At 36.7% G+C, this 57,671-nt stretch carries 52 protein-coding genes, 2 pseudogenes and 1 other annotated feature; of the genes and pseudogenes, 53 read left to right on the top strand and 1 reads right to left on the bottom strand.

Features of this window, described 5'->3' with window-relative positions; genetic code table 11:
- Nucleotides 1-124 precede the first annotated feature (124 nt).
- From K9V48_RS00265 to pyrE, 45 genes and pseudogenes are all read left to right on the top strand, one after another.
- The gene (locus K9V48_RS00265) at nt 125-1,027 is read left to right on the top strand and encodes a 2-dehydropantoate 2-reductase (RefSeq protein ID WP_224135773.1); all 903 of its coding nucleotides are present in this window, start codon (nt 125-127) and stop codon (nt 1,025-1,027) included.
- 9 nt (nt 1,028-1,036) lie between these two features.
- Nucleotides 1,037-1,390, top strand: coding sequence for a DUF3397 family protein (locus tag K9V48_RS00260; protein ID WP_224135771.1), 354 nt, complete (start codon nt 1,037-1,039; stop codon nt 1,388-1,390).
- Nucleotides 1,391-1,903: 513 nt separating this feature from the next.
- Nucleotides 1,904-3,532, top strand: coding sequence for a bacillithiol biosynthesis cysteine-adding enzyme BshC (gene bshC / locus K9V48_RS00255; RefSeq protein WP_224135770.1), 1,629 nt, complete (start codon nt 1,904-1,906; stop codon nt 3,530-3,532).
- A 124-nt stretch (nt 3,533-3,656) separates the two neighbouring features.
- Nucleotides 3,657-4,088 (top strand): division/cell wall cluster transcriptional repressor MraZ, encoded by a 432-nt coding sequence (mraZ, locus tag K9V48_RS00250; RefSeq protein WP_111615444.1) that lies wholly within the window; start codon nt 3,657-3,659, stop codon nt 4,086-4,088.
- A 72-nt stretch (nt 4,089-4,160) separates the two neighbouring features.
- On the top strand, nt 4,161-5,093 hold the full coding sequence (rsmH, locus tag K9V48_RS00245) for a 16S rRNA (cytosine(1402)-N(4))-methyltransferase RsmH (RefSeq protein WP_224135768.1): 933 nt from the start codon (nt 4,161-4,163) through the stop codon (nt 5,091-5,093).
- Between the two features lie 154 nt (nt 5,094-5,247).
- Nucleotides 5,248-5,616 (top strand): cell division protein FtsL, encoded by a 369-nt coding sequence (ftsL, locus tag K9V48_RS00240; RefSeq protein WP_224135766.1) that lies wholly within the window; start codon nt 5,248-5,250, stop codon nt 5,614-5,616.
- Between the two features lie 99 nt (nt 5,617-5,715).
- Nucleotides 5,716-7,995, top strand: coding sequence for a penicillin-binding transpeptidase domain-containing protein (locus K9V48_RS00235; RefSeq protein WP_308012487.1), 2,280 nt, complete (start codon nt 5,716-5,718; stop codon nt 7,993-7,995).
- A 211-nt stretch (nt 7,996-8,206) separates the two neighbouring features.
- Nucleotides 8,207-10,153, top strand: coding sequence for a stage V sporulation protein D (locus K9V48_RS00230; RefSeq protein ID WP_224135764.1), 1,947 nt, complete (start codon nt 8,207-8,209; stop codon nt 10,151-10,153).
- A gap of 330 nt (nt 10,154-10,483) precedes the next feature.
- Entirely contained in the window at nt 10,484-11,947 is a 1,464-nt protein-coding gene (locus tag K9V48_RS00225; protein WP_224135762.1) for a UDP-N-acetylmuramoyl-L-alanyl-D-glutamate--2,6-diaminopimelate ligase, read from the top strand.
- A 372-nt stretch (nt 11,948-12,319) separates the two neighbouring features.
- The gene (gene mraY / locus K9V48_RS00220) at nt 12,320-13,294 is read left to right on the top strand and encodes a phospho-N-acetylmuramoyl-pentapeptide-transferase (RefSeq protein WP_224135760.1); all 975 of its coding nucleotides are present in this window, start codon (nt 12,320-12,322) and stop codon (nt 13,292-13,294) included.
- Nucleotides 13,295-14,650: a UDP-N-acetylmuramoyl-L-alanine--D-glutamate ligase gene (gene murD / locus K9V48_RS00215; protein WP_224135759.1), complete on the top strand. Its 1,356-nt coding sequence runs from the start codon at nt 13,295-13,297 to the stop codon at nt 14,648-14,650. It begins immediately after the preceding gene.
- 345 nt (nt 14,651-14,995) lie between these two features.
- Nucleotides 14,996-16,096 carry a stage V sporulation protein E gene (gene spoVE, locus K9V48_RS00210; protein ID WP_224135757.1) on the top strand — a complete coding sequence of 367 codons (1,101 nt, stop codon included), beginning with the start codon at nt 14,996-14,998 and terminating at the stop codon, nt 16,094-16,096.
- Nucleotides 16,097-16,238: 142 nt separating this feature from the next.
- Nucleotides 16,239-17,333: an undecaprenyldiphospho-muramoylpentapeptide beta-N-acetylglucosaminyltransferase gene (gene murG, locus K9V48_RS00205; protein WP_224135755.1), complete on the top strand. Its 1,095-nt coding sequence runs from the start codon at nt 16,239-16,241 to the stop codon at nt 17,331-17,333.
- A gap of 115 nt (nt 17,334-17,448) precedes the next feature.
- Complete coding sequence (gene murB / locus K9V48_RS00200; protein ID WP_224135753.1) at nt 17,449-18,357, top strand: UDP-N-acetylmuramate dehydrogenase; 909 nt, start codon at nt 17,449-17,451, stop codon at nt 18,355-18,357.
- A gap of 385 nt (nt 18,358-18,742) precedes the next feature.
- A complete protein-coding gene (locus K9V48_RS00195; RefSeq protein WP_224135751.1) occupies nt 18,743-19,534 on the top strand; it encodes a cell division protein FtsQ/DivIB in 792 nt (263 codons plus the stop codon).
- Nucleotides 19,524-20,228, top strand: a complete 705-nt coding sequence (locus tag K9V48_RS00190) for a DUF881 domain-containing protein (RefSeq protein ID WP_224136091.1) — start codon at nt 19,524-19,526, stop codon at nt 20,226-20,228. The genes K9V48_RS00195 and K9V48_RS00190 overlap by 11 nt, the downstream gene beginning before the upstream one ends.
- Nucleotides 20,229-20,289: 61 nt before the next feature.
- Entirely contained in the window at nt 20,290-21,018 is a 729-nt protein-coding gene (locus tag K9V48_RS00185) for a DUF881 domain-containing protein (protein ID WP_224135749.1), read from the top strand.
- Between the two features lies 1 nt (nt 21,019).
- Nucleotides 21,020-21,379 (top strand): small basic family protein, encoded by a 360-nt coding sequence (locus K9V48_RS00180; protein WP_224135747.1) that lies wholly within the window; start codon nt 21,020-21,022, stop codon nt 21,377-21,379.
- Nucleotides 21,380-21,540: 161 nt separating this feature from the next.
- Complete coding sequence (gene ftsA, locus K9V48_RS00175) at nt 21,541-22,827, top strand: cell division protein FtsA (RefSeq protein ID WP_224135745.1); 1,287 nt, start codon at nt 21,541-21,543, stop codon at nt 22,825-22,827.
- A 41-nt stretch (nt 22,828-22,868) separates the two neighbouring features.
- A pseudogene (gene ftsZ, locus K9V48_RS00170) lies at nt 22,869-23,825 on the top strand (cell division protein FtsZ); the annotation flags it as partial.
- Nucleotides 23,826-23,897: 72 nt separating this feature from the next.
- Nucleotides 23,898-24,023: pseudogene (locus K9V48_RS29950) on the top strand (cell division protein FtsZ); the annotation flags it as partial.
- Between the two features lie 741 nt (nt 24,024-24,764).
- Nucleotides 24,765-25,697, top strand: a complete 933-nt coding sequence (gene spoIIGA / locus K9V48_RS00165) for a sigma-E processing peptidase SpoIIGA (RefSeq protein WP_224135741.1) — start codon at nt 24,765-24,767, stop codon at nt 25,695-25,697.
- 355 nt (nt 25,698-26,052) lie between these two features.
- Nucleotides 26,053-26,772: an RNA polymerase sporulation sigma factor SigE gene (gene sigE / locus K9V48_RS00160; RefSeq protein ID WP_111615060.1), complete on the top strand. Its 720-nt coding sequence runs from the start codon at nt 26,053-26,055 to the stop codon at nt 26,770-26,772.
- 103 nt (nt 26,773-26,875) lie between these two features.
- On the top strand, nt 26,876-27,697 hold the full coding sequence (gene sigG / locus K9V48_RS00155) for an RNA polymerase sporulation sigma factor SigG (protein ID WP_410429637.1): 822 nt from the start codon (nt 26,876-26,878) through the stop codon (nt 27,695-27,697).
- A 176-nt stretch (nt 27,698-27,873) separates the two neighbouring features.
- Nucleotides 27,874-28,131, top strand: a complete 258-nt coding sequence (locus tag K9V48_RS00150; protein WP_224136087.1) for a YlmC/YmxH family sporulation protein — start codon at nt 27,874-27,876, stop codon at nt 28,129-28,131.
- A 92-nt stretch (nt 28,132-28,223) separates the two neighbouring features.
- Nucleotides 28,224-29,054, top strand: a complete 831-nt coding sequence (pgeF, locus tag K9V48_RS00145; protein WP_224135731.1) for a peptidoglycan editing factor PgeF — start codon at nt 28,224-28,226, stop codon at nt 29,052-29,054.
- A gap of 7 nt (nt 29,055-29,061) precedes the next feature.
- Nucleotides 29,062-29,748, top strand: a complete 687-nt coding sequence (locus K9V48_RS00140) for a YggS family pyridoxal phosphate-dependent enzyme (RefSeq protein WP_224135729.1) — start codon at nt 29,062-29,064, stop codon at nt 29,746-29,748.
- 1 nt (nt 29,749) lies between these two features.
- Nucleotides 29,750-30,202: a cell division protein SepF gene (locus tag K9V48_RS00135; protein ID WP_224135728.1), complete on the top strand. Its 453-nt coding sequence runs from the start codon at nt 29,750-29,752 to the stop codon at nt 30,200-30,202.
- Nucleotides 30,203-30,209: 7 nt separating this feature from the next.
- Nucleotides 30,210-30,473, top strand: coding sequence for a YggT family protein (locus K9V48_RS00130; protein WP_224135726.1), 264 nt, complete (start codon nt 30,210-30,212; stop codon nt 30,471-30,473).
- Between the two features lie 67 nt (nt 30,474-30,540).
- On the top strand, nt 30,541-31,317 hold the full coding sequence (locus K9V48_RS00125; RefSeq protein WP_224135724.1) for a YlmH family RNA-binding protein: 777 nt from the start codon (nt 30,541-30,543) through the stop codon (nt 31,315-31,317).
- Nucleotides 31,318-31,765: 448 nt separating this feature from the next.
- Complete coding sequence (locus tag K9V48_RS00120; protein WP_224135723.1) at nt 31,766-32,272, top strand: DivIVA domain-containing protein; 507 nt, start codon at nt 31,766-31,768, stop codon at nt 32,270-32,272.
- 61 nt (nt 32,273-32,333) lie between these two features.
- Nucleotides 32,334-32,566: a binding site (T-box leader), on the top strand.
- Nucleotides 32,567-32,624: 58 nt separating this feature from the next.
- Nucleotides 32,625-35,393 (top strand): isoleucine--tRNA ligase, encoded by a 2,769-nt coding sequence (gene ileS / locus K9V48_RS00115; RefSeq protein WP_224135720.1) that lies wholly within the window; start codon nt 32,625-32,627, stop codon nt 35,391-35,393.
- Between the two features lie 207 nt (nt 35,394-35,600).
- A complete protein-coding gene (locus K9V48_RS00110) occupies nt 35,601-35,924 on the top strand; it encodes a TraR/DksA family transcriptional regulator (protein ID WP_224136085.1) in 324 nt (107 codons plus the stop codon).
- Nucleotides 35,925-36,163: 239 nt separating this feature from the next.
- Nucleotides 36,164-36,628 (top strand): signal peptidase II, encoded by a 465-nt coding sequence (gene lspA, locus K9V48_RS00105; RefSeq protein WP_224135718.1) that lies wholly within the window; start codon nt 36,164-36,166, stop codon nt 36,626-36,628.
- Complete coding sequence (locus K9V48_RS00100; RefSeq protein ID WP_224135717.1) at nt 36,629-37,543, top strand: RluA family pseudouridine synthase; 915 nt, start codon at nt 36,629-36,631, stop codon at nt 37,541-37,543.
- Between the two features lie 237 nt (nt 37,544-37,780).
- Nucleotides 37,781-38,326 carry a bifunctional pyr operon transcriptional regulator/uracil phosphoribosyltransferase PyrR gene (pyrR, locus tag K9V48_RS00095; protein WP_224135715.1) on the top strand — a complete coding sequence of 182 codons (546 nt, stop codon included), beginning with the start codon at nt 37,781-37,783 and terminating at the stop codon, nt 38,324-38,326.
- Between the two features lie 339 nt (nt 38,327-38,665).
- Nucleotides 38,666-39,925, top strand: coding sequence for a solute carrier family 23 protein (locus K9V48_RS00090; RefSeq protein WP_224135713.1), 1,260 nt, complete (start codon nt 38,666-38,668; stop codon nt 39,923-39,925).
- Between the two features lie 174 nt (nt 39,926-40,099).
- Nucleotides 40,100-41,017, top strand: a complete 918-nt coding sequence (locus K9V48_RS00085) for an aspartate carbamoyltransferase catalytic subunit (protein ID WP_224135711.1) — start codon at nt 40,100-40,102, stop codon at nt 41,015-41,017.
- Entirely contained in the window at nt 41,001-42,290 is a 1,290-nt protein-coding gene (gene pyrC, locus K9V48_RS00080) for a dihydroorotase (RefSeq protein ID WP_224135709.1), read from the top strand. Before K9V48_RS00085 ends, pyrC begins: the two co-directional genes overlap by 17 nt.
- Nucleotides 42,287-43,372 (top strand): carbamoyl phosphate synthase small subunit, encoded by a 1,086-nt coding sequence (locus K9V48_RS00075; RefSeq protein WP_224135707.1) that lies wholly within the window; start codon nt 42,287-42,289, stop codon nt 43,370-43,372. The genes pyrC and K9V48_RS00075 overlap by 4 nt, the downstream gene beginning before the upstream one ends.
- Nucleotides 43,372-46,584 carry a carbamoyl-phosphate synthase large subunit gene (carB, locus tag K9V48_RS00070; RefSeq protein ID WP_224135705.1) on the top strand — a complete coding sequence of 1,071 codons (3,213 nt, stop codon included), beginning with the start codon at nt 43,372-43,374 and terminating at the stop codon, nt 46,582-46,584. The genes K9V48_RS00075 and carB overlap by 1 nt, the downstream gene beginning before the upstream one ends.
- Complete coding sequence (locus K9V48_RS00065; RefSeq protein WP_224136083.1) at nt 46,581-47,360, top strand: dihydroorotate dehydrogenase electron transfer subunit; 780 nt, start codon at nt 46,581-46,583, stop codon at nt 47,358-47,360. The genes carB and K9V48_RS00065 overlap by 4 nt, the downstream gene beginning before the upstream one ends.
- A gap of 2 nt (nt 47,361-47,362) precedes the next feature.
- Nucleotides 47,363-48,268 carry a dihydroorotate dehydrogenase gene (locus tag K9V48_RS00060; protein WP_224135703.1) on the top strand — a complete coding sequence of 302 codons (906 nt, stop codon included), beginning with the start codon at nt 47,363-47,365 and terminating at the stop codon, nt 48,266-48,268.
- Between the two features lie 2 nt (nt 48,269-48,270).
- The gene (gene pyrF / locus K9V48_RS00055; RefSeq protein ID WP_224136082.1) at nt 48,271-48,987 is read left to right on the top strand and encodes an orotidine-5'-phosphate decarboxylase; all 717 of its coding nucleotides are present in this window, start codon (nt 48,271-48,273) and stop codon (nt 48,985-48,987) included.
- Nucleotides 48,984-49,616, top strand: coding sequence for an orotate phosphoribosyltransferase (gene pyrE, locus K9V48_RS00050; protein ID WP_224135695.1), 633 nt, complete (start codon nt 48,984-48,986; stop codon nt 49,614-49,616). The genes pyrF and pyrE overlap by 4 nt, the downstream gene beginning before the upstream one ends.
- 910 nt (nt 49,617-50,526) lie before the next feature.
- Here pyrE and K9V48_RS00045 read toward each other — a convergent pair.
- On the bottom strand, nt 50,527-50,820 hold the full coding sequence (locus K9V48_RS00045; RefSeq protein ID WP_224135691.1) for a hypothetical protein: 294 nt from the start codon (nt 50,818-50,820) through the stop codon (nt 50,527-50,529).
- A gap of 610 nt (nt 50,821-51,430) precedes the next feature.
- Here K9V48_RS00045 and K9V48_RS00040 point away from each other — a divergent pair.
- From K9V48_RS00040 to K9V48_RS00005, 8 genes are all read left to right on the top strand, one after another.
- Nucleotides 51,431-52,132, top strand: coding sequence for a phosphoadenylyl-sulfate reductase (locus tag K9V48_RS00040; protein WP_224135689.1), 702 nt, complete (start codon nt 51,431-51,433; stop codon nt 52,130-52,132).
- A 12-nt stretch (nt 52,133-52,144) separates the two neighbouring features.
- Nucleotides 52,145-53,212 (top strand): sulfate permease, encoded by a 1,068-nt coding sequence (cysP, locus tag K9V48_RS00035; protein WP_224135687.1) that lies wholly within the window; start codon nt 52,145-52,147, stop codon nt 53,210-53,212.
- Nucleotides 53,213-53,263: 51 nt separating this feature from the next.
- Nucleotides 53,264-54,403, top strand: a complete 1,140-nt coding sequence (gene sat / locus K9V48_RS00030; RefSeq protein WP_224135686.1) for a sulfate adenylyltransferase — start codon at nt 53,264-53,266, stop codon at nt 54,401-54,403.
- Nucleotides 54,404-54,416: 13 nt separating this feature from the next.
- Complete coding sequence (gene cysC / locus K9V48_RS00025) at nt 54,417-55,025, top strand: adenylyl-sulfate kinase (RefSeq protein ID WP_224135684.1); 609 nt, start codon at nt 54,417-54,419, stop codon at nt 55,023-55,025.
- 63 nt (nt 55,026-55,088) lie between these two features.
- On the top strand, nt 55,089-55,868 hold the full coding sequence (gene cobA / locus K9V48_RS00020) for a uroporphyrinogen-III C-methyltransferase (RefSeq protein WP_224135682.1): 780 nt from the start codon (nt 55,089-55,091) through the stop codon (nt 55,866-55,868).
- On the top strand, nt 55,865-56,653 hold the full coding sequence (locus tag K9V48_RS00015) for a sirohydrochlorin chelatase (protein WP_224135681.1): 789 nt from the start codon (nt 55,865-55,867) through the stop codon (nt 56,651-56,653). The genes cobA and K9V48_RS00015 overlap by 4 nt, the downstream gene beginning before the upstream one ends.
- Nucleotides 56,634-57,134, top strand: coding sequence for a precorrin-2 dehydrogenase/sirohydrochlorin ferrochelatase family protein (locus K9V48_RS00010; RefSeq protein WP_224135679.1), 501 nt, complete (start codon nt 56,634-56,636; stop codon nt 57,132-57,134). Before K9V48_RS00015 ends, K9V48_RS00010 begins: the two co-directional genes overlap by 20 nt.
- Nucleotides 57,135-57,316: 182 nt before the next feature.
- A partial coding sequence (locus tag K9V48_RS00005) for an SH3 domain-containing protein (protein WP_224135677.1) occupies nt 57,317-57,671 on the top strand: 355 nt, incomplete at its 3' end.

Genomic DNA, 57,671 nt, shown 5'->3' with positions numbered 1-57,671 from the left:
TATGATGTACCTGTTAAAATAAGTCATAAACATTTCGAAAAGCCCATTCTTAATGGGGAGTAACTCCTGCTCATGGAAATTTTACAATATGGCGTATCATGCAAGTGAATGGAAGGTGATGCTCATGGAAATTGGAATCATAGGTGCTGGTTCAATAGGTCTTCTATACAGTTTCTATCTTTCAAAAAATTATACCGTTACACTTTATACAAATCGAAAGGAACAGGCTGATATCATTAACGAAGAAGGCATAACAGTTATTAAAGATGGCACTCAATCTCTAACAAAGGTTCATGCGGAATATGAAAGAAATTATCAAGAACAACTCCTTATTATTTCGGTTAAGCAATACGATATAGAGCCAATTATTGAGGTGTTAAAAAAACTTTCTTCTCGAACCGTTTTGTTCCTGCAAAATGGAATGGGGCATTTGCCATTTTTGTCATTATTATCTCATCATAAAATTGTATTAGGAATTGTAGAACATGGCGCACTTCGAATTGATGTTCATACTGTCGAACACACCGGCATAGGTAGGACGAAGCTTTCTTACTATAATAGTAAGAACAGCGATAATACATGGATTGAACAGCTGTTAGTTGAAAAACATCCGTGTTTTCCTATAGAATTGAAAGAAGATTGGCAAAAAATGCTCAATGAAAAATTAATTGCGAATGCTACAATAAATCCATTAACGACAATATTAAAGGTAAAAAACGGAGAATTAATCGAAAACGAACATTTTAATGTGCTGCTGTATGAACTTTTTACCGAGGTAATAAATGTATTGGGCCTACAAAATGAACGACAATTATGGGATTATGTGCAAAATATTTGTAAAAACACCGCGCAAAATGAATCTTCGATGTATAAAGACATACAGAAAGGAAACCAAACGGAAATAGATGCAATCTTAGGCTACTGCCTACATCAAGCAAAAAATCGTAATTTAGCAATGCCGCATATAACTTTTTTGTATCATTCAATAAAAGGAATTGAGGTACGTAAAGGGGAGCGGGATGGTTGATATCATTGCATGGATGATCTCGTTCGTTTTTACTCTACCCTTGTTAGGATTGATGTTTTTTTAGTAATCTTACGGTTATTTGTCAAAAATAAAAAGAAGTCTTTTTTAATAGCAATTGATATATCCACATTTTTCTTCATTATATCAGTTCATTTTCATCTTAATTTCATTTTTGAGCAATCATTTCTTATTTTTAGTATTTTAGGATTGATCATGTTAATGATTATTGTCTATTTTGTTGAATACAGAAGATCAAAAGAACCATCGAAAAAGGTATGGTGGTTGTCATTTTTATTCTATTTTGCAAGTTATTTTATTTTAACGGTTTTCGGAATCATAGTAGGTATGTTTAAAAACACATGAAGATAATGTACATAAGTGGAAATTTTATGAACAGCAAAAAACATTTTACCTTAATACATATGAATCTGAGCTAAGTTCTTTGGGGTTATCTAAAAGACTGAAAAATCATGCTAATGGCTTCGCTTGGAGTTACATGTTGAAATGATATTCCGCTTTTCGAAAATGCTAGAACGAAACTAAACGTATACAAAATGTCAAGGGTGAAGCAAAGTTTTTTTGTTTCAGACTTATAAGTGCTATACTCATTCTTGGTATCTTTAGTTTGTATTTATTTTGTAATAACAGGTAATGAAATCCGGCTCTCAGCTTTCAATGAATCAAAAGAGGATGAGATAACCTCCAGTTAGAGCCAAGATGGGTCTAGCTAAATGAGCGTCGAATAAATTTTTACTTTTGGAAACTGCTCATATAGCGAAGATTTACCTTAATTTTTGCAGGCAGTTTTCCAAAAACGGTGGACACAATAAGTAGTATCACTTTATATGACTTAAATCAAGAAAGGGAGTTAAATATATGGAGATTCTTGAACTCTCCCTGCGATCTTCAAATCAATTTATGAATGACCTTACTAAACAAAAGTTAAAACATGAAATGTTTTTTGATTATAATATTCATTCAAAAGAGGTTTTTCAAAAGAGAGTTGTGGATTTAAAAAATCGTTCCTTTAAGCGTGAAGAGTTATCTGCCTATTTGAAAGAATATGCAAAACGATTTTCAGAGAACAATGAGAAAACGTTAGAAAACATTGAGAGACTAAAACATCCTGACAGTGTTGTCGTCATTGGGGGCCAACAAGCTGGGCTGTTAACTGGTCCTTTGTATACGATACATAAAATTATTTCGATTATTGTATTGGCAAGAAATGAAGAAGAAGCATTAGGTATTCCGGTTATTCCGGTTTTTTGGATAGCTGGTGAGGATCATGATTTTGCGGAAATTAACCATGTATTTACATCAAAGGATAAAATACTAAAAAAATTAGCAATTAAAGATTCGCCAATCAAAAAACAGTCAGTATCTGATCTTCCGTTAAATCAACAAAAAACGCTAGATTGGATTGAACAAGTTTTTGAAAGCTTTGGTGAAACGGATTATTCAAACGAGCTTTTAGAACAACTAACGAACAGTGTGGATCAATCGGATACATATGTGGAATTCTTTGAACAAGTCATTATGACTCTTTTCGAAAATGAAGGTTTAGTCCTAGTTAATTCCGGTGACCCTGGACTTCGTCAGTTTGAGAAGCCTTGCTTTCAATCAATACTAGATCAAAACAGTAGCTTGTATGATGCAGTAAAAACCCAGCAAATTGAAATGCGTTCAAGAAACTATCAACCAATTATTGAAATGCCTGAAAAGAGTGCAAATCTTTTTTATCATCATGAAGGTGAGCGTTTTCTTTTAGAGCGAAAAAGCGATGAAGAGTTTATGATTTCAGACATTGGTTTAACATTGTCAATTGAGGAACTAAACGATGTTATCGAGATGTACCCGCAAAAGCTCAGTAACAATGTTGTTACTAGACCACTAATGCAGGAGTACTTATTTCCAACACTTGCCTTTATCGCTGGTCCAGGTGAGGTTACCTATTGGGCAGAGTTAAAGAGAGTGTTTTCAATCATGGATATTAAAATGCCACCGGTTTTGCCAAGATTAAATATTACATTACTTGAACGGTCGATTGAAAGAAATCTTGCTGAAGCGGATTTATCTCTAGATGATGTCTTACATAACGGGGTAGAAAAATCGATTGCGGATTTTCTTAAAAGTGTATCTCCTGTGGATATGAATCCGCTTGTTGAAGAAGCGAAAAAACAAGTTTCAGACATACACGAAAATCTGATTGAAGCAGCGTTAAAGATTGATAAAAGTTTAGAATCGATGCTGAAAAAAAATGGCGTATTTATTCAAGAACAACTGGATTTTTTAAATCGAAGTGTCGAGAAGCGAAAACAATTACAGTATGAAGTACAAATTTCAAAGTTTAAATCTATTGAATTATCGTTACTTCCCAGCTTGAATCCACAAGAGAGAATTTGGAATATTTATTACTATTTAAATAAATTCGGACCTGATTTTGTAAAAGAATTGCTAAACTTGTCATATTCCTTTAATGATAAACATAAAATTGTCAAAATTTAAATAAAAGTTTTTTGGAAATCCTGTTAATACAGGGTTTTTTTTTTATAAAAACAGTGTAAAATAAAAGTTGTGGAGAAAAGTGGGGGAAAGTGGTGAGAAGGGGCAAGGAAGTGGGGCAACGAGTATGTTTATGGGTGAATATCATCATACGATCGATTTGAAAGGCAGAATGATTGTCCCAGCTAAGTTCAGAGATGGATTAGGGGAAGCATTCGTTTTAACAAGAGGCCTTGACCAATGCTTGTTCGGTTATCCGATGAGTGAATGGCAGATAATCGAGGAAAAACTAAAAACTCTCCCATTAACGAAAAAAGATGCTCGTGCATTCACCCGATTCTTCTTTTCAGGTGCGACTGAATGTGAAATAGATAAACAAGGTCGTATCAATATCGCTACTCCTTTATTACAATATGCAAAACTAGAAAAAGAATGTGTTGTGATCGGCGTTTCAAATCGAATTGAGCTATGGAGTAAGTCCATTTGGGAAAATTATGTTGCTGAACAGGAAGATTCTTTTGAAGAAATTGCAGAAAATATGATTGATTTTGATTTATAATCTTCACTTAGGCAAAGAAATGAGTAGTAGTGGACAAGCTAAAGTGAAATGATTTGAAAAGGTGGTACAACAATGTTTGAACATACAACGGTTTTATTAAAAGAAACAGTCGATGGACTACAAGTTAAACAGGATGGTACATACGTAGATTGCACACTAGGTGGAGCAGGTCACAGCAGCTATCTGCTATCTAAATTATCAAAAGAAGGTCATCTGTATGCATTTGACCAAGATGATGTTGCATTAGCAAATGCGAAAAAAAAATTATCAAGCTACGATGGACAGGTAACTTTTATAAAAAGCAATTTTCGTTATCTTACCGAAAAACTAGCAGAACACGGTGTTGAAAAGGTAGATGGCATTATTTTTGACTTAGGCGTATCTTCACCGCAAATCGATACACCTGATCGCGGATTTAGCTACCATCATGATGCACCGCTAGATATGAGAATGGATCAGCAATCTGCTATTTCTGCTTACCATGTTGTGAATGAATGGGCTTATGAAGATTTAGTTAGAATCTTTTTTAAATATGGTGAAGAGAAGTTTTCAAAACAAATCGCACGAAAAATAGAAGCCCACAGGGAAAATAATCCAATTCGCACAACTGGAGAACTAGTAGAGATTATTAAAGAAGCGATTCCAGCACCAGCTCGCCGAAAAGGTGGACATCCTGCGAAACGAATTTTCCAAGCGATTAGGATTGCTGTTAACGATGAGTTGAAAGTTTTTGAAGAAGCAATTGCACAGTCAATCGACTTACTAAATCCAAAGGGAAGAGTAAGTGTCATTACGTTTCACTCCCTTGAAGATCGGATTTGTAAATCAGCTTTTAAAGAAGCTGCAACACCACCGGAGCTTCCTCGTAACATGCCTTTTCTTCCAGAAGGATACGAACCTAAAATAAATCTTGTAAATAGAAAGCCAATCGTTCCAACAGAAGAAGAATTAGAAGAGAATAATCGTGCTAGATCAGCTAAGCTACGAATTGCCGAAAAAATATAAAGTGGAACTGCCTCGAATAAACCTAACGTAAAAACTACGACGCTCTTCACTCTGACTTCGCATATTAAATCTCTGCTTTTGTGTTCGATTTTAAACCAATATCAAATACACTAGAATTTAATCCAAATTCAAGTAAATAAAGGAGGTTGCATGTATGAGTAATTTAGCGATGAAATTAGAGCAACAACGTCAAGAAGGTAAGCAACATCAACAAATGCCTGTGCAAGAACCAATCATTATTAAGCGAAGGGCCTCGATAACACTTGGAGAAAAACTCCTAATCTTATTATTTGTTTCTTTATTTGTCATAGGTGCAGTAAAAATTGTGACAAATAGTTACACCGTTTATCAAGCGAATATTGAATTTCAAAAAACAGAAGCTAAAATTGAAAAACAAACAAAGTTAAATAGTGACCTTCAAGTACAGGTTGAAGAGTTAAGTACGTATGATCGAATGCTAGAAAAGGCAAAAAGCTTAGGATTGACATTAGATCCAGATAATGTGAAAAGTATCCAAAAATGAGACATATGAAGGGAAGGAGTAGACTAAGCTAAATGAAATACTGTAGCTAGTACTTCTTTACCTCTCATATGTTTTTTCGTATTAATTAAGGAGGTCGCTATGAAGTTTACGCAGAAAAATATGAACATGAACCGAGGAGCAGCCGTTTTATCTTTACTATTCGCACTGATTTTTTTTACGATTTTTTTACGATTCTTTTACATACAAGCAACAGGTACTGTTCATGGTGAAGCACTTGTAGCTAGAGCAGAGAAACTATATGCAAGTCAACGAACGATTGATGCTACACGAGGATCAATCCTCGATAGCAAAGGGAAAGTTTTAGCTGAGGATAAAGCATCCTATAAGCTTGTAGCAATTCTTGATGATCAGATTACAACTGATCCCAAACATCCCCAGCATGTAGTTGACGTCGAGGAAACTGCAAAACTGCTGGCTCCGTTAATTGAAATGGAAGTAAGTGAAGTGAGAAAGATTCTTTCAAAAGATTCATATCAAGTAGAGTTCGGATCTGCAGGTCGGGATATTAGTCAAACTTTAAAAGAAAAAATTGATAACTTGGAGCTTCCGGGCATTACGTTTATAAGAGATACACAACGATTTTATCCGAATGGTGTATTCGCCTCCCATCTGATTGGTTATGCACAAAAGCAAGAGGATATTGGTGAAACAGTCGGGATGATGGGCCTCGAAAAAACCCTTGAGAAAAACCTTAAAGAAAAAGATGGCTTCGTAAAGTTTGAAAAAGATCATTACAACTGGAAGCTACCGAATAGTCATGATGAAATCGTTGCCCCGAAAAATGGGAATGACGTGTATTTAACAATTGATCAAAAAATACAAACCTTTCTTGAAGACGCTATGAATCAAGTGGTCAAAGAATACTCACCAGAGAAAGTTATTGGTGTGGTAGCAGATCCAAAAACGGGAAAAATATTAGCGATGGGACAACGCCCAAGCTTTAATCCAAATATTAGGGATATAACAACATACAATAATTATGTCATTTCAGAGGCCTTTGAACCAGGATCAACGATGAAAATCTTTACACTTGCCGCAGCGATTGAAGAAGGCGTTTATGATGGAAATGCTACATTTCAATCAGGATCTTATCAAGTAGATGGGCCGGATATTTATGACCATAATAGAGTTGGCTGGGGACCAATTACTTTTAATGAAGGGATTCAGCGATCATCAAATGTGGCGATTTCGATTATGGCTGATCAGTTACTTGGTACAGATCGATTAATTCAATATTTCAACAAATTCGGGTTTATGAATAAAACTGGGGTAGATCTTCCAGGAGAAGTGGATAGTTATTTTAACTTGAAGTTTCATCGAGATCGAATAACGACGGCTTTTGGACAAGCTTCAAGAGTTACACCAATTCAACAAATACAAGCAGCAACTGCTATAGCTAACAATGGTAAAATGATGAGGCCTTATGTCATCGATAAAATTGTTGATACAGACAAAAATAAAGTAATACAGGATACGGAACCAAAAGTAGTCGGACAGCCAATTTCTGAAAAAACGTCAAAAGAAGTGTTGGATATTTTAGAGACAGTTGTTAGCGGTAAAAATGGTACAGGTAAATCATATCAATTAGAAGGATATGAGGTTGCTGGAAAAACCGGTACCGCACAAATGTACTCTTCGGGTAAAATACTATCGGGTAATGACAATCATATCTATTCATTTTTAGGTATGGCCCCTAAAGATGACCCTAAGTTAATCGTTTATGTGGCGGTTCAACAGCCAAAATTAGAGGGGAAAGCGGGATCTGTTCCAGTATCGATGATTTTTAATACCGTTATGAAAAATAGTCTGCAATATATGCAGATTGATCCGACGGAAGAAGGAAAAAGTACGAAAAAGAGTCAATCAGCAAACGATAGTTCTTTGCTTCCATCTTTTATTGGAATGAAGTCTGTTGAAGTTGAAAACCAGCTAAATGCGTTAGGCTTTACGCCAATCATTCTTGGTGAAGGTCAGAATGTAACTGCTCAATACCCGGAAGCAGAAACCTCAATGATCGTGAACGAGAAGGTGATGATTCAACTCTCTGAAAATGTGAAAATGCCAGATATGAGTGGATGGTCTAAACGTGATGTGATGAAGATTGGTAAACTATTAGGTTTGACCGTTAAATCTGAGGGCTCTGGCTTTGTGGTTAAGCAAAGTATAAAGAAAGACAGTGTGTTGAAAAAAGGCGATGTATTATCTGTTACGTTAAATGCTGAAGTGAAGGAACAACAGTCGGAGAATGATGCCAATACGGGAACGACAGAAGCGGAAGGAACAACAGGAACAACAGAAACAACAGGAACAACAGAAACAACAGAAACAACAGAAACAACAGAAACAGTGGAAAATTAAGGGGGAGGATTGGTCTTGTTTAAGATCAATCCTTTTTTCATGGAAGTAAATAGTATTTCAGCTTTAAATTACGCTAGTTAGCTCGGAAAAGATACAGTTATCTTTAGAAATCATCCCTCGAGGCTAACAGTTGCTATCGCATTTCATGTGTTCTATCTCCCGTTGTACAAGCATATATTTGAACGAGCCTAGACAAGGGGGAATAGAGTATATGCGAGTATCAAATGTGACCGTTAGAAAGCGGCTTGTTCTAACGTTGCTTTTCGGTTTTATGATCTTTTTAGTCATTGATATACGTCTAGGGTATGTTCAATTTTTTCTTGGTGATACGTTAACTTCTGGTGCAAAAGATTTATGGAGCAGAAATATTCCGTTTGAGCCTGAGCGTGGAGAAATATTAGATCGAAACGGTGTAAAGCTTGCGACAAATATGAGTGCGCCATCCATTTATGTTGTTCCAAGACAGATTGAGGATCCTGCGGAGACTGCAAAACAATTAGCAGCTGTGTTAAATATGTCAGAAGAAAAGGCTTATAAACACATTACCAATAAAGTCTCGATTGAAAGAATCAACCCTGAGGGTAGGAAGATATCGCATGAAAAGGCAAATGAGGTTAGAGAATTAGATTTAAAAGGTGTATATATAGCAGAGGATTCAATTCGCTATTATCCGTTTGGTAGTTATTTATCGCATGTACTCGGTTTTGCTGGGATTGATAATCAAGGCTTGTTGGGCTTAGAGGCGTATTATGATGAGCAATTAAAGGGCGAAAAAGGATATGTGAAATTTTTTTCTGATGCAAAAGGGCAAAGAATGCCTGATGAAGCAGATGATTTCACTGCTCCTGTTGATGGCAACAATTTAAAACTTACAATTGATTCTCGGGTTCAAACAATTGTTGAACGCGAATTAGATAATGTACAAGCAACGTATAATCCAGATGGAATTATAGCCATTGCGATGAATCCAAATAACGGTGAAATTTTAGCGATGTCAAGTCGTCCAGATTTTGATCCAGCAAATTTTCAAGAGGTTGATCCAACAGTTTACAATCGTAATTTACCTGTTTGGAGTTCGTATGAACCGGGTTCTACATTTAAAATTATTACGTTAGCTGCAGCGCTTGAAGAAAATAAGGTAGATTTAGAAAAGGAAAAGTTTAACGACACTGGCTCAGTTAAAGTTGAAGGTGCTACTTTACGTTGTTGGAAAAGGGGAGGACATGGACTTCAAACCTTTTTAGAGGTTGTTCAAAATTCATGTAACCCAGGTTTTGTTGAACTCGGACAACGACTTGGTGAAGAAAAACTCTTTAAGTACATTAGTGATTTTGGATTTGGGCAAAAAACAGGAATTGACTTGCAGGGAGAAGGACGAGGGATTTTATTTAATCCAGAAAAAGTAGGCCCAGTGGAACTTGCCACAACTGCGTTTGGTCAAGGTGTATCTGTAACCCCGATTCAACAGGTAGCTGCAGTTTCTGCTGCAGTTAATGGTGGTATATTATATACTCCATACATTGCAAAGGAATGGGTGAATCCTGTTACAAATGAAATTATAAGCAAACATACTCCTGAAGCGAAAAAAAGGGTGATATCAGAAGAAACGTCAAAAGAAGTTCGTTACGCCCTTGAAACGGTTGTTGCACTTGGGACCGGTGGTAATGCATATGTAGACGGCTATCGTGTCGGCGGAAAAACTGGAACTGCGCAAAAGGTTAAAGACGGAAGGTATATGGAAAACAATCATATTGTATCATTTATTGGGTTCGCGCCTGCAGATGACCCGCAAATTGTTGTATATGTCGCTGTTGATAATCCAAAAGGAACAATACAATTCGGGGGAACAGTTGCTGCACCGATTGTCGGTAATATCATGCGTGATGCTTTGCCAGAATTAGGTGTAAAGCCTAGAAAAGACCAAATAGAAAAAGAATATAAATGGCTGGACACAAAATTAGTTGAGGTACCGAATATTTTAGGGTTATCGAAACAGGAGCTGGCGGAGCAATTAGTTAATTTGAAACTTGATGTAGCAGGTGAAGGAGATGTTGTCGTTCAGCAGTCTCCTAGTGTTGGTGTGAAGGTGAAAGAAGGTTCTACATTACGTGTTTACTTAGGTGAAAATGAAAAGAATAACAATGAAACAAAAGAATAAACAAGGAGGAAGCATGGCATTCGCTCTAAAAAGGCTATGCCATGCTTTCTTGCTGCTTTATAAATTTGTATTGGTCTTAAAATGTAAAAAAACACGTTATATAATGGCTTTTTTAAAAGAAAATGAAACGAATGATAGCTCTTTTTTTATAAGTAAGATAAAATAAGGACGGAGAACCTTTCAAAGAAAAAAACATAACCGATTACAACATAGAAGCGATGGTTTAATGCTCTTTTTGCGTTTACGTGTGATGAAAAGGTGATGGTAATCCTTTTCAACTTTTGTTTTAAATAATCGGGCGAAACCTTGCAATGAAAGTAGGAAGAAAAAATGAAATTGAACGAATTACTTACATATTTACATGAGAAATCACTTGAGTTTAAAGACAATCCTACGATCACATCGATTGAGATGGATTCTAGAGAAGTCAAAGAAGGTAGCTTGTTTATTTGTATTAATGGCTATACAGTTGACGGTCATGACTTTGCTAAAAAAGCTGAAGAGAGCGGAGCAGCGGCCATACTTGCTGAAAGACAATTAAACGTAGAAATACCAGTGATTATCGTCAAAGATACAAAAAGAGCAATGGCTGTACTGGCGGATATCTTTTATGGTCAACCGACACATGACTTGCATCTAATCGGTGTCACTGGAACGAATGGGAAAACGACTACGACTCATATCATCGAAAAAATATTAAATGAAGCAAATAAAAAGACAGGTCTTATTGGGACAATGTACATAAAAATAGCTGAGGAGCAAAGGGATGTAAAAAATACGACCCCCGAAAGTTTGACGCTGCAAAAAACATTCCGTGAAATGAGAGATAAAGACGTTTCACATGCAGTTATGGAAGTTTCCTCACATGCACTCCATTTAGGTAGAATTCATGGTTGCGATTTTGATGTTGCTGTTTTTACAAACTTAACGCAAGATCATTTGGATTATCATCAAACAATGGAAGCCTATAAACATGCAAAAGGTCTCTTGTTTGCACAACTGGGTAATCGCTTTGATCATAATCATGTGAAAATAGCAGTCTTAAATGAGGACGAGGAAGCATCAGAAGAGTATAAAAAAATGACTTCTGCAAAAATTATCACCTACGGTATAGAAAAGAATGCTGACGTGATGGCAAAGTCTATAAAAATGACTTCAAAAGGTACTGAGTTTAGCTTAATCACACCAGTAGGTACTAAAACAGTTACGATGAATATGGTAGGTAAATTTAGTGTTTATAATGTTTTAGCAGCAGTAACAGCATGTCTTGCATCTTCGATTGATTTAGATACAATTATGAAAGCAATTGAAGATATGGAAGGAGTTCGCGGGCGCTTTGAACTTGTCGATGGCGGACAAGAATTTACTGTAATCGTTGACTATGCCCATACGTCCGATAGTCTAGAAAATGTCCTTAAAACGATTAAGCAATTCGCTGAAGGAAGGATTTTCTGTGTTGTGGGTTGTGGTGGCGATCGAGATAAAACGAAAAGACCACTCATGGCAAAAATCGCGACGACATATAGTGATCAGCCAATCTTTACAGCTGATAATCCTAGAAGTGAAGATCCACAAGAAATTCTTCGTGATATGGAGACAGGTGTGGCAGGAGAACAATATCTGACGATTCCTGATCGTAAAGATGCAATCTTTTATGCTGTTAAGAATGCAACAAAAGGTGATGTCATATTAATTGCTGGGAAAGGCCATGAAACGTATCAATTAATAGGGAATGAAGTCCTTGATTTTGATGATAAAGCAGTGGCTTTAGAGGCAATAAATCAAGGAAGATAAAAGTGAAGATTCATGTGGTTTTATCCTATGTTATTCAGGAAGTAAAACACTTACCATTGGGAGTCTAATGCTAAAAGCAAGTGTACGCTGAAAAGCGGCGCAACGATAATGGTAACAAGAACAAAGCATGCGTTATCCCAAAATACTGAAGAAAAACTAGTCTATTTTGAAATGGGATTGCAATACGAAATAAATTTCAGTCGTTCAGTCCCGATTTCCATCATAGAATAGGTATCATAAAGAAAGAGAAGTTGATAAAATGAATGAAATTAGAATAGGTAGATATAGGAAGAAAGATAGCACATATGATAATGTTGTAAAATACATGGACAATGACATCGTTGTAGCGACGAAAGAGGGGAGGGAGAAGTTATGCTAGAGCAAGTCATAATTATTACTCTCGTGATGGGATTTTTAATAAGTGTTTTACTATCCCCTATTATCATTCCATTTTTAAGAAGATTAAAATTTGGCCAAAGTATAAGAGAAGAAGGGCCAAAATCACATCAAAAAAAATCAGGGACGCCAACAATGGGTGGCGTTATGATCATTGTTTCCATCATTATAACGACCATTGTGATGACAGGGAAATTCTCGCAATTGAGTGTTGAAATGTATCTCTTATTATTTGTAACTTTTGGTTATGGTTTATTAGGATTTTTAGATGATTTTATTAAGGTCGTCATGAAAAGAAACCTTGGGTTAACTTCAAGACAAAAGCTACTTGGTCAGGTGATTATTGCCGTCATTTTTTATCTTGTCTTTACTCAATATGGGTTTTCGACAGAGGTGGGGATTCCAGGTACATCATTGTCATTTGATTTAGGATGGGGTTATGTCGTACTGGTCATTTTTATGCTCGTCGGTGGTTCAAATGCTGTTAACTTAACAGATGGCTTAGATGGCTTACTATCTGGGACAGCGGCAATTGCATTTGGTGCCTTTGCCGTATTAGCCTGGAATCAATCTCAATATGATGTTGCGATTTTTGCAGTTGCTGTAGTGGGTGCTGTTTTAGGATTTTTAGTGTTTAACGCTCACCCTGCGAAAGTATTTATGGGTGATACGGGTTCCCTTGCTTTGGGGGGAGCAATTGTCACGATTGCTATTTTAACAAAGCTTGAGATTTTGCTTGTCTTGATTGGCGGTGTATTCGTTATTGAGACTTTATCTGTCATCATTCAAGTAATTTCATTTAAAGTAACTGGTAAAAGAGTATTCAAAATGAGCCCCCTACATCATCATTATGAATTAGTAGGTTGGTCAGAATGGCGAGTAGTTGTAACGTTCTGGTCAATTGGACTTATCTTAGCAGTGTTAGGAATTTATATCGAGGTGTGGTTATAAATGAAAAAGATTGATGATTACTTACATAAAGAAGTATTAGTGTTAGGCTTAGCAAAAAGTGGCTTAGCAGCAGCTAAATTATTACATCAGCTTGGTGCAATTGTCACTGTGAACGACATAAAGGCAACAGATGATGATTTAGTTGTTCAGGAGCTAAGGGTGCTTGGCATTCAGGTTGTCTGTGGAGATCATCCCCTTTCTTTAATCAAAGACAGCCAGGTTGATTTGGTTGTGAAAAACCCAGGTATTCCTTATTCAAATCCTTTAATTACTCTTGCTGTAGAACGAAATATCCCTGTCATAACAGAAGTGGAGCTAGCTTATAAAATATCTGAAGCAGACATTATTGCAATTACTGGATCGAATGGAAAAACGACAACAACTACATTAATTTATGAAATGCTAAAAGAGGACAAAAAGCAACCTTTAATAGCCGGAAATATCGGGAAAGTTGCTTGTGAAGTTGTGCAGAATGCTACGAACGAAAATGTCATCGTAATGGAGTTATCATCTTTTCAGCTGTTAGGAACCATTGAATTTAAACCGTCGATTGCCCTGATATTAAATATTTATGATGCTCATCTAGACTACCACGGAACTAGAGATGAATATGTACGTGCAAAAGGTAAAATTTATGAGAATCAATTAAAATCGGATAAAGCAATCATTAATTTTGATGATAAGGACGTTTGTGAGCGTTCAGAAATATCTCAAGCTGAAAAAATATTTTTCTCTACAACTACAGAGCTTGAAGGTGGTACCTATATAAAAGATGGAAGTGTTTGGTATAAAAACGAACGAATTATCTCTATAAAGGAGATCGTATTACCAGGTGCTCATAATCTTGAGAATATATTAGCAGCAATCACAGCAGTGAAATTAAGAGGGGTTTCGAATGAATCAATCGTTAAAGTGCTTACTACATTTAAAGGTGTAAAGCATAGACTGCAATTTGTTGAGATAATTGACAATCGTCGTTTTTATAATGATTCTAAGGCTACAAATATTTTCGCTACAAGCAAAGCTCTACAAGCGTTTACCGTGCCAACTATTTTACTAGCCGGTGGTCTTGATCGTGGAAATGAATTTGATGAATTAAAGCCTTCTTTAAAATATGTAAAGGCAATGATTCTATTTGGTGAATCAGCACCTAAGTTGGAAAGAATAGCAATCGAAAGTGGAATAGAAGTGATCAAATGTGTCGATAATGTGGAACAAGCAGTATCTACGGCATTTGAAGTTTCCGAAAAAGATGATGTTATTTTATTGTCCCCTGCATGTGCGAGCTGGGATCAATTTAAAACTTTTGAGGAAAGAGGAGACATGTTTGTTCAAGCCGTGCATAAGCTTAAGTAAGGGCTTGTACGATCTTTTTTAGACTTGGAATAAGGCCATGTGCTGTATTCTCAGTCTAGGAATGATAAAATTCTTATACTCTAGATATGCGCTTCGACATCCTTTAGCCTAGCTACGATGAAATGATGGGAAAGAACAGCTTCATTTCAAACGGATATTATGTTAGGCCAAAGAAAGATTGAGCAATGTTCTTGCGCTTTCGTTCAAGTATCAGAATAAATAATTTTTGTACTTCGTTTTGGTGTCTAGCGCAAATTTCTAGCCTCTAGGGTGAGATAAATTACTTGCGCTTTTCAAAATAGCCAGACAGCCCTTAAAAATTTTAGTACAGGGGTGTTTTCGGCATTGACTACAAAACGGTCTACACCAGACTTTATATTAGTGATCCTTACGTTGCTATTATTAACAATCGGTCTCATAATGGTTTACAGTGCTAGTGCGGTGTGGGCAACGTATAAATTTGATGATTCATTCTTTTTTGCAAAACGGCAGCTGTTATTTGCTGGTGTTGGCGTCATCGCGATGTTTTTTCTAATGAATGTTGATTATTGGACATGGCGATCTTGGGCTAAGGTGCTCATTATTGTGTGCTTTATCCTCTTAATTGCTGTGTTAATTCCAGGCATCGGGATGGAAAGAAACGGATCAAGAAGCTGGATAGGTGTCGGGGCATTTTCAATTCAACCATCTGAGTTTATGAAGCTAGCAATGATTGCTTTTCTGGCAAAGTTTCTATCTGAAAATCAAAAGAAAATTACATCATTTAAAAAGGGATTAGTACCTTCCTTAGGACTTGTTTTTACTGCGTTTGGAATCATCATGTTACAGCCAGATTTAGGGACTGGAACAGTTATGGTCGGAACATGTATTGTCATGATTTTCGTATCAGGGGCGAGGATTAGTCATTTTGGATGGCTAGGTTTGTTAGGTGTCGCTGGTTTTGTCGGATTAGTTATATCGGCACCCTACCGTATCAAACGAATTACCTCTTTTTTAGATCCTTGGGAAGATCCACTTGGCAGTGGGTTTCAGATTATCCAATCACTTTATGCAATTGGACCAGGTGGACTAGTTGGATTAGGTCTCGGTCAGAGTAGACAAAAGTTTTTTTATTTACCTGAGCCACAAACAGACTTTATCTTTGCTATTTTAGCTGAAGAGCTTGGATTTATTGGAGGGTCACTCGTTCTATTGCTGTTTGGTTTACTCCTTTGGCGGGGAGTTCGAATTGCCCTAGGAGCTCCCGATTTATATGGCAGCTTTTTAGCAATCGGCATTATCTCGATGGTTGCGATCCAAGTGATGATAAATGTAGGAGTTGTAACAGGGTTGATGCCGGTTACTGGAATTACCTTACCGTTTTTAAGTTACGGAGGTTCTTCGCTCACTTTAATGTTAATGGCAATTGGTGTTTTATTGAATGTAAGTAGGTATTCAAAGTATTAATTTTTAAAAATGACATAGTGAGGCTGACGATCAGGACAAGGGTGACTTTAGGCGAGGATAATATGCCTAACAACAGTCCTCAACAGTCAGCCTTAATCACGTTTTACATATGATATTATCGGTTGAAATTGGGGGAACTATTATGAAGATAGTTGTTAGTGGTGGAGGAACAGGAGGACATATTTATCCTGCACTTGCATTAATAAATGAAATTAAAAAACATCATGATCATGTCGAGTTTCTATATATTGGAACTGAAAATGGCTTGGAAAATACGATTGTAAAGCGAGCAGGAATTCCATTTAAGGCAATTGAAATTACAGGCTTTAAACGGAAGCTATCACTTGATAATGTGAAAACTGTAACCCGCTTCTTAAAGGGCGTTTCACTTAGTAAAAAATATCTAAAGGATTTCAGACCAGATGTTGTGATAGGAACAGGAGGATATGTTTGTGGTCCTGTTGTGTATGCCGCATCAAAGCTAAAGATTCCGACAGTTATTCATGAACAAAATAGCCTGCCAGGAATCACGAATAAATTTTTAGCTCGCTATGTTGATAAAGTCGCAATTTGCTTCGATGATGCGAGGAAATTTTTCCCTGAACAAAAAGTAGTTTTAACAGGTAATCCACGTGCTTCGGAGGTTCTTGGTCAGGATGCAGAAAATGGAAGACGCTCACTCGGGCTAAAAGATAACTTGAAGACGGTATTGATTTTTGGTGGTAGTCGTGGTGCTCGAGCAATTAATGAAGCAGTATTACAAATGATCCCATTACTAAAGGATAAACCATACCAAGTTATTTATGTAACTGGTGAAGTTCATTACGAAAATGTTATGAAGGAAATGAAAGCATTAAATGATTCGACACACGTCATAATAAAACCTTTTATTCATAATATGCCAGAAGTTTTGGCAGCAGTTGATTTAATCGTTTCGCGAGCAGGGGCTACATCTCTTGCTGAAATTACAGCATTAGGACTACCAAGTATTTTGATTCCAAGCCCATATGTCACAGCAAATCACCAAGAAAAAAATGCAAGATCGTTAAGTGATCATCATGCAGCAATCATGATCCAAGAACAAGGATTAAATGGTGATTCTTTACTTTCGCAAATTGAGGAAATCCTTTTAAACGAAACGAAATTAGCAGATATGAAGAAGGCATCAAAAGATTTAGGCATACCAGATGCAGCGTTAAGACTATATCAGGTGATGAAAGAAATTGCAAAGAAATAAGAAAAGTTTTTTCTTCCAAGCCGCTCAATTGAAAGTGAAGAACGTCATCACTTGAGCGGCTTGTTTACTCTAGGCTTATTTGGGTACTTCCAAATTTCAGAATTAGGAGGATATTATGTCTAATCTATTTATGGATTTAAAAAAAGCCGATATTGGAAAAGTAAAAGAAAATGAACCATTATCAAAACACACAACGATGAAAATTGGTGGACCAGCGGATTTATTTTTTGAACCGAACAATCAAGAAGCTTTATCTAAGGCTTTGCGAATTATTAATAATTATGGAGTAAAGTGGCGAGCCATTGGAAGAGGGTCGAATCTTCTCGTTGCAGATAAAGGAATTGAAGATGTTGTAATAAAGCTTGGCTCAGGAATGGATGATTTTGAATTAAGCGGGGAAACACTAACAGTTGGTGGAGGATACTCCATCGTCAGGCTCGCCACAACGATAAGTAAAATGGGTTTTTCAGGATTAGAGTTCGCTAGTGGTATTCCTGGCTCAATAGGCGGTGCTGTGTATATGAATGCGGGTGCTCATGGATCTGACATGTCTAAAATACTTGTAAAGGCACATATCTTGTTTGCAGATGGAACGATCGAATGGTTAACGAATGAAGAGATGGAATTTTCTTATCGTATGTCAATTTTACAAGAAAAAAAACCAGGTATATGTATCGGTGCGGTATTGAAATTGGAAAAAGGTGAAAGAGCAGATATTGTAGCTGTTATGCAAAAAAATAAAGATTATCGAAAAGATACACAACCATGGAATTTTCCATGTGCAGGCAGTATTTTCCGAAATCCATTACCGAAATATGCAGGCCAGCTAGTAGAAGATGCAGGCTTGAAAGGCTATCAAATCGGTGGTGCGAAAATTTCAGATATGCATGGTAATTTTATTGTAAATGCAGGTGGTGCAACATCCAAAGATGTACTAGATCTAATTGATTTCATAAAAAAAACTATTTATGACAAATATGCGATTATGTTAGAGACAGAAGTTGAAATAATCGGTCGTAATTAGTCATAAACCTCCCCATTATTTCCTTTTATTGTGTTATAATAACATAGTGAAATTTGTTTTTTTGTAATGAAAGGCATTCTTTATTACTAGTAACAAACGGCATCATAGTATGCCGTTTGTTTTATCGTTAATCATTACGAGGTTAATAAATTATATGCGAAAAATGCGAAAAATAAGGACAAAGGTTTACTTAAAGAAAAGCTAAAGAACATCGTATGTTTACGAAAAAAAATAACATGAATAGTTAGTTGTTTTTTTCCGCAATCAAAACGAATGTCTTTTCATTCTCTAACCGAAAATTTCCTGTAATTAAGAAGAAACTAAGTCTAAATTGAAATGAATGTAGATTATCTAGGGAAACTCTACTAGGGTGGGGTGAAAATGATTGGAGAAAAAAGTTGTTTCGTTAGAAGACCGCATACCAAAATTACAACAACAGCGAAAACAAAAAACTAATCGCAGACTTATTTCGTTTTTATCTGTGTTTTTTTTCCTTGTTTTACTCGTTATTTACTTTCAATCTCCCTTAAGTAAAGTAGCTAGTATTTCAGTACAAGGAAATGAAACACTTGATTCAAATAAAATGATTGAAATGAGTGGTATTACTACATCAACGGGTTTTTGGAGCATCAATGCCGAAAAAATAAAGAATGCTTTTGGAAATCAATTACAAATCAAAGAAGTAACAGTACAGAGGAAATTGCCAAACCATATCGTATTAGTTATAGAGGAACATGAGAGTATCGCTTATCTTGAAAGCGATGGATCGTATTTACCTATTCTTGAAAGTGGACAAGTATTAAAGGATCGAAAAGAAAATGTTCCCGCGGACGCTCCACTGTTAATAAATTGGAAGAAAGAAGAAGATATTAAAGAAATGATTAGTGAGTTGAAAAAATTATCTCCGGGTATTTTTAATTCTATTTCTGAGATCCACCATACTCCTACTAAAACTGATCCTTGGTTGGTTCGACTCTATATGAATGACGGTTTTGAAGTGATTGCCACAGTTCGAACTTTTTCTAAGAAAATGGACTCGTATCCAGCGATTATTAGCCAGCTTGATAATCATGATACGGGGGTTATTCACCTAGAAGTAGGATCGTATTTTGAAGCAGTTGATACAATTGAAACAAAGGGGGAGCAGAATGAGGACGAAAATGAAATTGAGGGGTAGATATGTTATTTTATCCCTTGTCCTCCTAGTTTTAGGTTTTTTAATCTCTTATTCCTACCAGCTTACAAGTGAACGAAACCTAGATCATGCAATTTCTAGTGAACAATGGAAAAAAGAGTTTGAAACAAGATCTCTGCTCATTGAAAAAGAAGAAAAAAACAGTGATCTACAAAAGATATTATTTGAAAAACAAGAAGAAGTTAAGGAAATTGAGCGATCTTTAAAGGATCAAAAACAAGTTTATTATAATCTTGTTGAAGATGTGGAAAAGTTTCGTATGTATGTAGGAGATCTTCCCGTTGCCGGAAATGGTGTGCGAGTGACATTAGAGGATGCATCTTATATTCCTGATGGTGAAAATGTCAATAATTATATTGTGCATGAGAGTCATATATTCAATTTGATAAACGAATTAAATATATCAGGTGCAGAAGCGATATCGATTAATGGCCAAAGAATATCAAGTGATTCTTATATTCATTGTAATGGACCCGTTATAACTGTCGACGGGAAGCAGTTTCCAGCCCCATTTGTTATTTCTGCTATTGGAGATCCAAATGTCCTCACACCAGCCTTGAATATTGCTGGTGGAATTATTGACCAACTAGCCTATGATAATATTGTAGTGACTGTTGAAAATAAAGCAGAAATTAAAATGGATCCATTATTTCATGATCAACGCGTATCTTCTTAAATAGAAGAATACCCAAATAGGTTACTTAAGAATAATTGGAAAGACAGATAGGTGGTTTTAGTTGAGGCAAACAAATTGGAAAAAGGGGATAAGTTTTTCAGGTTTAGCCCTTATTTTTGGACTGATGCTAGCGATACAATATCAAACGATAAAAGAACCGGTTATTAGAGATACACGTGATATGTGGCAACTTAGGGAAGACTTAAAAACTGAGCAGCAATTACAAGTTGAGTTACTATCCGAAATTAGAAAATATAATGATATCATCCAAACCTACAAGACGGAAGAAAATCAAAATCCGGAAGCCGCTCTAAAAGAAACTTTGAATGTGCTAAAAAAAGAGGCTGGGCTTACTGAGGTTACTGGTCAAGGAATTATTATCACAATTGACACTTTATTTTCCGAAGAATTAATTGGTTCTCCTATCCCAAAAATTTCACCTGGTCTATTAAACCGATTAATTAATGAATTAAACTCCTATGATGCCGAAGAAATTTCAATTCAAGGGAGACGAATTATTAATTCTTCAGTCATAAGAGATATTAATGGTCAAACGAAATTGGATAACTACAACTTACATACGTTTCCAATCGAGATTAAAGTGATTTCAGAAGATGCTCATAAGATTTATAATCGAATGAGTGCATCGACAACAGATGAGGACTTTGCGATAGATAACTTACGACTTGCAGTTTCTAACCCGATTGAACATGTGACGATACCCGCTTATGACGGCACAATTCGTGTAAAGAATATGAAGCCATTAGAATTAAATGAAGGGGGAAAGTAAGATGTGGCTTCCTATACTAGGTCTATTATTGGGTGTTCTTTTGGGTTTAATGTCTGAGTTACGTATTCCCCCTGAATATTCGAATTATTTATCGATTGCTATTTTAGCTGCGCTTGATACACTATTAGGTGGTATTCGAGCACATTTACAAAATATTTACGATGAAGTCGTATTTGTTTCAGGCTTTTTCTTTAACATCATTTTAGCTGCAAGTTTAGCTTTTCTCGGTGTTCATCTTGGTGTAGACTTATATTTAGTCGCTTTATTTGCTTTTGGAGTAAGGCTTTTCCAAAACATTGCGGTGATTAGAAGGATTTTAATATCGAAATGGTCATCGAGAGAAAAAAAATTAAAAAAATGAATTTTAAAAAGGGTATATCAAGTGTTTGACGAATAAACACTAGTAAAGAAAAAATCAAGTGAATAATAAAAATGTTATGAATATGTATAACTAGATTCATTGTCATGTTGATCTTCAACGAATAAAATAGAAAGTAATGATAGATGAGGAGGTGCCTTAGAATGAACAGCAATGAACTATTTGTAAGTCTTGACATCGGTACATCCAGTGTTAAAGTAATTATTGGTGAAATGTCAAAAGATACTTTAAACATTATAGGTGTAGGTAATGTAAAATCAGAAGGATTAAGAAAAGGATCTATAGTCGATATAGATGAAACAGTTCATTCTATAAAGAAGGCCGTAGAGCAAGCCGAAAGAATGGTTGGAATCTCCTTGAAACGGGTAGTCGTTGGTGTAACCGGTAATCATGTTCATTTACAGCCTTGCCATGGAGTAGTCGCCGTTTCAAGTGAAAATCGAGAAATTTCTAATGAAGATGTAAGAAGAGTGATTGATGCAGCACAAGTCATTTCAATTCCACCTGAACGCGAAATAATTGATGTCATTCCTAGGCAATTTATTGTTGATGGTTTAGATGAGATTAACGATCCGCGGGGGATGTTAGGTGTTCGCCTTGAAATGGAAGGGACCATTATTACAGGCTCTAAAACGATTTTACATAATTTATTACGATGTGTTGAGCGTGCTGGTTTAGAAATCACTGATATTTGCTTACAACCTCTAGCTGCCGGTTCTGTTGCATTGTCTAAGGACGAGAAGAATTTAGGAGTAGCGCTAATTGACATAGGTGGTGGATCAACGACGATTTCTGTTTTTGAGCAAAATCATCTTTATGCAACTAGTGTCCTTCCAATTGGTGGAGAGCATATTACAAAGGATTTATCAGTAGGTCTCAGAACAACAACAGATGAAGCTGAACGTATTAAAGTCAAATATGGACATGCCTATTATGATCATGCATCTGAAGACGAGATTTTTGAAGCTTCAATTATAGGCTCTGATCAAAAAAAATCATTTAACCAATTAGAAATTGCTGATATTATTGAAGCAAGACTTGAAGAAGTGTATGAACTTATTTTATATGAATTAAAAAGACTCGGTGTTGGCGAGCTACCAGGAGGGTTTGTTTTAACAGGTGGGACTGTTAAAATGGCTGGTGTTCTTGAGCTCGGACAAGCCGTCTTACAAAATAGTGTGAGAATTGCAAGTCCAGACTATATTGGTGTGAGAGAACCTCAGTATATGACTGGTGTAGGTTTAATCCAATTTGCACATAAAAACGCTAAAATTCAAGGTAGAACAATTAGTTCAAATGTTTCAGTAAATGCTGTGGAAGTAGCTGCAACAAAAGAAACGCAACATCAACGAACAAAACCACAGCAAAAACAACAAGAGGATAAAAAAGTAAATAAAGTAAAGAAGTTCTTTGGCTACTTCTTTGAATAGTTCACATCATTTAGTCATTTGATGGATTAGGAGGATTTCGCATGTTGGAGTTTGATACAAATATTGACGGCTTAGCTACCATAAAAGTAATTGGGGTAGGTGGCGGTGGAAATAACGCTGTTAATCGAATGATAGAGCACGGTGTTCAAGGGGTTGAATTTATTGCTGTCAACACAGATGCACAGGCGTTAAATTTATCTAAAGCAGAAGTAAAAATGCAAATTGGTTCAAAGCTTACACGTGGATTAGGTGCAGGTGCAAATCCTGAGGTTGGTAAAAAAGCTGCTGAGGAAAGTAGAGAGCAGATTGAAGAAGCATTAAGCGGTGCTGATATGGTATTCGTAACAGCTGGAATGGGTGGAGGAACAGGTACTGGTGCAGCACCTGTCATCGCTCAAATTGCAAAGGATTTAGGGGCTTTAACGGTTGGTGTTGTAACGAGACCATTTACGTTTGAAGGCCGAAAACGTGCAATGCAAGCTGCTAACGGTATTTCTGCAACGAAGGAATCAGTTGACACACTTATCGTGATTCCAAATGATCGCTTGCTTGAAATTGTCGACAAAAATACACCAATGCTTGAAGCATTTAGAGAAGCAGATAACGTATTACGTCAAGGTGTTCAAGGTATTTCTGAATTGATCGCTGTTCCAGGATTAATAAACCTTGACTTCGCTGACGTAAAAACGATTATGTTTAATAAAGGTTCTGCATCGATGGGAATTGGGATTGCAACAGGGGAAAACCGCGCTGCTGAAGCTGCTAAAAAGGCTATTTCAAGTCCATTACTTGAAACATCAATTGATGGCGCTCAAGGTGTTCTTTTGAATATAACCGGGGGATCCAACTTAAGCCTTTATGAAGTTCAAGAAGCGGCAGATATCGTCGCAACTGCATCAGATCAAGAGGTTAACATGATCTTTGGTTCTGTCATTAATGAAAACCTTAAGGATGAAATCGTTGTAACTGTGATTGCTACAGGGTTCACAGAGCATGAAATTAACCCTTTAAAGCAGCCATCACGACAATTCGGTACAAGCAGTAGTAATACTACTAGTACAAAACCACCTGCACCTAAACGTGAGGTTAAGCGCGAAGAAACAACTCAAGAAGTCCCAACACGTAACAATGTTCAATCATCAGATGATGCGTTAGATATACCGACATTCTTAAGAAATCGGAATAAGCGTCGATAATAATCAAAAGATAAAGCGAGCCTTCCGTTAGTGGGGCTTCTTTGTTCCCCACTGATCTTCTTTTGTTTCAATTTTATCTTTTTGGTAGAGGTTTTACTGCCGTTAAAAATGGAATAAGATATAACAAAAAAGTACTAAATCATTCATGATTTAGTACTTTTTTGTTATATCAGCATTTATAAATTTTGCTTCGAGAATTGTTCAGTGCAAGCGTCCGACCCCTCTTGGGTCTACAGCCACTCAGGAATTGAAAGTAAGAACACACCATATCTATTCCTGAGCGTCTTATTTGCCCGAGGCTGAACAAGGTGCTTGCGCTTTTCTTAATCGTTTAGGAAAATTTTTTTACTATGGATAAGCGCACATTCTACAATTTTTAGGGTGGGTATTACCTGGTTGTATTCCGATTGAAAACAAAGTTTAAGATAGTACTAGATCTGACTTCATTCATGGCCACGCAGAAATACCCTTTAGAACTCGACAAAAATTCTAATATTCCTTCAAAAATACTTACATTTTCACGGCAGTAAGTGACAGACTTCCTAACTTTGACAGCTTATACTAAATGCTAATGGATCTTCAATAATTTACGATTTAAATTCGTCACAGCAAATTGGTTTTTCATTTCGTGTGACATAGAAGCGGAGGTTGTGGATATGAACCCTCAAAAGATGGTAGATAAATATAGAGGCTGTTCTAGTTGCCGCAGAATTTGACATTACCAAGGGAAAGGGGTAACAGATGACTATCTATTTAGACGTTATTTGGCTCTTAAACTTTTCCTTTGATTTGTTCCTACTCTTATTAACTGCGATTGCATTGAAAAGGAAAATTGTCAAGATCCGACTTCTCTTAGCAGCTCTTTTGGGCTCAAGTATTGTTCTCTTAATGTTTACACCACTAGTTTTTACTGTAAGTCATCCAATTGGGAAAATGATCTTTTCGATGATGATGGTTTGGATTGCTTTTGGTTTTTATCGATTTAGCTACTATTTTCAAAGTTTGCTAACCTTTTATTTTGTCACCTTTATGGTAGGAGGTGGAATGATTGGTGTTCATTATTTATTGCAAGTGGAAATGAGTTACTTAGATGGAGTTCTGATGACAAATACGAATGGTTTTGGACACCCAATAAGTTGGTTATTTGTTCTAATAGGCTTTCCGCTTTTATGGATATTTTCGAGAAATCGACTAGAGGGTGTAGTTGCAAAAAAAATCCACTTTGATCAATTGGTGACTGTGTCAATAAGAGTGGATACAACTGAGTTTACGTTAACAGGATTGGTTGATAGTGGGAATCAGTTATTTGATCCGATCACGAGAAGTCCAGTTATGATTATAGATACATTGAAGGCCCAGAACTATATACCGGATCAGCTTGTAAATCAAGCCATTCAAGATGATGTAATGAAATCAATAAGTGAAAGTGCTAACGAAAGTCACCCTTGGGAGCATCGAGTCCGCATTATACCATATCGAGTTGTTGGAAGTGAACATCAATTTTTATTAGGATTTAAACCTGATGAAGTGTGGATAGATACGAAAAGTGAAAAAATCAAGGTGCAAAAAACGATTGTAGGTTTGAATCGGACGAATTTATCCTCGGAAGATGAATATGAATGTATTGTCCACCCAAAGATGCTTCAAGGTCAGTCAATCGGGTATGTATCTTAACGTATGCTTACTATTATCTTACTCCGATAACATTTTTTTAGAAGTCAAGAATAGAGAAGTTTGTTACCATTTTTTTGCCTACGGTGACTAGTAAGTTGAGGGGAGAGAACATCTTCCATTATTATGTCCGTCTTTGTTATATCTCTAGCTAACCAGCATATGTGCATTTTTTATTGTATAGGATTATAAAATTATTGAACTGTGGATAAGCGCACGACATCCAGCGCAAGCGTCCGGCTCCAAGGTCTAGCCACGCATGAATTGAAGACAAAAGTACGTCTTTCTATTCATTCGCGTCTTATGCCTGCCTTAGGCTGATCAAGGCGCTTCTGCTTTTGTTCGAAGGGGGAGGAAAATGAAAAAATTAAAATTACATCTTACTTACCTATGGTATAAGCTATTAATCAAGTTAGGAATCAAATCTGATGAGATTTATTATATTGGTGGAAGTGAAGCATTACCACCACCGCTCTCAAAGGATGAAGAGGAAGTATTATTACAAAAACTCCCTACTGGTGATAAGGCGGCTAGGTCGATATTAATTGAACGAAATTTACGTTTAGTCGTCTATATTGCCCGTAAATTTGAGAATACAGGAATTAATATTGAAGATTTAATTAGTATTGGCACAATTGGCTTAATCAAAGCTGTTAATACATTTAATCCGGAAAAGAAAATTAAGCTAGCTACATATGCTTCACGCTGTATTGAAAATGAAATTCTTATGTATTTACGTCGAAATAATAAATTACGATCTGAGGTTTCCTTTGATGAACCGTTAAATATTGATTGGGATGGGAATGAGTTACTTTTATCAGATGTATTAGGTACAGAGGATGATATCATTACGAAGGATCTTGAGGCAAATGTTGATCGTAAGTTACTAATGAAGGCCCTTCAGCAGCTGAATGATCGAGAGAAACAGATAATGGAACTTCGCTTCGGATTGCAGGGGGGAGAAGAAAAAACGCAAAAAGATGTAGCAGATTTGCTGGGTATTTCGCAATCGTATATTTCTAGACTTGAAAAGCGGATTATTAAAAGATTACAAAAAGAATTTAACAAAATGGTTTAAAAAATTTTTTTTTAGGATGTACATTCCGTATTGTATCAATAAAATTTAGCATTTTACCCTTTCAATCAAGAATAGCTTGTGCATATTTTTTCCTCCTGAGGAGATACTTAACTCTGTACAGCAACTCCTGTTAGGAGGGAAAGATGTGACTAGAAATAAAGTCGAAATTTGTGGAGTAGATACCTCTAAACTTCCAGTCCTTAAGAATGAGAAAATGAGAGAGTTATTTAAGCAATTACAAAGTGGAGACTTATCAGCAAGAGAAGAGCTGGTGAACGGCAACTTAAGATTGGTACTCAGTGTAATCCAGCGATTTAACAACCGAGGAGAATTTGTTGACGATCTGTTTCAAGTTGGATGTATTGGACTAATGAAATCTATCGATAATTTTGACTTAGGTCAGAACGTCAAATTTTCAACATATGCTGTACCAATGATCATCGGTGAAATTCGTAGATACTTAAGAGACAACAATCCAATTCGTGTCTCACGTTCACTGCGAGATATCGCTTATAAGGCACTCCAGGTTAGAGAACGTCTTATGAGTGAAACATCACGGGAGCCAACTGCTGAAGAAATCTCAAAGGTGTTAGACATTCCACATGAAGAGATTGTTTTTGCACTAGACGCCATTCAAGATCCTGTTTCATTATTTGAGCCCATCTATAATGATGGTGGAGATCCGATTTTTGTCTTGGATCAGCTTAGTGATGAAAAGAATCGAGATATTCAATGGATTGAAGAATTAGCTTTAAAAGAAGGCATGAGACGTCTTAATAGTCGAGAAAAACTCATTCTTAGAAAACGGTTTTTTCAAGGAAAGACTCAGATGGAAGTGGCTGAAGAAATTGGAATTTCTCAAGCACAAGTGTCACGTTTAGAAAAAGCTGCAATCAAACAAATGAATAAAAATATTCAAAATTAAGGCTACTCCTCGTGAGTAGTCTTTTTTCGTCCATAAAAAGGAATAAACTTTAAAACTTACTTTTAAAAAATATTTAAAATCAACGGGATAGTTTCTTCTAACTCATACATAGATATGTTATATGAGTCATGAATAAAGTTTCAAAAGTGAAACGACATCTTGAAATAGGAGGCGGTATTATGTTTATTTCAGAATTTCAAACAAAGGATGTTGTAAATGTGTCTGATGGGAAAAAGATGGGGATGATTGGGGACTTTGATATAAATGTTACCACAGGTAAAGTTCAGGCAATTATTATTAATGGTCAAGGGAAAATGTTGGGCTTTTTCGGAAAAGACGAGGAATTCGTCATTCCGTGGCGAAATATAGTGAAGATAGGAAAAGATGTCATTCTTGTTAGAATAAATCGACAAAACGAGATTCAAGATGAATAAATTGTCATTCTAACTAAACCTTATGGGGAAGATGTGTTAAAATAAGTGCGATAGCTTTATTTTAATGTCGAAAACAAAGGGTTGAATAATCAATGACTGTAGAACCATTTAAACAAAAAGAAACGACCTTCTTGTCTCTCACACATTGGGAAGGGCTTTTAAAAGATTTAACTGTAGGATTCACGACAAAAAATGGTGGAGTTAGCAGCGAAGAATTTTCTACATTAAACCTCGGACTACATGTTCATGATCAAACACAAAATGTTGTGAATAACAGAGAAATCCTAGCCCGCAAATCTTCTTTTTCAATTGAAAATTGGGTGTTTGCTGAACAAATTCATTCAACTCATATAGAGAAAGTGACACATAAAGAACGTGGCAAAGGTTTACATTCATATGATGAAGGGCTTTCAAAAAGTGATGGACTTTATACGAATGAATCAGGAGTTATGCTGGCATTATGTTTTGCAGATTGTGTACCACTCTATTTCATTGCTCCTAATGAGTCATTAATTGGTGTTGCTCATGCTGGCTGGAAAGGTACAGTAAACGATATTGCTGGAGAGATGATAGGGAGATGGAAGAATGATGAAGGCGTCAATCCTCATGATGTTAAAGTTACCATTGGTCCAGCAATTGGACCATGTTGTTACGTTGTAGATCAGCGGGTAATATCGTCGATTAACAAGGATGCCATTAAACATTACCCATTACCATATAGCACTGTATCTGAAGGACAATATAAACTAGACTTAAAATCGCTTAACAAGTACTTACTTCTTAATGCAGGAGTAAAGGAAGAAAATATCACAATTTCACAGCATTGTACAAGCTGTGAAAATGATACGTTTTTCTCTCATCGACGAGATGGAGGAAAAACAGGTCGAATGTTAAGCTTTATTGGTATAAATAAGGAGGCTTAACTTTGTAATGAACGTGCAGGGAAATTATCAAGAGATACGCAAAAAGATTACAGCTATTTGTGAACGAACTGGAAGAAATACAGAAGATGTTAAAGTGATTGCTGTGACTAAATATGTTAGTATCGAACGTGCAAAAGAGGCAATTGATGTTGGTGTCCAACATTTAGGAGAAAATCGTGATGAAGGACTAAATAGTAAATATCAAGAGATTGGTGAAAAGGCAATTTGGCATTTTATTGGATCGCTTCAAACAAGAAAAGTGAAAACAATCATCGATAAGGTAGAATACATACACTCTTTAGATCGCCTTTCATTGGCACAAGAAATTAATAAACGTGCAAGCAGACCAATCAAGTGTTTTTTACAAGTAAATGTATCTGGAGAAGAATCGAAGCATGGTTGCTCACCAGATGAGGTGGAAGGTTTAGTAACAGAAATGGAACCATTATCAAACATTGAAATCGTTGGCTTAATGACGATGGCTCCATTTACAGATAATAAGGAACATATTCGAACCTGTTTTAAACAATTAAAAGTACTCCAACAAAAAGTCCAAGCATTACAACTTTCCAAAGCACCGTGTCAGGAACTATCTATGGGGATGTCTAATGATTATGAAATTGCCATTGAAGAGGGAGCGACCTTTATTCGAATAGGAACCTCACTCGTTGGAAATGAAAACGGAGGTGTATAATGTGTCGATTAAAAATCGGTTTAAAAGCTTTTTTGCTTTAGATGATGAGGAGTATGAATATGTTGAAAATGATGAGATGCGCGATGTAGAGGAGGAACAAAAGGTAGTACAACAAACACATAAACCACAATCACAATCACAGAAACAAAATGTTGTAAGTTTACAAAGCATCCAAAAATCCTCTAAAGTCATTTTAAGTGAACCAAGAGTTTATGCAGAAGCTCAGGAAATTGCAGATCAACTAAAAAATCGTCGAGCTGTTGTCGTGAATCTTCAAAGTATTCAAAAAGACCAAGCGAAACGCATTGTTGATTTTCTTAGTGGAACTGTTTATGCAATTGGTGGTGATATTCAAAAAATCGGTATGAATATCTTTTTATGCACACCTGATAATGTGGATGTATCAGGATCGATTTCCGAGCTATTATCAGAACAAGAACCTCAAAGGTGGTAGACAAAATATGGACATTCTGTTTAGTTTGCTTAGCACATTGCTAAGGTTTTACTCGTATGCGATCATCGTATACATTTTACTTTCATGGTTCCCAGGTGCAAGAGAATCTGGTTTTGGCCAATTTTTGGCTAGAATAACTGAACCATATTTAGAACCATTTCGAAAAATTATTCCACCGTTAGGAATGATTGATATCTCGCCAATCGTCGCTATTTTGGCATTGAATTTTGCGCAATATGGTATTGCAGCACTTTTTAAAATGATTAGCTAAGGGACTTTAGTAGGTCCCTCTTTTTATTCTCATACAATAGGAAATACGCATTAATGGAGTTGGGTCAATGGAACAATTATACCAACACTTTCGTGGTGAAGAACGCCATTTTATCGATCAAGTTCTAGAATGGAAGGAAAGTGTACTCAATCAATATAGCCCAAAGCTAATAGATTTTTTAGATCCCCGCGAACAAGAAATTGTCTCGAGTGTGATTGGTGAAAATACAGATGTGAAAGTATCCTTTTTAGGTGGTGTTGATGAAACAGAACGTAAAAGGGCTTTATTATATCCTGAATATTTTCAACCTGAAAAGGAGGATTTTAAGTTAACTCTTTTTGAGGTGCAGTATGCTAGTAAATTTGTCAACCTTGACCATAGACAAGTTCTTGGTTCATTAATGAGCTTAGGATTAAAGCGTTCAAAATTTGGTGATATCCGTTTCTTTCAAGATGTTGTACAGCTAGTTTGTGCAAGTGAAATTGCTGATTACTTAAGAGCTAATTTCCAAGAAATTGGTCGTGCGAAAATTAGCCTGAAAGAAAAGGATCTTAATGACTTAATCCCACTGGTAGAAGAATTGCAGGAACTCGTTACTACGGTCTCATCGTTGCGCCTCGATGTAGTAGGTGCAGCAATTCATAATATTTCACGACAAAAAATGCAACCACTTATTACGAATGGACATGTAAAAGTGAATTGGAAAACGGTAGAATCGGTGTCCTTTGAATGTCGCGAAGGTGATACACTTTCTGTACGTGGTTACGGTCGCAGTAAGGTGGCAGTAATTGAAGGTAAGACAAAGAAAGATAAATGGAGAATTGTTGTACATAAACAAAAATAAATTTGTCGCAAATGAACTGGTAGTAAAACCCGACCTCATGTCGAAGAAGTATAAGTGGAAGTCAAGCTGTTCATTAAGGCATAGGTAATTTTTGATTCCCGTCAGTTTTATCTAGAAAACTAAGGGGAGGGGAATTCTCAGTTTATCCCGCATTAACGGACAGTAATACCCCCACCTTAGAGCTTTTAGTGAATCAAAGAAGCGAAGGTGAGGGATAACTGCCCGTAAAAGCTAAGGTAAGTCTCGCTAACCATCAGTGGGGATAGAGAAAACCCCTACTGATGGAAGTCTCGCTTTATCGTCAGAAAATTGTAGAAAACAGACCCATATATCTTATGAAAATAAAAATATTTCAACGAATTAAAGGGATTTTCAACAAACCTGTCGAAATATGATTTATAATGTTGTCAAGGATTAACTATTTCACTACATATTGGAGGTGGCATCCGTGCCTTTAACACCGTTAGATATCCATAATAAGGAATTTAATAAAGGGTTTCGTGGATATGATGAAGATGAAGTAAATGAATTTTTAGATCAAGTAATTAAAGATTACGAAATGATTATCCGCGAAAAGAAAGAACTTGAATCAATAGTAACTGAACTAACTGAAAAATTAGGTCACTTTACAAATATTGAAGATACTTTGAATAAATCAATTATTATTGCCCAAGAAGCGGGAGAAGAAGTAAGACGTAGTGCCCAAAAAGAATCAAAGCTGATTATTAAAGAAGCTGAGAAGAACGCTGATCGTATTATTAACGAATCATTAGTAAAATCTCGAAAAATTGCAATGGAGATTGAAGAGCTTAAGAAACAATCAAAAGTTTTCAGAACTCGTTTCCAAATGCTTATCGAAGCACAGTTGGACTTGCTTAAAAACGATGATTGGGATCATTTATTAGAATATGAAGTAGAGCCTATTTTTGAAGAAGCGGAAGAATCTAAAAGCTAGACTTGACTTTATGAATTTCATTCGCATATAATACGAAAACGAACATAATTTTTTCATTTATTTAAAAACAGTGACAGGGAAAAGTAATCCTTTTCAAACCTTATTTAGCGAATCGAGGATGGTGGAAGCTCGATATGAGGAAAAAGGATGAAGATCACCCTAGAGTTCCAAGCTGAACAATGATTTAAGTAAGCTATGGCGATTCATTCTCGTTACGAATGATAGAGTGGATTAATGTTATTTTTTATTAATCTAATAGGGTGGTACCGCGAGATAAACCTTCTCGTCCCTTTTGGGATGAGGGGTTTTTTGTGTTTTTAAAAGATTTTTTATGAAAGATGGAGGAATGAAAATGGAATATAAAGATACTCTTCTAATGCCAAAAACGGAATTTCCAATGCGTGGAAATCTACCGAACAGAGAACCACTAATGCAAGAAAAATGGAAAGAGATGGATATTTATAAAAAGGTACAAGAGCATACAAAGGATCGCCCTCTTTTTATTTTGCATGATGGTCCTCCATATGCAAATGGAGACATCCATATGGGGCATGCGCTAAATAAAATCTTAAAAGATTTTATTGTCCGTTACAAATCAATGAGTGGCTATTGTGCCCCATATGTTCCAGGTTGGGATACACATGGTTTGCCAATTGAAACAGCTCTTACGAAAAATAAAAAAGTAAAAAGAAAAGAAATGTCAGTAGCAGACTTCCGTAAGCTTTGTGAAGAGTATGCTTGGCAGCAAATTAATGGTCAACGTGAGCAATTCAAGCGTTTAGGTGTTCGTGCTGATTGGGATAATCCGTATGTGACGTTAACTCCAGCTTATGAAGCACAACAAATTAAAGTTTTCGGTGACATGGCTAAAAAAGGCTATATTTATAAAGGTCTAAAACCTGTATACTGGTCACCTTCAAGTGAATCAGCATTAGCAGAGGCAGAAATTGAATATGCAGACAAACGTTCAGCATCTATTTATGTTGCATTCCCTGTAAAAGATGGAAAAGGTGTGTTATCTACTGATGAAAAAATCATCATTTGGACAACAACACCTTGGACCATTCCGGCAAACCTTGGGATCTCGGTTCATCCAGAATTAGAATATAGTGTTATTGCAGTAGATGGGGAAAAATTCGTCGTTGCCTCAGCGCTAGTTGAATCCGTGGCAAAAACGATCGAATGGGAAAACTATGAGGTCGTTCGAACAATTAAAGGCGTCGAACTTGATCGAGTTGTTGCAAAACACCCATTATATGACCGTGATGCACTAGTTATGCTTGGCGAACATGTAACGAGTGATGGCGGTACTGGATGTGTTCATACTGCACCTGGTCATGGTGAAGACGACTTTATCATTGGTCAGAAATATGGTTTAGATGTTTTATGTCCAGTTGATGAAAAGGGATATATGACAAAAGAGGCTGAAGGCTTTGAGGGATTGTTTTATGATGAAGCAAACAAGCCAATAACTGAAAAATTAGAAGAAGTAGGAGCACTATTAAAACTTCAATTTATTACCCATTCTTATCCGCATGACTGGAGAACAAAAAAACCGACGATTTTCCGTGCGACAGCTCAATGGTTTGCATCGATTAAAGATTTCCGTGAAGATCTGTTAACGGCTATTAAAGAGACAAAGTGGGTTCCAGCTTGGGGGGAAACAAGACTTTATAACATGGTTCGTGATCGTGGTGACTGGTGTATTTCACGACAACGTGCTTGGGGTGTACCAATTCCAGTATTTTATGCAGAAAATGGAGAGCCAATTATTACAGATGAAACAATTGAACATGTTTCAAACTTATTCCGTGAACATGGATCAAACGTTTGGTTCGAGCGTGAGGCAAAAGAACTTTTACCAGAAGGTTTTACTCATGAAGGAAGTCCAAATGGTATCTTTACGAAAGAGACAGATATTATGGATGTTTGGTTTGACTCTGGATCATCTCACCAAGCGGTTCTTTTAGAGCGAGATGATTTACAAAGACCAGCAGATTTATATCTTGAGGGATCTGACCAATATCGTGGTTGGTTTAACTCTTCGTTATCTACTGCTGTTGCCGTGACGGGTAAAGCACCATATAAAGGCGTGTTAAGTCATGGTTTTGCACTTGATGGTCAAGGTCGAAAAATGAGTAAATCAATAGGAAATACGGTTATACCTGAGAAAGTTATGAAACAACTAGGCGGAGATATTTTACGCTTATGGGTAGCATCTGTTGATTACCAAGCGGATGTAAGAGTATCGGATGCCATTTTAAAACAAGTTGCAGAGGTTTACCGTAAAATTCGTAACACATTCCGTTTCCTACTTGGAAATCTTGCGGACTTTAATCCTGCAACAGATACAGTAAGCTTAGAAAACCTTCGCGATGTTGATCGTTATATGCTTGTTAAGCTAAATAACCTTACAAAGCGTGTAAAAGAAGCTTATGATCAATATGAGTTTGCAGCAATTTATCATGCTGTCCATAATTTCTGTACAATTGAATTGAGTGCATTCTACTTAGATTTTGCGAAAGATGTATTGTATATCGAATCAAAAGAAAATCAAGAAAGACGTGCAATTCAAACTGTACTACATGAAACATTATTGTCACTTGTTAAATTGGTTGCACCAATTCTTCCACATACTGCTGATGAAGTGTGGGAACACATTGATTCTGTGCAGGAAGAAAGTGTTCAGTTAGTTGATATGCCAGAAGTGAAAACATATTCACAAGCTGATGAGTTAGAGAAAAAATGGGATGCATTTATGTCATTACGAGATGACGTATTAAAAGCACTAGAAGTTGCTCGTAATGAAAAAGTGATTGGAAAATCATTAACAGCAAGTATTTCACTTTATCCAAATCATGATGCAAAAGTATTGCTTGAATCAGTTGAAGAAGATTTAAAACAATTATTTATTGTTTCAGGATTTGAAATTGCTGGTGAATATGATTCAGCCCCAGAAAATGCGCAGAGCTTCGAATCCGTTAAAATCGTTATCACTCAAGCTGAAGGTGAAACATGTGAACGTTGTTGGATTGTTACACCTGAAGTCGGCCAAGTAGCAGAACATCCGACATTGTGTCAACGTTGTGCTTCAATCGTTAGTGAACACTATACAGTATAATAACTAAGTTAAGAGCGAGGGTCAGACCCCTATAGAGTGTAAAGTTAAGTAATTAGCTAACACTTTGTAGGGGTCTGACCCTTTTAAGGAAAAATCTGAAAAGGGTGAGTAGCGGATCCTCGGGATAAACTATGGTTACATCATGAGAATGATAAGGAGTTGTCCATCTTGAGTAAATTTTATGGAATCCGCTATGAATTGCAAGTGATGAAGGAAGAACTGCGAACAAGGTTATTTGATCACAGTTTGTTTGAGATGACTTGTGAAGACCATCAAGGTAAGAGTAGTACTTTGATGAATCATATTAAAGAGGAACTTCAAGATGTAGAACGAGCCTTAGTGAAAATTGATAAAGGAATTTATGGGTATTGTGAAGATACAGGTGAAGAAATTCCTTTTGAAAAATTAAGGGTACTCCCAACAGCTAGAACAATAGGTGATTTTTATTTTCAGGATTTATATGAACGAAAATCTCTTCCACAATACGATTATACTCATGAAGAAACGTTTATTACAGGTAGTGATTTTTAAGATGAATAATACGGTCAATTCTATATTATTGGCTCAAATGAATTCTCTTTTAAGGAGGTTGATTTGGGCTTACTTTAGCTTGTGCAAAAGAATAACCTAGAAACTTAGCCAGGAATTGTCCGTATAGATTAAGATATGTCGCGCTTTATAAACTTTACGCGATTCTTTCCGATATGGTACAATTCAAAAGGATAAATATCGAAGTATACTAATAGAATAAAGGAAAGTTGGGGAAGTTTGTGCTTTATTACATAATTGCAGTAATTATTATTGGGATTGACCAAGTGACGAAATGGCTAATTGTTAAAAACATGGAGCTTGGAGAAAGCATAACGGTAATCGAGAATTTCATCTATATTACTTCCCATCGTAATCGAGGAGCGGCCTGGGGGATTTTGCAAGGTCAAATGTGGTTTTTCTATATCATCACAACGGTCGTTATTATTGGAATTATCTATTATATTCAAAAATATACGAAGGAAAATAAGGTAATGGGAATTGCCCTTGGATTAATGCTAGGTGGGGCAATTGGTAATTTCATTGACCGTTTATTCCGTAAAGAAGTTGTCGACTTTATTAATACATACATTTTTTCATACGACTTTCCTATTTTTAATGTTGCTGATTCTGCGTTATGTGTGGGAGTTGTATTGTTATTTATTCAAATGTTGCTTGAAGGGAAACAAGAGAAGGAGAAAGCATAAATGGACATCATTGAATTACAAGTAAGTGAAGAACTTAAAGGTGAACGGATTGACAAATTTTTATCAACTTATAATGAAGAGTGGTCACGGTCACAAGTACAGCTTTGGATAAAAGATGGTTCTGTTAAAGTAAATGATCAGACTATCAAGACGAATTATAAATGTCAATCTGAAGATAAAATCGTTATCTCCATTCCTGACCCAGAACCATTAGATGTAGTGGCCGAACATATGGATCTTGATATATATTATGAAGATCAGGATGTTCTTGTTGTAAATAAACCAAAAGGGATGGTTGTTCATCCAGCACCAGGACATTTGAATGGGACACTTGTGAATGGCTTAATGGCACATTGCGATGACTTATCTGGAATTAATGGTGTATTAAGACCAGGGATTGTTCATCGCATTGACAAGGATACATCAGGCTTACTAATGGTTGCAAAAAATGATATGGCGCATGAATCACTAGTCGGACAGCTTGTTAACAAGACCGTAACAAGAAGATACAAAGCAATTGTTCATGGTACTATTCCACATGATAATGGAACAATTAACGCGCCTATTGGTCGTGATAAGGTTGATCGTCAAAGTATGACGGTTACGAATGTGAGTAGTAAAGATGCCGTGACACACTTTCATGTCATAGATCGTTTTGAAAATTTCACATTTATTGAATGTCAGCTTGAAACAGGAAGAACACATCAAATCCGTGTTCATATGAAATATATTGGCTATCCGCTAGCCGGGGATCCAAAATATGGCCCGAAAAAGACGTTACCTTTAAACGGACAAGCATTACATGCTGGAGTATTAGGCTTTATGCACCCTCGGACAAACGAGTATCTAGAGTTTGAAGCTCCTTTACCAGCGGAATTCGAGCAAGTGTTAGAACAAATGAAAAAAAATCGTTGACATAATGCTACAGGTTTGTCATAATTACTTTAATTAAATTAGAACCTTTAACACAGTCCCGAGAGACTGAGAAGGAAAACGGATAATAAGACAATAGTTTTTTAATGCTATGTTATTTTAACTATGTCTGCTTCGTAAGCCCTCTTATCTTTATCGGTGAGAGGGCTTTTCGTTTTTTAAAGGTAATTTTTATTCTAAAATTAGTTGGAGATTCTAGTCATGAAGGGAGATTCAATTATGTCACAAAAAGCAGTTGTATTAGATGAGCAAGCAATACGTCGGGCATTGACAAGAATTGCTCATGAAATCATTGAAAGAAATAAAGGAATTGAAAACAGTGTGCTAGTTGGAATTAAGACTCGTGGTATCCATTTAGCTCAAAGACTTGCAGAACGTATTGAACAAATTGAGGGAAAACAAATTGCAATCGGTGAACTTGATATTACTTTATATCGTGACGATCTGTCCAAAAAAACTAACGATCAAGAACCACTTGTAAAAGGTTCAGATATCCCTGTTGATGTAACAAATCAAAAAGTTATTTTAGTAGATGATGTTTTATATACAGGAAGAACAGTGAGAGCAGCAATGGACGCCCTAGTTGATATTGGTAGGCCAGCAAATATCCAGTTAGCAGTCTTAGTTGACAGAGGACACCGTGAGTTACCAATACGCGCTGACTATGTCGGAAAAAACATTCCAACATCGAGTTCAGAAAAAATAGTTGTTGAACTTCAAGAAGCAGACGGTCAAGATCAAGTAACAATATACGAAAAAGAATAGTACCTTTTAAGAATAGTCCAGAGAGGCTGCAAAGGGTAACATAAAGGCTCAATCGTGATGCGATTGACAGTCTTCATGTACCTCTTTGCGGCATAATTGGCAAAGAGGTTTTTTACATTTAATGGAGATTATCGGGCAGTAACCCCCTAACTGATGGAGGTTTCAATCTATCCAGAGTCGTGCTCCCTCTATGCAATCTAAACGTAATCAAAGAAGCGTAAGTAGGGGAAACTACTAGTATAAGGTGGATAGGTACAATTAAACATCCTACAGTTGGACGAAAAAACTCCACACACATGCACACTTAACTAACAGGAGCATCATAACGGAGGATCTAACATGAAAAAAGAACAAATCATACTAGATATAAATGATACACCGAAACCATTGACGTGGTTAACATTAAGCTTTCAGCACTTATTCGCGATGTTTGGAGCAACAATATTAGTACCATTTCTTGTCGGATTAGATCCAGCAGTTGCACTTATCTCCAGTGGTCTAGGAACAATTGCATTCTTAGTCATAACAAAAGGGCAAGTACCAGCTTACCTCGGATCATCGTTTGCCTTTATTACTCCGATCATCGTCGCAAAGGCCGCGGGTGGTCCTGGGGCAGCGATGGTAGGTAGCTTCATAGTAGGTCTGGTTTATGGAATTGTTGCATTAATTATTAAGGGTACAGGTCATAAATGGATTATGAAAATCCTTCCACCAGTCGTTGTTGGTCCGGTAATAATTGTTATCGGTCTAGGTCTCGCAGGTACAGCCGTAGATATGGCAACGTTGAATGGGGAAGAATATAGTTTACAGTACTTTTCAGTAGCATTAATCACATTGTTAATCACGATCCTATGCTCAATCTTTTTAAAGGGATTTTTCAACCTAATACCTGTACTAATTGGGATTGCAGGAGGCTATATTTATTCATTAGCAATTGGCATTATTGATTTTTCAACTGTAATAGCTGCTCCTTTATTTCAAATGCCTGAATTCATTATTCCATTTGTCGATTATTCACCTTCGATATCGCTTGAGATTATCTTATTGATGGTACCAGTAGTTGTCGTCACCATTTCAGAACATATCGGACATCAGTTAGTATTAGGAAAGATTGTAGGAAGAGACTATATTGAAAAGCCTGGTCTACACCGATCTCTATTAGGTGACGGTGTTGCATCTATGATCGCTGCACTAATAGGAGGCCCGCCAAATACGACGTATGGTGAAAACATCGGCGTATTAGCAATAACAAGAGTTTATAGTGTGTATGTTCTTTCAGGTGCAGCAGTTTTAGCGGTTATCTTTGGATTCATTGGAAAAATATCAGCATTTATTAGTACGATTCCAACACCAGTTATGGGTGGTGTATCCATCCTCCTATTCGGAATTATCGCATCATCAGGTCTTAGAATGATGATTGATAACAATATTGACTTAGGAAATAAACGCAATCTAATCATTTCATCAGTAATCTTAGTTATCGGAATTGGAGAAGCTACACTTAAGGTTGGTAATTTTGATTTACACGGTATGGCATTAGCAGCAATCATTGGAATCATCTTAAACCTTGTTTTACCAAATGAAAAAGAAATCAGTTAACAAGTAAATAAGATTTGCTTAAATCTTTTAATAAAAGTCCAGAGAGGCTTGAAAGGGTGTAAGGCAAAGATTAGGTATTCTAATACCTAATCTTTGCTCTACCATTAAACACCCTGATTATTACTAATTAGGGTGTTTTTTTAATAAAAAGGAATTTAAAGGAGTGGTTAATGGATGACAAACTTACTCACAATGAACCAGCTTACAATAGAGGAAATTCAATCGATACTAGAAGATGCTGAGCAGTATAGACTAGGTAAAGGTTGGATACCATCAGATATGAGGTTTGTCTCAAATCTTTTCTTTGAACCAAGTACAAGAACACGATTCAGCTTTGAAGTTGCGGAGAAAAAATTAGGCCTTCAAGTGCTGAATTTTACAGCTGAACAATCAAGTGTTCAAAAAGGTGAAACGTTATATGATACAGTGAAAACGTTAGAATCTATTGGTGCCAATGCTGTTGTCATCAGACACCAAGAAGATCACTATTTTGAGGATTTGATTGATAAGGTATCGATACCAATTATTAATGCAGGTGATGGCTGCGGTCACCATCCAACACAATCACTCCTGGACTTATTAACAATGAAACAAGAATTCGGTGGATTTCAAGGATTGACGGTCTCTATACATGGTGATGTAAGACATAGTCGTGTTGCGCGTTCAAATGCTGAGGTGCTTACAAGACTTGGTGCAACCGTCTTGTTCTCGGGTCCTCCAGAGTGGCAGGATTCTCTAAATCCAGTTGGAACGTATGTAGACGTTGAAGAAGCAATTGAAAAATCAGATGTCGTCATGCTGCTTCGAATTCAGCATGAAAGACACGATCAGAAAACAAATGCTGAAAATTACTTGAACGAATATGGACTGACAAAAGAAAGAGAAAAACGAATGAAAAAAGATGCAATCATTATGCATCCTGCTCCAGTCAATCGAGGGGTTGAAATTGACGGCGACTTAATCGAGTGCGAGCGCTCACGGATTTTTAAACAAATGGAAAATGGCGTTTTCATTCGAATGGCAGTATTAAAGAAAGTTTTACAACAAACCGAACAAAATCAGGAGGTAATTAAACATGGCATTTATTCTTAAAAACGGATTTATAGTTGATGAGTTAGGTGAGCTGAAACAGGCAGATATAAAAGTAGAAAACGGAACAATTAAGGAAATGGGGGAAATTCTTTCAACTGATGGGTGCGATGTAATTTCGATTGATGGACAGCTTGTTTCTTCTGGATTTATTGATTTACACGTACATTTAAGAGAGCCTGGTGGCGAGCATAAGGAGACGATTGCAACTGGAACCCAGAGTGCAGCTAAAGGCGGGTTTACAACAATCGCACCGATGCCAAATACGCGTCCAGTTCCTGACACAAAGGAACAAATGGAATGGCTCCAAAATCGTATTAAAGAAACAGCGGTTGTTAATGTCTTACCATATGCCTCGATTACAACGAATCAGCTTGGTGAAGAATTAACAAACTTTCAAGCATTAAAAGAAGCTGGTGCATTTGCATTTACTGATGATGGTGTAGGCGTTCAATCTGCGGGTAAAATGTTAGAAGCGATGAAACAAGCAGCAGCGATTGGCGCAGCGATTGTAGCCCATTGTGAAGAAAATACATTAATTAATAATGGTTCAGTCCATGAAGGTGAATTTTCAAAAGAACAAGGGATCAATGGAATTCCTTCAGTCTGTGAGTCTGTACATATTGCAAGGGATATCCTACTGGCTGAAGCAGCAGGATGCCATTACCATGTTTGTCATATTAGCACGAAGGAATCTGTACGTGTAGTGAGAGATGCGAAACGAGCTGGTATTAACGTCACAGCTGAGGTCACACCACATCATTTATTATTATGTGAAGATGATATTCCAGGTCTAGATACAAACTATAAAATGAACCCGCCTTTAAGAGGGAAAGCAGATCAAGCAGCGTTAATAGAAGGTTTACTTGACGGAACAATTGATTTTATCGCAACAGACCATGCTCCACATGCCATAGAGGAAAAAGATAAGGGTATGCAGTTAGCGCCATTTGGCATCGTTGGATTAGAAACGGCATTTCCATTGCTTTATACACACTTAGTTCTAACTGAAAAACTAACACTTAAACAACTTATCGATTTTTTAACAATTGAACCAGCAAAAGCATTTGGTTTAATAGGTGGAAAATTACAAGTAGGCGAGCGTGCGGATTTAACCGTTGTTGATTTAGAAACAGAAACAAAAATTGATCCAGAAACGTTCTTATCAAAAGGGAAAAATACACCATTTACAGACTGGGCTTGTAAAGGCTGGCCAACACTGACAATCGTAAACGGAAAGATTGTTTGGAGTAAAGAAGGAGGCATCACAGAATGAAAAGACAGTTAATTTTAGAAGATGGAACAATATTCTTAGGGGAAGCATTCGGAAGTGACGAAGAAAAAGTAGGAGAAGTTGTATTTAATACAGGAATGACAGGTTATCAAGAACTTCTTTCAGATCCGTCATATTGTGGTCAGATCGTGACATTAACATATCCATTAATTGGGAATTACGGAATTAATCGCGACGATTTTGAATCAATCACACCTTTTATTAATGGGTTTGTCGTAAAAGAATACTGCGATTTCCCTTCAAACTGGAGAAATGATTATTCTATCGATGAATATTTTAAAATGAAAAACATTCCAGGAATAGCAGGAATCGATACTCGTAAATTAACAAGGATTATAAGAATGCATGGAACCTTGAAAGGGGCAATTTGTTCTGCGGATGCAAATCCTGAAGAAATTATAGTTAAGCTTAAAGGAATGGAATTACCAACAAATCAAGTTGAGGTTGTTTCAACAAAGACTGCTTATCCAAGTCCTGGCCGGGGTTACCGTGTTGTTTTAGTTGATTATGGGATGAAGCACGGTATTTTAAGAGAATTAAATAAACGCAATTGCGATATCGTTGTTGTTCCTCATACTGTGACAGCGGAAGAAATCTTACAGCTAAAACCTGATGGAATTATGCTTTCTAACGGTCCTGGAGATCCAAAGGATGTACCTGAAGCAATTGAAATGTTAAAAGGTATTATTGGGGAAATTCCGTTGTTTGGAATTTGTTTAGGCCATCAATTATTTGCGCTAGCTTGTGGAGCTAACACGGAAAAAATGAAATTTGGACACCGTGGCTCAAACCATCCTGTAAAAGAACTTAGTACAGGTAGAGTCGATATCACATCTCAAAATCATGGTTATACAGTAAATGAGGAATCAATTGAAAAGACCGAATTAGAAATTACTCATGTAGCGTTAAATGATGGAACAGTAGAAGGTTTAAAACATAAACATGCTCCGGCATTTACAGTGCAATATCATCCAGAGGCTTCACCTGGTCCAGAGGATGCGAACGGATTATTCGATCAGTTTTTAGATATGATTAGAGTTAACAAGAAAGAAGGGGTTCTATAATGCCAAAACGTACAGACATTAATAAAATTTTAGTTATCGGTTCAGGTCCAATCGTCATTGGTCAAGCAGCAGAATTTGACTATGCAGGAACACAAGCATGTATCGCTCTTAAAGAAGAGGGATATGAAGTTGTGTTAGTCAACTCAAACCCAGCAACAATTATGACCGATACGGAAATTGCCGACAAAGTTTATATCGAGCCCCTTACTGTTGAATTTTTAAGTAATATTATCAGAAAAGAGCGCCCAGATGCCCTAGTTCCTACACTTGGAGGCCAAACAGGTCTAAATTTGGCTGTTGAGCTTGCTGAATCAGGTGTTTTAGAAGAATGTGGTGTTGAAATTCTTGGAACGAAGCTTTCTGCTATTAGGAAAGCTGAGGACCGCGATCTTTTCAAAACATTAATGAATGAATTAAATGAGCCAGTACCTGAAAGTGATATTATTCACAACCTAGAAGAGGCATTTGCTTTTGTTGAGCAAATTGGTTACCCAGTCATCGTTAGACCAGCTTACACATTAGGTGGAACTGGTGGTGGAATATGTGAAAACGAAGAAGAGCTAATTGAAATTGTGACAAGTGGTTTGAAAAACAGCCCAGTTACACAATGTCTCCTAGAAAAAAGCATTGCTGGATTTAAAGAGATTGAATATGAAGTTATGCGTGATTCTAGCGACCATGCCATCGTCGTATGTAATATGGAAAACTTTGATCCAGTAGGTGTGCATACGGGTGATTCCATCGTTTTTGCACCGAGTCAAACCTTAAGTGATCGGGAATACCAAATGCTACGTAATGTATCGTTAAAAATTATCCGTGCTTTAAAAATTGAAGGTGGCTGTAATGTTCAGCTCGCTCTTGATCCAAATAGTTTTCAATATTACATCATTGAGGTAAATCCTCGTGTAAGTCGTTCTTCAGCGTTAGCTTCAAAAGCAACTGGCTATCCAATTGCAAAGCTTGCAGCGAAAATAGCGGTTGGATTGACATTAGATGAAATGGAAAACCCTGTTACAGGAAAAACGTATGCATGTTTTGAGCCTGCACTTGATTACATCGTATCAAAAATTCCTCGTTGGCCTTTTGATAAGTTTGAGTCAGGGAATCGTCATTTAGGTACGCAAATGAAGGCAACCGGAGAAGTTATGGCAATCGGCCGTACACTTGAAGAATCATTCCTTAAAGCGGTGCGTTCACTAGAATCAGATGTTGATTATTTACGTCTTAAAGATGCACAAACCTTCACAGATGAATTGATTGAAAAACGAATTCGTAAAGCAGGGGACGAACGATTATTTTATATCGCAGAAGCACTAAGAAGAGGTGTGACAAAAGAAACGATTCATGAGTGGAGCAAAATTGATTTGTTCTTCCTAATGAAAATTGAAAAAATTATCACGTTTGAGAAAACGATTAAAGAAAATCCTTATGAACTAACAACTTTACAAAAAGCGAAGGAAATGGGATTTGCAGATAGTGAAATTGCCAACCTTTGGAACACGAAAGAGCGTGAAGTATACGATCTTAGAAAGCAAGCAAATATTATACCTGTATACAAAATGGTTGATACATGTGCAGCAGAATTCGAATCAGCAACACCATATTTCTATGGTACGTTCGAAGATGAAAATGAATCAATCGTAACTGATAGAGAAAGCGTCATTGTATTAGGATCAGGACCAATCCGAATTGGTCAAGGTGTAGAGTTTGATTACGCAACGGTTCATTCGGTGTGGGCGATTAAGGAAGCAGGATATGAAGCAATTATTATCAACAACAATCCAGAAACTGTCTCAACTGACTTCAGTATTTCTGATAAGTTATATTTTGAGCCATTAACGGTTGAAGATGTCATGCACATCATCGATTTAGAAAAACCAAAAGGTGTAGTCGTTCAATTCGGTGGACAAACGGCGATAAATCTAGCGAGTGAGTTGCAAGCTAGGGGCGTTAAAATTCTTGGAACTACTCTTGAAGATCTTGATCGTGCCGAAGATCGTGATAAATTCGAGCAAACGCTTGAAACATTGGGAGTACCACAGCCACTTGGAAAAACGGCAACGTCTGTAGAGCAAGCGATAAAAATCGCCAACAAAATTGGCTATCCAGTATTAGTACGCCCATCATACGTATTAGGTGGTCGTGCAATGGAGATCGTGTACCAAGAATCAGAACTTTTACACTACATGGAAAATGCCGTAAAAATCAACCCACAGCATCCTGTGTTAATCGATAAATATTTAACAGGGAAAGAAATTGAGGTGGATGCAATTTCTGATGGAGATACTGTTCTGATTCCGGGGATTATGGAGCATATTGAACGCGCTGGTGTGCATTCTGGTGACTCGATTGCTGTGTATCCGCCACAATCTTTATCTGAAGAAATAAAGAATAAAATCGTTGATTATACAATTAAATTAGCAAAAGGGTTAAATATTATTGGACTTTTAAATATTCAATTTGTATTATCTAAAGGTGAAGTTTACGTACTTGAAGTAAACCCACGTTCAAGCAGAACGGTACCATTTTTAAGTAAGATTACTGGTATCCCAATGGCGAATCTAGCCACAAAAGTAATCTTAGATGCAAAACTTGAAGAGTTAGGTTATGAAACTGGCCTATATCCTGAAAGGGAAGGTGTATTTGTAAAAGCACCTGTGTTCTCATTTGCAAAGCTTCGTAATGTTGATATCACATTAGGACCTGAAATGAAATCAACTGGTGAGGTTATGGGTAAAGATATAACGTTAGAAAAAGCTCTTTACAAAGCATTAGTCGCATCAGGAATTCAAATTAAAAAACATGGTTCAGTTCTCCTTACGGTTGCGGATAAAGATAAAGAAGAGGGACTAGAAATTGCAAGAAGATTCCATCATATTGGCTATCAAATTCTAGCAACGACTGGAACAGCGGATTATTTAAAATCATTCAATATTCCAGCGAAAGTTGTCAATAAAATTGGTGCTGAAGAACCAAATTTATTGGATGTCATTCGCAAAGGTGAAGCACAGTTTGTTATTAACACTCTAACAAAAGGTAAACAACCTGCAAGAGACGGTTTTAAAATTCGCCGTGAATCAGTTGAAAATGGCATTCCATGTTTAACATCATTAGACACAGCAGATGCAATCTTACGAGTTCTTGAATCAATGAATTTCTCAACAGACACAATGCCTAAGAAAAAAGAAAATCTTGAGGTGAGCTTAACATAATGAAAAAAGAAATGATGACCGTTACGGCACATCAAGAAATCGCTAACCACATTTTTCAACTAACGCTACAAGGTAATCTTGTAGCGTTAATGGGAAACCCTGGTCAATTTGTTCATCTAAAGGTATCTGAAGGTACGACACCATTACTTAGAAGACCAATTAGTATATCTGAAATTAATCAAGAAAAAAAACAATTCACGATGATCTACAGAGCAGAGGGAGCTGGAACACAGCTCCTCTCTAAAAAGAAAGTTGATGAGTTTGTCGATGTTTTAGGACCATTGGGAAATGGATTTCCAGTTAGTGAAATCGAAAGTGGGCAAACAGCGTTATTAGTTGGTGGTGGTATTGGTGTTCCACCATTACTAGAATTATCGACTCAACTAGTTGCTAAAGGTGTTCATGTTCAGCATGTATTAGGATTTCAAACGAAAAGTGCCGTATTTTTGGAGCAGGAATTTTCTGCGCTCGGAAAGACAATTATTACGACAGATGATGGATCCTATGGATATCAAGGCTTTGTAACGAATGCAATAAAAGATCATGAGCTTCAATTTGATACAATGTATACGTGTGGTCCAACACCAATGTTAAGAGCGCTAGAAAAGCTACATGGACATAAACCATTATTTTTATCGCTTGAGGAAAGAATGGGATGTGGCATTGGTGCTTGCTTTGCTTGTGTTTGTCACACAGGAGATGATCCAACTGGTACAAGCTATAAAAAAGTATGTAGTGATGGTCCTGTGTTCAAGGCCGGAGAGGTGGTTTTATAATCATGTTACAAGTTGAATTACCTGGATTATCACTAAAAAATCCGATTATGCCAGCATCCGGTTGTTTTGGTTTTGGAAGAGAATATAGTAAGTTTTATGATTTAAGTAAGCTTGGTTCCATCATGATTAAAGCGAGCACGCAGGAACCGCGGTTTGGAAATCCAACTCCACGTGTAGCGGAAACCGAAGCAGGGATGCTTAATGCAATTGGGCTCCAAAACCCAGGAGTTGAAAAAGTAGTCTCTGAAGAGCTTGTCTGGCTTGAACAATTTGATGTACCTATTATCGCAAATGTCGCCGGTTCACAAATTGATGACTATGTATTTGTCGCCGAAAAAATCAGTCAGTCGAAAAATGTTCATGCGCTTGAATTAAATATTTCTTGCCCAAATGTTAAAACAGGAGGGATTGCGTTCGGAACAATTCCAGAAGTTGCTGCTGAATTGACTAGAGCTGTAAAAGAGGTATCAGCAGTACCTGTTTATGTAAAGCTTTCACCAAATGTTGCAAATATAGTTGATATGGCAAAAGCAATTGAACAAGCTGGTGCTGATGGTTTAACAATGATTAATACACTGATTGGAATGAGACTTGACATAAAAACAGGTAAACCTGTTATTGCAAATAAAACGGGTGGGTTATCAGGTCCAGCGATTAAACCTGTTGCGATTAGAATGATTTATGAAGTAAGCCAGGTTGTGAATATTCCAATTATTGGGATGGGCGGCGTTCAATCAGTCGACGATGTGATTGAGTTTTTATATGCTGGTGCAAGTGCTGTTGCTGTAGGGACAGCAAATTTTGTCAACCCATTTGTCTGTCCAGAAATTATTGACCAACTACCTAGCAGATTAAAAGAACTTGGATTTCAGCATGTTACAGAATGTATCGGAAGGAGTTGGAAATAATGATTGAAAGACCTCTTATCATTGCCCTTGATTTTAAGGATCGTACAGAAGTTGATGATTTTTTAAATCATTTTCATGATGAAAAATTGTTTGTGAAAGTAGGAATGGAGCTTTTTTATCAAGAAGGCCCAGCGATTATTTCACATATTAAACAACTCGGTCATGCTATTTTTCTTGATTTGAAACTGCACGATATTCCAAATACGGTCAAACAAGCAATGCGTGGTTTGGCTAAATTAGAAGTTGATCTTGTCAATGTTCACGCAGCAGGTGGTAAAAAAATGATGGCAGCTGCGATTGAAGGCTTAGAGGCGGGAACACCAGAAGGAAAACAGCGTCCAGCATGTATTGCAGTAACGCAGCTGACAAGTACATCACAAGAAATGGTGGAAGACGAACTTTTAATAAACGAAAATTTAGATCATGTTGTACTTCATTATGCTAAAATAGCTAAAGAAAGTGGCTTAGATGGTGTTGTTTGTTCAACACATGAAGTTGAAGTACTAAATGAAAATCTCGGAGTGTCGTTTATTACGGTTACACCAGGAATCCGAATGAAGGACGATTCTGCAGATGATCAAACGCGAATTGCAACTCCTGAACAAGCCCGTCGTCTTGGTTCGACTGCAATCGTTGTTGGTCGCAGTATTACGAAGCAGGCAAATCCATATGAAGCATATATGAATGTGAAAAAAGCTTGGGAGGACACAGTAGAATGAAACAAACAATTGCAAAACATCTATTAGAAATCAAGGCGGTCTATCTACAACCAAATGAACCATTTACATGGTCAAGCGGAATGAAGTCACCAATCTATTGTGATAATCGCTTAACATTATCCTATCCGGACATTCGCACTCAAATAGCAGAAGGTCTTTCAAGTTTAATCAAAGAACACTTCTCTGACGTTGATGTTATTGCAGGTACAGCTACAGCAGGGATTCCACATGCGGCTTGGGTGAGTGACAAATTAAATTTGCCAATGTGTTATGTACGAAGCAAAGCAAAAGGACACGGAAAAGGCAATCAAATTGAAGGTCAAGTAAAAGAAAACCAAAAGGTCGTTGTAATTGAAGATCTTATCTCAACTGGAGGAAGTGCTATTACAGCAGTAGACGCGCTTCGTGCAGCAGGGTGTGATGTACTCGGCATCGTCTCCATTTTCACTTACGGCCTTGCAGCTGGCGAAGAAAAGCTAAAAGAGGCAAATGTTGCTTCAAAATCATTATGTGATTATGATACATTAATTGAAGTAGCTGCTAAAGAGGGCTATGTAAGTGAGCAAGATCTTAACAAGCTCAAAATGTGGAGAGAGAATCCTTCATCAGAGGCTTGGTTAGCAAACTAGACATATTATAAGCAAGATTAATTGTTTCGGATAAATTACGTAAAGTCAACATTACATACAAGGGAAGCCACTTTCAAAAAATACAAAGGGTTCCTAACAAAAAGACGTGTGAATTGACATACGTCTTTTTGTTATTTATGAAGGATTATCGGATATATTGACATTTATTATATTGCAAAAATTTTAAAGGCTGTTAATCAAAATGATGTTTGTTGTCTTATAAAAATACTATGCAATTATTTGTGCCAATTCCAATGTATCCGAAAACCACCGAAAAGAGAGAAAACGGTAACGAAAGAGTCGTAAATGTGCCCGATACTGCTGCTAAAGAGAGAAAATGGTAACGAAAGAGTCCCAAATATGTGCTCGATACCGTCGCTAAAATACGATAACGGGTAACCAAAGGTAATTACTGTAATAAAAGGTCCTCAATTGCTACTGAAATAAAGATTTCACGAGACCACATATTCCTAACGATTCTTTATCAATTGATGAATACTCCCGCCACTTAATTTCTAACGAAAATTTGAAGTGGGGGTTTCTAATGTATCGAACATTTCTGAACGCTTAACGTTAGTGGAGTTGACACAATGGTGTGCGATAAACCCCCAACCCCTCTATCCCATTGGTCTTGCCGCTGCGACTTCTTTTACAGCTTATTGGGTTCACACAATTGTATGCCTCGGCTGTTATATTTGGCTTGAACATTTTACGTGAAAGAGCTTTTTTTTCTTCCACAACCTTCTATGTTCAGTTGTCAATGAACAATCTGTACAGGAATATTGCACCATGCGAACGAATGTTTCTCTACATAAAAAGGCAATTCACCCCCTCCCTACTCATTGGGCTACGCCCTTCACATTCCTTGAGGAAGGGGGACTCTTGTCTGAAACTGATAGAAAGGAGAAAATTACTTCACGTTAAGGTGCGGTAAATTAGTAGCCAGTATTACGAAGGAAATGATTGCTACTGACAAGAAGCATCCTATATATACAGGATAAAACCACTTGTCCGGAATTTTTACTTTTTCTAATGCACTCCACATGCCAATTCCGAGTAAGGCAAATAGGTAGGAACTTTTCATCGTTTTTAATTCAAATAGTAAAACCTTGTTAGGCTTATCAATGAATACATGGGTCATACAAAGACAAAATAGATAAAATTCACAAATGATTCCAAAAATATGTATGAGAAATGTTCCCATCTCATCACCCCCTTAAATTCTTTCACAATAGTACTAGTTTACGAGAGAGGAACGAAATAATTCCTCTAGTTTCATTTGCTAAAGGGATTTGTAAAGAATCGCGTACCATTTTAAAAAAACTGAATATGTATAACATGTGAAAAGCTCAATAAATAAAGTAGGAATTAGTTGTATAATTTGGTAATTATAGAATTAAAAAATAATTAATCCTATAAGCAAAGTCGGGTTGACTTTTGGTCGAATTGTGTTAAAATTTTGAATTAATAGCGAAATATAAGTCAAGAAATGTGAAAGGAAAAACCTTGAGAAACTCTGAAGCACACTAACAGATACAGTTCTAGTTTCAGTGAAATTGTCACCAATTTAGTAAAAGAAGGGGACTGGTCGTCATTGAGTATGGAGGCATTTACCTGAACTAGGATCAAGTTAAATGAACCGAGGGGTTTGGTTGTAAATCGCAATTTTTTGGCAATATTTTAGTTTATCCTAAAAAGAATTCAGTTTTAAATTCAAACTAAAAGGTTCATTATGGGGGTTATTCCGACTATTAACCTGCGAATAAATGGGTTTTAATCTGGATTTTCTACTCCAAAAGAAAGAGGTGAGTATTTTGCTAACTTATGATAGTTGGACTGATTCGATTGAAGATTTTGCTGTAGATGATACGTATAAAGGTGCACTGAATGCTCTTAAGTGGGCATATGACGAGTATGGTGAAGAAGTTGTTTATGCATGTAGCTTTGGAATTGAAGGGATTGTTTTAATCGATTTAATTTCGAAAGTAAAGCCTGATGCGAAAATTGTTTTTTTAGATACGGATGTTCATTTTAAAGAAACGTATGAGTTAATCGATAAAGTGAAGGGGAAATATCCTGCACTAAATATTGAATTAAAAAAACCAAAGCTTACGTTGGAAGAGCAAGCTAAAACATTTGGTGATAAGCTTTGGGAAACAGCTCCAAATAAATGCTGTGACATCCGAAAAATCATACCTTTAAACGAAACTTTACAAGGAAGTGCAGCATGGATTTCTGGATTAAGACGTGAACAATCAGAAACGAGAAAACATGTGAATTTTATAAATAAGGATGAACGCTTTCATTCTGTCAAGGTGTGCCCACTAATTCATTGGACGTGGAAGGATGTTTGGAGATACGTTCATAAAAATGACTTAATCTATAATCCTTTACATGACAGAGGATATCCAAGCATCGGTTGTTTTCATTGCACAAAGCCTGCTATTGATGAAAATGATTTAAGATCTGGCAGATGGTCTGGGCAAGGGAAAACAGAATGTGGCCTCCATCAATAAGGGGGAGAATCGATGTTTGAAATTGTTGCAATTGTCATTAGTTTCTTCTTTGCGATGAATATTGGTGCAAGTGGGGCTGCTGCTTCGATGGGAGTTGCTTATGGATCAGGGGCGATTTTACGACCTAGAAATGCCTTGATTTTATGTGCGATAGGGGTTATTTTAGGAGCAGTAATCGGCGGAGGAGAAGTTGTCAAAACGATAAGTTCAGGAATCATTCCACCGTCACTTATGTCAATCAAAATTGTTGTTATCATCCTCTTTTCAGCAACTTTTTCGCTTTTTTTAGCAAATTTATTAGGAATACCTCTTTCGACGAGTGAGGTAACGGTCGGTTCAGTAGTTGGTATAGGTATTGCCTATCAAACTTTATATGTGAACAATTTATTATGGATTGTTATGTTTTGGGTAATCGTACCAATTGTTGCCTTTGTCATTGCCTTTATTTTTATTAAAGTATTTCATTCTTTAAAGTTATCAGAAAAGTATTCATTCCAAGGGAAGGTTATTACCTATCTACTTGTGTTTGCGGGTTTTTTTGAAGCATTCTCAGCAGGAATGAATAACGTGGCAAATGCAGTTGGTCCGTTAGTGAGCGCTGGACTTATGACTGTTTCCAATGGAACGTTATATGGTGGCATTTTTGTTGCACTAGGTGCACTTACCTTAGGCCGTCGTGTGCTTGAGACAAACGGTAAGAAGATTACAAGTTTTTCTAAAATCGAAGGAATACTCATTTCAGGTACAGGTGCAACACTCGTAACGATTGCATCGATTTTTGGAATCCCAGTGCCACTTACGCAAATTACAACCTCTTCTATATTAGGTATTGGAATTGCCAAATCAGGCACAAATGTGCTCCAACAAAAAATCGTAAAAAAGATGTTAATGGTTTGGATGATTTCCCCGTTAATATCGCTAACAATGTCATATACATTAGTTAAGTTGTTTATCGAAACAGACCTCTATACGATTATTGTTTTAGGTAGTCTTTTACTAGCGACAATCGGCGCACTTTATTTAATGAAGGTAAGTAAACAAGAAAGACGTGTAGTGCACGAAGAGGGTGGGGGAATTTAATTTTAATTCCTATTTCATTTAGTGTATTTATAAGATTAGGAGGAAATATAGATGAGCTTACTTCCACATGGGGGAACATTAATTCAAAAATTAACTTTAGGGGCAAATGTTTCACATATTCAAAAGGAAATTGAACTTGATGCAATCGCATTAAGTGATTTAGAGTTAATCGCGATTGGTGCGTATAGTCCAATTGAAGGCTTTTTAACAAAAGAAGATTATGAATCTGTTGTCGAAAATATGAAATTGAAAAATGGTTCTGTTTGGAGCATACCGATTACTTTACCTGTAACAGAGGAAAAAGCTTCAACTTTATCGATCGGTGAAGAGGTTCGACTTGTAGCAGACAATGTTACATATGGGACAATCATTGTAGCAGATATTTTCACACCTGATAAGCAAAAAGAGGCAGTAAATGTATATCGTACAGATGACCTTGCGCATCCAGGTGTGAAGAAAATGTTTGAGCGCGGTGATGTGTATGTTGGTGGCGAGATAACACTAGTTCATCGTCCAGAAAAGAAATTTGCAGATTACTATTTTGATCCAAAAGAATCAAGAGCGAAATTTGCAGAGCTAAATTGGAAAACAATCGTTGGATTCCAAACGCGAAATCCAGTTCACCGTGCACATGAATATATCCAAAAAACAGCTTTAGAAACTGTTGATGGATTATTCTTAAATCCACTCGTTGGGGAAACAAAGTCTGATGATATTCCAGCACATATTCGGATGGAAAGCTATGAAATTTTATTGGAAAATTATTACCCAGAAGACCGAGTTCATCTTGCAGTATTTCCTGCTGCAATGCGTTATGCAGGACCACGAGAAGCAATCTTTCATGCAATGGTTCGTAAAAACTACGGCTGTACACATTTCATTGTCGGAAGAGACCATGCGGGTGTTGGTGATTATTATGGTACGTACGATGCACAGGAAATTTTCTCAAACTTTACAGCTGATGAACTAGGAATTACACCTATGTTTTTTGAACATAGCTTTTATTGCACAAAATGTGAAGCAATGGCATCTTCAAAAACATGCCCACATGGTAAAGAGGATCGCGTGATTTTATCTGGTACAAAGGTTCGAGAAATGCTTCGTAACGGGGAATTACCTCCAAGTACGTTTAGTCGTAAGGAAGTTGTCGAAGTGTTAATTAGAGGGATGAAAGAAACAGTTAACTCATAAGGAGGTCATAGTTATGGCGACGAATAATATCGTGTGGCACGATACTTCTGTTACAAAAGAAGAGAGAAGAACGAAAAATAACTATCAAAGCTATGTGTTATGGTTTACAGGCCTTTCAGGATCAGGGAAATCAACATTAGCAAATGCACTTGCAAGATATTTCTTTGAAGCTGACATTCAAACATATGTACTTGATGGAGATAATATCAGACATGGTTTAAATAAAGACTTAGGTTTTACTGATGAAGACCGTAAAGAAAACATCCGTCGTATTGGTGAAGTATCAAAGCTATTTGTTGATAGTGGTCAAATCGTTTTAACTGCATTTATTTCACCGTTTCGTGAAGATAGACAACAAGTGAAAGACATTCTTTCAGATAATGAATTTTTTGAAGTATATGTGAAATGTTCATTAGATGAGTGTGAAGTCCGCGATCCAAAAGGGTTGTATAAAAAAGCTCGAAACAATGAAATAAAACATTTCACTGGAATTGATTCTCCGTATGAGGAACCAGTAAATCCTGCTATAATAGTAGATACAGAAACACAAACAGTTGAAGAATCTATTAAACAAATAGTTAATTTTTTAGTTAATAAGGGATTAATTAAGGAACTTTCCTAATGATATTCGAGCGTGGCATAGTTTTTAGAACATAGCAAAAAATAGAGAAGGGGGGCGAAGTCGATGGCGAAGGTTTTTCTAGTAGGAGCAGGCCCTGGCGATGAAGATTTATTGACAATCAAGGCGTTAAAATGTATCCAAAAAGCCGATGTGATTCTTTACGATCGATTAGTAAATAAAGAGATTTTAAAACATGCGAAAAAAGATTGTGACTTAATTTATTGTGGGAAATTGCCAAACTTTCATATGATGAAGCAAGAAACGATTAATCATTTTTTAGTCAAGTATGCGAAGAATGGCAAAATTGTAACAAGGCTTAAAGGTGGAGACCCATTCATATTTGGCCGGGGTGGAGAAGAAGCTGAAGCCTTGGCTATAAACAAGATCCCCTATGAAATTGTACCAGGTGTAACAGCAGGAGTAGCAGCATCTGCATATGCTGGTATTCCTGTCACACATCGTGACTTAAGTGCAAGTGTAGCCTTCGTAACAGGTCATCGGAGGGAAGGTGCTGACGAAGAAACCAAATGGGAATCGTTAGCAAATGGAATTGACACATTAGCGATCTATATGGGTGTAAGCAATCTCCCGTATATTCAACAAATGCTTGTGAAGTATGGTAAGGATCCGAACACTCCAGTAGCAGTTATTCACTGGGGTACGACAGATGTCCAAAGAACTGTTACCGGTACACTGGAGAATATCTATGATCGAGTAAATGAACAAAATATTTCCAATCCTAGTATGATTATTGTTGGTGAGGTTGTAAGATTAAGGGATAAGCTTAGCTGGTATGAGGAATTGTTAATGGAAGATACTCATGAAGAGGTACTTTCTATATGAAACAAGCAGTATTATATATTTGTCATGGTAGCCGTGTTCCAGAGGCTCGCACGGAAGCGATACATTTTATTGATAAAGTAAAGCCAAAAGTACATGCTTCTATACAAGAAGTGAGTTTTTTGGAATTGGCTGATCCATCAATTGAGGTTAGTTTTTCAAGATGTGTGGAGCAAGGAGCAACACATATTGCGGTGGTACCTTTGCTTCTTTTAACTGCATCACATGCAAAAAGAGATATTCCGAAAGAGTTAGCACATATTATGGAGAAGTATCCTGATATTAGGGTAACATACGGTAAACCAATTGGGGTCGACAACAAGCTAGCGTATATGCTCCAAGATAAAATGAATGAAAAATCTGAAATTCAACCTTCATCGATAGCAATCCTTGTCGGAAGAGGAAGTAGTGATCAAGATGTGGTTCGTGATCTAAATGAAATTTCATCGATCCTTTATAAAAAATCGAACCTAGGACAAGTTTATCCTTGCTTTCTAACGGCTGCAACTCCTAAGTTTGATCAACTAATAGAGGATATTTTTCATTCGAATGAAAAATCAATTTATGTGATACCTTATTTAATTTTTACTGGATTATTAAAAAGAGAAATCGATCAAACAATTAAAAAATATGATTGGGGAAATCGTCACATCGAAGTGTGTTCATATCTTGGGCCACACCCGATCTTGCTTGATTTATTTTTAGAACGAGTAAACGAAGCCATTCTTAATAAGGATGATAAGTTTACTTTTCGTAAAGGATTGAATGATGCTTCCACTACATTTTAAAGTAAAAGATAAAAACGTACTTGTTGTTGGGGGCGGTAAGATTGCTCTCAGAAGACTTCGTCTATTTTTAGAGGAAGGTGCAAGAATAACAGTAATTAGTCCAGATGTGGTCCCAGAAATAGCGGAATTATCGAAAGCAGATAAGCTTAATTGGCAGGCAAAAAAGGTAGAGTTAGCAGATTTGAAAGATGCCCTTTTCATCATAGCTGCAACCAACGATTCAGCAGTAAATGAATGGATTGCTGAAAATGCAAGTGAAAATCAACTTGTGAACGTGGCTAGCAATGCGAATAAAGGAAATGTAATAGTTCCAAAATCGGTAAAGAAGGGAAGGCTAACCTTGTCTGTTTCAACTAATGGAGCAAGCCCAACACTGGCTAAGCAAATTTGTGAGCAACTTTCTAAGCAATTTGATGAGCAGTTTGTCAATGAATTGGAACAAATGTATGAAAATCGTGCGAACAGGAAACGAAATAAGTAAAAATGGATGAACTCATTTTGAGTTCATCCATTTTTCATTTTTATATTGATTCTTCCTAATTTCAACAAAGTTTACCAATTTTACTTACAATATATGATAAGATAAATTTAATCATACTTTTATAGGTTGATAGAGTGTGAAAATACATAAAATAGTAAAAATTTATTAGTCAGGAGGAAGGTATGAAAAGGGTATTATTACCTACTTTTTGTTTTGCAGTATTGTCTACAGTCGCATTTGAAGAAGAAGCATTTGCGACACAAACTGAAACTGTTGCAAGTGAAAAGGCGTTTAAAACAACAGTTAAATATGTAAATATTAGTAGTGGATTTCTAAACTTACGAGCAAGTACTTCAACGAGTGCAAATGTTTTGGCAACTTTAATAAAAGGAACCGAAGTAACAGTGTATTCAGAAGCAAATGGCTGGTCAAAAATAAAGGTAAATGGAAAAGAAGGCTATGTGAGTTCAAGTTATTTAACGTCAACAAAACCTCGAACAAGCACGGCTTCACCATCGACACCACCAGCACCAACTC

The sequence above is a fragment of the Metabacillus rhizolycopersici genome, from assembly GCF_020075705.1.
Note: the sequence above shows the minus strand (reverse complement) of the source record. Positions and strands in the feature narration are given on the sequence as shown.

Excerpts from the sequence above, each read along its gene's own strand:
- carB (WP_224135705.1), top strand. The coding sequence starts at position 43,372 with ATGCCAAAACGTACAGACATTAATAAAATTTTAGTTATCGGTTCAGGT.
- pyrE (WP_224135695.1), top strand. The coding sequence starts at position 48,984 with ATGAAACAAACAATTGCAAAACATCTATTAGAAATCAAGGCGGTCTAT.
- K9V48_RS00060 (WP_224135703.1), top strand. The coding sequence starts at position 47,363 with ATGTTACAAGTTGAATTACCTGGATTATCACTAAAAAATCCGATTATG.
- K9V48_RS00125 (WP_224135724.1), top strand. The coding sequence starts at position 30,541 with ATGGAACAATTATACCAACACTTTCGTGGTGAAGAACGCCATTTTATC.
- bshC (WP_224135770.1), top strand. The coding sequence starts at position 1,904 with ATGGAGATTCTTGAACTCTCCCTGCGATCTTCAAATCAATTTATGAAT.
- ileS (WP_224135720.1), top strand. The coding sequence starts at position 32,625 with ATGGAATATAAAGATACTCTTCTAATGCCAAAAACGGAATTTCCAATG.
- ftsL (WP_224135766.1), top strand. The coding sequence starts at position 5,248 with ATGAGTAATTTAGCGATGAAATTAGAGCAACAACGTCAAGAAGGTAAG.
- spoIIGA (WP_224135741.1), top strand. The coding sequence starts at position 24,765 with ATGACTATCTATTTAGACGTTATTTGGCTCTTAAACTTTTCCTTTGAT.
- K9V48_RS00075 (WP_224135707.1), top strand. The coding sequence starts at position 42,287 with ATGAAAAGACAGTTAATTTTAGAAGATGGAACAATATTCTTAGGGGAA.
- rsmH (WP_224135768.1), top strand. The coding sequence starts at position 4,161 with ATGTTTGAACATACAACGGTTTTATTAAAAGAAACAGTCGATGGACTA.
- sat (WP_224135686.1), top strand. The coding sequence starts at position 53,264 with ATGAGCTTACTTCCACATGGGGGAACATTAATTCAAAAATTAACTTTA.
- ftsA (WP_224135745.1), top strand. The coding sequence starts at position 21,541 with ATGAACAGCAATGAACTATTTGTAAGTCTTGACATCGGTACATCCAGT.
- cysP (WP_224135687.1), top strand. The coding sequence starts at position 52,145 with ATGTTTGAAATTGTTGCAATTGTCATTAGTTTCTTCTTTGCGATGAAT.
- murD (WP_224135759.1), top strand. The coding sequence starts at position 13,295 with ATGAAAAAGATTGATGATTACTTACATAAAGAAGTATTAGTGTTAGGC.
- mraZ (WP_111615444.1), top strand. The coding sequence starts at position 3,657 with ATGTTTATGGGTGAATATCATCATACGATCGATTTGAAAGGCAGAATG.
- K9V48_RS00260 (WP_224135771.1), top strand. The coding sequence starts at position 1,037 with ATGGATGATCTCGTTCGTTTTTACTCTACCCTTGTTAGGATTGATGTT.
- cobA (WP_224135682.1), top strand. The coding sequence starts at position 55,089 with ATGGCGAAGGTTTTTCTAGTAGGAGCAGGCCCTGGCGATGAAGATTTA.
- K9V48_RS00140 (WP_224135729.1), top strand. The coding sequence starts at position 29,062 with ATGAACGTGCAGGGAAATTATCAAGAGATACGCAAAAAGATTACAGCT.
- murB (WP_224135753.1), top strand. The coding sequence starts at position 17,449 with ATGTCTAATCTATTTATGGATTTAAAAAAAGCCGATATTGGAAAAGTA.
- pyrR (WP_224135715.1), top strand. The coding sequence starts at position 37,781 with ATGTCACAAAAAGCAGTTGTATTAGATGAGCAAGCAATACGTCGGGCA.
- K9V48_RS00090 (WP_224135713.1), top strand. The coding sequence starts at position 38,666 with ATGAAAAAAGAACAAATCATACTAGATATAAATGATACACCGAAACCA.
- K9V48_RS00015 (WP_224135681.1), top strand. The coding sequence starts at position 55,865 with ATGAAACAAGCAGTATTATATATTTGTCATGGTAGCCGTGTTCCAGAG.
- murG (WP_224135755.1), top strand. The coding sequence starts at position 16,239 with ATGAAGATAGTTGTTAGTGGTGGAGGAACAGGAGGACATATTTATCCT.
- pgeF (WP_224135731.1), top strand. The coding sequence starts at position 28,224 with ATGACTGTAGAACCATTTAAACAAAAAGAAACGACCTTCTTGTCTCTC.
- K9V48_RS00265 (WP_224135773.1), top strand. The coding sequence starts at position 125 with ATGGAAATTGGAATCATAGGTGCTGGTTCAATAGGTCTTCTATACAGT.
- K9V48_RS00180 (WP_224135747.1), top strand. The coding sequence starts at position 21,020 with ATGTGGCTTCCTATACTAGGTCTATTATTGGGTGTTCTTTTGGGTTTA.
- K9V48_RS00110 (WP_224136085.1), top strand. The coding sequence starts at position 35,601 with ATGAAGGAAGAACTGCGAACAAGGTTATTTGATCACAGTTTGTTTGAG.
- K9V48_RS00100 (WP_224135717.1), top strand. The coding sequence starts at position 36,629 with ATGGACATCATTGAATTACAAGTAAGTGAAGAACTTAAAGGTGAACGG.
- mraY (WP_224135760.1), top strand. The coding sequence starts at position 12,320 with ATGCTAGAGCAAGTCATAATTATTACTCTCGTGATGGGATTTTTAATA.
- K9V48_RS00225 (WP_224135762.1), top strand. The coding sequence starts at position 10,484 with ATGAAATTGAACGAATTACTTACATATTTACATGAGAAATCACTTGAG.
- K9V48_RS00010 (WP_224135679.1), top strand. The coding sequence starts at position 56,634 with ATGCTTCCACTACATTTTAAAGTAAAAGATAAAAACGTACTTGTTGTT.
- sigE (WP_111615060.1), top strand. The coding sequence starts at position 26,053 with ATGAAAAAATTAAAATTACATCTTACTTACCTATGGTATAAGCTATTA.
- K9V48_RS00085 (WP_224135711.1), top strand. The coding sequence starts at position 40,100 with ATGACAAACTTACTCACAATGAACCAGCTTACAATAGAGGAAATTCAA.
- K9V48_RS00045 (WP_224135691.1), bottom strand. The coding sequence starts at position 50,820 with ATGGGAACATTTCTCATACATATTTTTGGAATCATTTGTGAATTTTAT.
- cysC (WP_224135684.1), top strand. The coding sequence starts at position 54,417 with ATGGCGACGAATAATATCGTGTGGCACGATACTTCTGTTACAAAAGAA.
- K9V48_RS00235 (WP_308012487.1), top strand. The coding sequence starts at position 5,716 with ATGAAGTTTACGCAGAAAAATATGAACATGAACCGAGGAGCAGCCGTT.
- K9V48_RS00130 (WP_224135726.1), top strand. The coding sequence starts at position 30,210 with ATGGACATTCTGTTTAGTTTGCTTAGCACATTGCTAAGGTTTTACTCG.
- K9V48_RS00230 (WP_224135764.1), top strand. The coding sequence starts at position 8,207 with ATGCGAGTATCAAATGTGACCGTTAGAAAGCGGCTTGTTCTAACGTTG.
- pyrC (WP_224135709.1), top strand. The coding sequence starts at position 41,001 with ATGGCATTTATTCTTAAAAACGGATTTATAGTTGATGAGTTAGGTGAG.